Source organism: Arthrobacter sp. KUASC02 (assembly GCF_059739395.1).
Genome location: NZ_AP046053.1, coordinates 3,695,816 through 3,750,786, shown reverse-complemented (window position 1 = coordinate 3,750,786; position 54,971 = coordinate 3,695,816). Strand labels below are relative to the sequence as shown.

The following is a 54,971-nucleotide window of genomic DNA, read 5'->3' as shown; positions in this document are numbered from 1 at the left end:
CCGGGACAAGGTCACTCCCAGGCGCGTCACTCCTAGGCGCCGCCACTCCTACGAGCGGTTCTCCCGCTGCAGGGCGGCGTCGTGCTCGGCGTGGGCCTGCTTGAGCAGATCCATAAACTCCGTTTCGTCGCGGATGAGCCGCTTGTATTTCTCCGGGAGCTTCCTGAGTTCCTGTTCCTCGCGGAGCATCTTGTTGAAGATTTCCTCGCGCTCGGCAATGCCCGTCTCGTAGTTCAGGTCCACGTATTCGGTGGCGTGCCGCTTGGCGCCGGAAACCATGTTCTTGGCCTTGCCCTTGGGGCTGTAGATCGAGGCAAGGACGGTGACTACGAGGACGCCGATGATCACGGTCAGCGAGAGGCCGGTGCTGATCTCGATGACGGTCACGTGTTCGCCGCCGTTGATGAACGACAGGTTGTTTTCGTGCAGCGCGTGGAGGATGAGCTTGACGCCGATGAAGCCGAGGATCGCGGCCAGGCCGTAGGAGAGGTAGATGAGGCGGTCCAGCAGTTCGTCGATGAGGAAGAACAGCTGCCGCAGGCCCATCAGGGAGAATGCAGTGGCCGTGAATACGACGAACACGTTCTGGGTCAGGCCGAAGATGGCGGGGATGGAGTCCAGCGCGAACAGGATGTCCGTTCCGCCGATGGCCACCATCACCAGCAGCATGGGGGTCAGGACGCGTTTGCCGTTTTCCACGGTGAAGAGTTTGTCGCCGTCGTAGTGCTGTGACGCGGGGAGGAACTTCCTGGCAAGCCGGACCACCAACCCCTCGGAGTCGTCGTCGTGCGAATCCGGCCTGAGCAGGTTGCCGGCGGTGATCAGCAGGATGAGGCCGAAGATGTAGAACACCCAGGCGAAGCTGTTGATCAGGGCGGCGCCGAGGAAAATGAAGCCGGTGCGGGCGATCAGGGAGAAGACGATGCCGAACAGCAGCACCTTCTGCTGGTCCGCACGGGGGACTTTGAAGCTGGCCATGATGATCAGGAACACGAAAAGGTTGTCCACGGACAGGGCCTTTTCGGTGACATAACCGGCGAAGTACTCCGTGCCCATGGTGGGGCCGCCGAAGATCAGGACGCCGATGCCGAAGACCAGGGCGATGCCCACGTAGATCGCTGACCACGTGGCCGACTCCCTGAGCTTGGGGGAGTGCGCCTTGCGGACGTGGAAGAAGAAGTCGAAGGCCAGCAGGCCCACGATGCCGACGACGGTCAGTATCCATACGTAAAGGGGGACCTGCATGCTGCGTGCCTTCCGGTCGGTTGGGGTTGAGTCAACCCTACCGGGCGAGGGTTACTGGCTGCCTGCTACTGGGCGGTGTCTGCCCAGCCTTTGCTGGACGGGCCGCCGTCGGCTCCGTCCTGACAAAGCCGGAAGGCGACGTCGGCGGCCTGCGCGACCGCCGCCGCTGACGACTGCTTGGAACCGGCGCTGCCGGTGGCCGTGCCTGCGGTGGTGCCGGCCGCGAGTCCCGCCGCGTAGCCCACCATCAGGGCGGTGATTGGTGCCGCGGCGTGGGTGACGGACCGCGCCGACTCTCCGGCCAGGTCCAGGATGAGTTCGCGGTCAAAATCGAGGTCCAACAGCTGCAGGGCCTGTGCCAGCCGGTGGCTCCATTGGTCCAGGATCTGGTTTTCGTTGTCGTTGGCGGTCATGGGTCGCTCCTAGGTCACGAGTACGGTCAGATGTGTGGTCGGGAAATAACGGCAGATGCCTCGAGGTTAGGCTGTAGCGAGAGCTGCTATCAAGGAGATTCCCGATGAGTGATGTGACCATCCGCCAGAACCCGGACCGTGAGCGCTTTGAAGTGCTGGTCGCAGGCACCGTGATCGGCAAGGCGGCGTACAAAGAATACGACGCCGGCGACTCGCCGCAGCGGATTTTCTACCACACCGTGATAAACGAGGAGTACGGCGGCCAGGTGCTGGCAGGCAAGCTCGCCACCGCGGCACTGGATGAAACCGTGGCCGCCGGGCTGCGCATCGTCCCAGTGTGCCCCTACATCAAGAAGTTCCTCACCAAACATCCCGAGTACGCCGCGAGCACTACCGCCACCACACCGGCCCACCTCGATTTCCTCAGCGGGGCGCTGGCCGCGCGGGCTTGAGGGTAGCGCGGCGGGCTTGAGGGTAGCGCGGCGGCGGCGGGCGTAGCGAGGGCCGTCGCAGGCGCGGCGGGCGTAGCCAAGGCAGCGCGACGGCCATGGGTTTCGCGTGGCGCCACGCGCTGGCGTGGTCGGGCTGCCCGGTTAGGCTGCGATCCACTTCTCCCAGTCCGGCAACGGGTCAACGGGCAAGCCCGCGGGTGGATCTGGATCGAAGGGAATGTCCGGAGGCGCGTCTGGGTCGAAGGCACCGGGCATCCACGGCGGTTCCCAGTCGTACCCTTCGCTGAGGTAGCGGCGACCCGAGGGTGCCACCCAGCCCGGCGGTGCGTCGGTGCCCGCGCCGACAGGTTTCCAGCCGGTGGTGTGCCTGAGCCGGTGATGCCTCCGGCAGGGCTGGTTGAGGTTGGAGACGCCTGTAACGCCGCCCTTGTGCCAGGGCGTGACGTGATCCGCCTCGTTGTCGAGGGATTGGTTGTTGCAGCCAGGGAACGGGCATTTGCCATCCCGGAGGCGGAGCCACTGGAGCATGGCCACCGGGATGCGGTAACTGGAGCGTCCGATCTCCAGCGGTGCACCGGTGCCAGGGTCAGTCAGCACGCGGTGGAAGGACGTGGCGCCGTTTGCGACCAATTGGCGAGCCATGCTGGGCGGGATGGGTCCGTACCCATCCAGGTGGGCTGGTTCTTCGGTGGCACCCAGCAGGGAAAACACCGGCACCGTGACCAGTACTTGCGCCTTCGGCGACGGGACACCCTCAGCGACACCGGCGACCAGCCATTCTGCGGCGGTGTCTGCCCGGAGCTGGGCAAGGTTCCGCGGCTCCGCCGGCCCTTGTAGGGTCCTGGCTGCGGCAGTGGCGCGTTGCCAGATGGAAGCGGCGGTGTCGGCAGGCAGGTAGGCGGAAAGCCACGCCATGCCGTCGCGGTCCGGAGTGTATTCCAGCCGCCGGTCCTCAACGCTGGCCTGATGGCGTCGTTCGATGCTGACGGGGTGGTGGCGCTCCCGCCATGTTCGTGCTTTGGTGCGGAAGCGGGACGGCACCAGATCTCCAGCCGGACAGCCCCGCGCAGCGTTAACGGCGTCCGGGTCCAGGAAGTGCGCTTCCAGAGCGGCAGCCGCCGCCGTGTCGATGCCGGTGGTTTCGTCCACCAGGATCCGGGCGTGCTGCCAGGAGATGGTCCCGGCCTGAAGGGCAGAAAGAGTCAGCGGAAGTGCCGTGGTGAGCTGCCGGGTCTCCTGGAGGAAAGCTTCAGCGGTTCTTTCGCTGACGGTCAGGACGCAAGCTAGCTCGGCGACCACACCCATCGCCGCGGAGCACCGCTCCTGGGGCGACGCCGACGGGGATGCCATGGCTTTCGTCGCCTCCGCAAAGGTTTCCGTCAGCCTGACCTTGACGGCTGCGGTGCGGGCCTCGATGTGGGCCACCTCGCTAAGGCCGTCCAGGCAGACGTCAGCCAGTTGCCGCAGATGGTCCGAGCCGGTCCCGCTGGCGAGCCGCGAACCATCCCACACGCGATGCAGCTCGGCAACGGACGCCGCGACGGCGTTCAATGCCGTGACCACTGCGTTGTTTTCCATATTTACAGTTTGGCGGGAGGGTCCGACATTTAACACTGCCGGCTAGTCGCACTGCCCGCTACGCTCGACCTATGCATTCCCACGATGAGCCCCTTCCGCACCGGCCGAGGCGGGTCCTGGTGGCAGGAGTATCGGGCGCAGGCAAAACCACCTTGGCTGCGCGGATCGCGGCTATCACGGGCGGCAAGCACACGGAGATTGACGCTCTCTTCCATGGGCCGGACTGGACGCCCCGAGGGGAATTCATTGCCGACGTGCACAGGCTGGTGGGCACCGATTCGTGGACCACCGAGTGGATGTACGATGCCGCGCGGCCACTGCTGGCTGACAAGGCGGACCTCCTCGTTTGGCTCGACCTTCCGTTCCTTCGCGTGACCCTTCCCCGTGTCCTCCGGCGAACTGTCCGCCGTCGGTGGCGCCGCGAAGAACTCTGGAACGGCAACATTGAAGCGCCGCTCCTGTCCTTCTTCACAGATAGGGACCACATCGTCCGGTGGGCTATTCGGACGCGGCGAAAGTACTCCGGGGTGATGCCGCAGTTCGTCGCCGAATACCCGCATGTCGTCGTCGTCAGGCTGAGGTCCCAGCGCGAAGTCGAACAATGGCTCGGCGGATCGCTGATGCCTGCCGTCACCGGTTGACCGGTCCTCGGGCAGAATGGGACCGTGATCTCGCCGAACGCAACAGTGAACCGCAAACCAAAAATGTCGCCGGGGGCGTGGGTGAGCCTCGCCATCACAGCTCTGGTTCTCTGCCTCGGGCCGGTGCTTATCGTCGTCGGCACGCTCCTCGTGGATGCCGACGACGAGCTTGCGCGGAGCGGGGAACGGACGGTGGGGTTGATTGTTGATTTTGACGACGTAAGGAAAGCCTCCGCCCGCGACATCAGAGTCGAGTACCAGTCCGCCGACGGATTCGTTTACTACACCTCGGCCGCCGTGGACCATGACCAGCACCCGGTGGTGGGCGAGGAAGTCACAGTGGCGTACCAGGAATCAGATCCAGGCAACGCAACGGTCCTCGGGTATGAAAGCGACGGCGTATCTTTGCGGGGGATGGGCGTCCTCCTGACTGCCCTTTTCGGGGGAATCGGCGTCTTCGTGTTGATCAGTAAGCTGCTGGGCAAGAGGAAGGACCGCAGGAAGCGCACGGACTAGCGCCTCGGGCGACGCCCAGAAAGGTGAGGATCGGAATGCCAGAGACCGTTGAGGCTGTCCTTCACGACGGGTCAAGAATAGCTGTCACGGCTCAGGGGGAGGGGCCTGCGCTGCTCCTGCCAGTCCGGCTGGAACCGTATGGGACCGTCGAGGCCGAGACCATGCGCAAATGGGGCGGGGATCCTGACGTGGGACCGGCCTTGGTCCACGGGCTTTCCAGGTCAAACTGCGTGATCGCGGCCGACTACGAAGGCCACAGGATGGCCCATCCTGCGGCAGACACGCTGACTCCCGGTCACCTCGCCGCCGATCTGCTGGCCATTGCGGACGCCGCGGGAGCCGACGTTTTCGGTTACTACGGATACTCCTGGCTTGCGTTGAGCGGGCTCCAACTCGCCCTCCGCACGGACCGCCTCCGTGCCCTGGTGATGGGCGGTTTTCCGCCCGTGGACGGACCGTACCGGAGCATGTTGGCGGTCACCCGCGCCGCACATGCGATGTCCCAGGCGACGTCCGCCAAGTCTCCTGGCCAGTCCACTGTTCCGGTGGCCGAGGCCGAACCGGGAGACTGGGACCACGTTTCCGTCCAGACCACCGAGGCGCAAACGCGGCAGTTCGTCACCCTGTATGAAGCGCTCCAAGGGTTCGACGACTTTGCCGCCGAAGTGCCGCCGGACTTGCCGCGGCTCGCCTTTGCCGGTGCCGAAGATCAGATTGACTACAGCGCCCAATGGGGCGGGGTCCGGGTGCGGATCGGTGAACCCCTGGCCCAACACCAGGCGGCCCTCATCGCTGCAGGTTGGGACGTTCAAGTCCTTCCCGGCTTGGATCACCTCAGCGCGATGCACAGCTCAGTGGTGCTGCCGATTCTGACCGGCTGGCTTCAGAAGATCGGATGGGTAAGGCGGCCGGCTGCTGATTAGTCTTGGACCATGGACTTCCAGATCCGCCAGGCCACGCCGGATGATGCCGACGCCCTCGTGCGCATGCACACCCTGGTCCACGAGGAGTGCTACGCACGCCAGTTGTCACCCGAGTTCTTCCGCGCCCGCCGGGCCAGCATTCCCCAGCGCATCGAACAGCGTCGAAAATCCCTGGCAACCGCTGACCCGCGTCTCATTGCCTTGGACGACAGCAACGAAGTGGTGGGATTCGCCGATGCCGGCCCGGCACTCGACGCGGACGCGCCCGAACAGCTGGAGCTGTACGCGATCTACATTCTCCGGCGCATGTATGGCAGCGGCCTGGGGGCTGCCCTGCTGCACGCCGCCGTCGCCGATTCACCGGCGTACCTCTGGTTGCTTGAGGACAATCCCCGGGCGCTGGCCTTCTACCTCAAATACGGCTTTCGGGAGGACGGTGAGCGCAAACTGCTGCCGCCAGAATGGGAGGAGCTGCCCGTGATCCGAATGGTCCGGTCAGCCAAGCCCTAGGCTAGTCCGCGGTCTCCTCGGGTTCCCAGCGCAGCAGGTCGCCCGGCTGGCACTCCAGCACCTCGCAAAGGGCTTCGAGGGTGGTGAAGCGCACCGCTTTGGCCCGGCCGTTCTTGAGCACCGCCAAGTTTGCGGGCGTGATCCCGACGCGGTCCGCGAGTGCTCCCACGGACATCTTGCGCTTGGCCAGCATCACGTCGATGTCGACGACGATCGGCATCAGATCACCTCGTCGAGTTCGTCCCGCAGGTGCCTGGCTTCGGCATCGCGGGCCACCGCCTGTGCCAGCAGCATTCGCAGTACGACGACGACGAGCGCCACTCCGGCGATCAGCACGCCGGCGCCTCCGATCAGGAGGACGACGCCGGGGGCGACGGATTCGCCCGGGGCGAGGACGACGCCGAGCCCGAAGGTCAGCAGTGACGCCGCGGCGATGGCTCCCGTCACCACATCCACGTAACGGAAGGCGGCGTGCGAGAACACGGTTCCGCGCCGCACCATCGTCAGCAGCCGCCAGACGCAGACCATGGTGACCTGGACGGCGAGGATGCCCAGGAGGACGATCACGAGGACCGGCACACTGACGCGGGCGATGTCCGGGCCCAGGTCCTCGTTGAGGTCCCGGGCCAGCAGCGGAACCATCACGGCCTGCACAAATACCGAACCGGCGAGTCCCATCGCGAGCACAATCCGCAATGCGAGGACAGTCAGCTTTCCCATCAGATCTCCTAGGGTGTCGAATAACAGTTGGATACTATCGATATTCGATAGCTTGGACAAGCGGACCCGGCGCGTGACTCCTCGAAAGGCCAGCCCGCAAGCGGACGCCCGTGGTAGCCTGCCGGGCATGGCCGTGGACCCTTCCCTGCTCACCTGGCTGCTCGACTCCGACCCGGCGCTCCGCTGGCAGGTGGAGCGCGACCTTGCGGGCGCGCCGCGTGACACGTGGGAAGCGACCCGGTCCAGTCTGGCGACGGAGGGCTTCGCCGCACGGCTCCTGGCCCTGCAGGATGCCGACGGCCAGTGGGCGGGCGGTGCGTTCTTCCCCCGAGACTTTGACTTCCACGGCCCCGAGGCAGCCGACGGCGCGGGGCAGCCGTGGACCGCAACCACGTGGACGCTCAACAGCCTCCGTGACTGGGGCCTCGATGGAGCCGTCCTCGCCGGCACCGCCGAATTGCTCGCCGCGAACAGCCGCTGGGAGTACGACGACCTGCCGTACTGGGGCGGTGAGGTGGACTGCTGCATCAACGCCTACACGCTGGCCAACGGGGCATGGCTCGGGGCAGACGTCTCCGGAATCGCCCAATGGTTCCTGGACCACCGCATGGCCGACGGCGGCTGGAACTGCGAGTGGGTGGAGGGCTCCACCCGGTCGTCCTTCCATTCCACCCTCAACGCGCTGAAGGGCCTGCTGGACTACGAGGCCGCGACCGGCGGAACCAGCAGGCTGCGCGCCGCCCGCCGGGCCGGTGAGGAGTACCTGCTGCAGCGCCGGCTGCTCCGCACCCTGTCCACCGGCGAAATAGTGGGCCCGTGGGTGACGCGGTTCGCCTACCCGTTCCGCTCGTTCTATAGCGCGCTCAACGCGACGGACTACTTCCGGACAGCAGCCCTGCACGACGGCGCCGCGCCCGATCCGCGGCTGGCCGAAGCCATCGAGACGGTCCGGGCCGCCCGCCGTCCCGACGGTACATGGCTGCAGGAGCGCCGCCACCCGGGGCGGGTGTGGTTCGAAGTCGACGTTGCCCCGGGCGAGCCGTCCAAGTGGCTGACCTTCTTCGGGGCGCGGGTGCTGGACTGGTGGGACGGGGCGGACGGAGCGAACGGGCACGTGCGGCCCCGGTGAAAGGGACCGCACGTGTCCGTTCGCGCTTACCAGGCTGTTCCGGATGAGGGACCACCGGCCTATACCGCCCGGCAGTCCTTGTGGGTACCGTGGCCTCATGCAGAAGATATCGATCGAGGCCCTGGCCCGGCAGCAGCTCGCCGCCGCGCTTGCAGCGAGCAACGGGCGTGCCGCAGACACTGTCTATGGCGGGCATGAGAAGGTGCTCCGCCAGACCGTGATGGCGCTCAAAGCCGGGACGCAGCTGAGTGAGCATCAGAACCCGGGAGACGCCACGGTCTATGTCCTCCAGGGCAGCCTCCGCCTGCGCGCCGGTGAGAACTCGTGGGACGGCAAGCCGGGTGACCTGCTGATCGTCCCGGACGGCCTGCACAGCCTGGAAGCCGAGGAGGACTCGACGTTCCTGTTCACCGTGGCGAAGGGCACGACGCGGCCGTAACCAAGTTCGGCCTGGCGCGCCGATGTAGGCAAGACTGTTTCCGTGAGCAACAAACCCCGGACAGCCCTCGCCGTCGCCGGCCTCAGCCTGGGCACGTCGCTGAACCCGTTGAACTCGTCCATGATCGCCGTTGCCCTGGTGGTGCTTCGCGCGGACTTCGGGCTCGACGTCGCCACGGTCACCTGGGTGATTACCGCCTTCTACCTCACCTCCGCGGCTGGCCAGCCGCTGATGGGCCGGATGGCGGACCGCTTCGGGCCGCGGCGCCTGTTCAATTTCGGGATGGTGCTGGTGGCAGTGACCTGCGCGCTGGCGCCTTTTGCCCCGAACTTCGCGCTGCTGTGCGTCGCCCGGGCCGTCATGGCGCTAGGGACGGCGACGGCGTACCCGAGTGCCGTCGTCATTGTCGGTGCCCTGGCCCGGAGCGCCAACGTGAAGTCCACCAGGCCGCTCGGCCGTATCCAGATGGCCAACACCTCCGCGGCGGCGGTGGGTCCGGTGGTGGGCGGGCTGCTGGTGAGCCTGGTCGGCTGGCAGGCCCTGTTCCTGATCAACGTGCCGTTGTCGCTGGCGGCGCTCCTCATTGTCCGGAAGTACGCCCCGGTGGACGAGGACCGGGAACGCGGCAGCGCCGCCGAACTCCTCAGGGACTCGGACATTCCCGGCATCCTGGGCTTCGTCGGCTCCCTGACGCTGGTCATGATGGCCCTGCTGAACGTGCTGCCGGACGCGCGCTGGTGGCTGCTGGCCGGCGGTACCGTGCTGGCCGGGCTCTTCGTCTGGCGCGAACTGAAGTTCAGCCCGCCCTTCCTGGACCTGCGGCTGCTCGGCAGGAACCGGCCGCTGCTGCTGGTCTACCTGGGCTTCGCCGTGTTCAACGGCATCTACTACTTTGCGTTCTTCGGCCTGCCGCAGCTGCTGCAGGAAGCGGCCGGCTACGATCCCGGCGTCGTGGGTCTCCTCATGCTGCCGCTGGCAGCAATGTCCGTGATCGCGACGCCGTTCGCGGTCCGCGCGATCGATCGCTTCCGTGTGCGGCGGGTGCTGATCGCCGGCGTCCTGTTCCTGGTGGCCGCCGCCGGAGCCATGTGGCTGCTGACCGCCTCCTTCGCCATCCCGCTGGTGCTGCTGCTGACGGCCCTGATGGGCATTCCGTGGAGCGTGGTCAGCATCGCCTCCAGCCAGGGAATGTACGTCTCCACCCAGCCGCACGAGCGCGGCGTGGCCGCCGGGATCTTCCAGACCTGCCGGTACCTGGGCGCCATTACGGCCACGGTGATGATCGGCATCTTCTACGGCAGCGGCGTGAACCAGGCCAACTGGGGCCTGATGGTTCTCACCATGCTGGTGCTGGGGGCGGTCGCCTTCGGCGTGACGCTGCTGTGGCGGGAACGGAAATGAGCTGTGGGGTGCGGCCCAAAATGAGCGCCAAAACCACGCCGTAAGGACCCCCGCCCGCGCCCTCCGAAGCGCCCATCCGCGCCCCGATTTCCTTGTTTTCACGCCATATTGACACCCAGATGGTGCGGGAATACTGTCTGCCTTAACGGGGTCCTTCCGCCCCGTTTTCCAATATTTTCGGCGCTGACCCTGGGCCGCTTCTGCTTGGCGACGGCGCCAGCGAGGAGGGTCCCATGTCTTGGGAAATGTCCGGAACATACGTCGGCAACTGCACCTGCTCCCTGATCTGCCCCTGCCCCGTGGACGGCGTGCCCACCGGCCCGGACGGCGAGTGCCGCGGGTTCAACGTGTTCCATATTGCGACCGGCGCGATGGAGGAAACGGACCTGTCCGGCGTCGACTTCGCGTTCTTCAACTGGTTCCCCACCCACCTGACCGCAGGCGGCTGGAAGGTGGGGGCCGTCGTCGACGAGGGCGCATCCGATGCCCAGGTGGACGCACTCGAGAGCATCCTCCGTGGCCGGGCCGGCGGCCCGTTCGGGGATTTGGCTGCGCTGTACGGCGAATGGCTGGGACTGGAACGCGCAAGTGTCTCGTTCTCCGACGGGGATACTCCGTCCGGCTCGGTGGCGGGCCGCGTGGTTGTCACCTTCGAGCCGTTGCCCGGGCCCGACGGCGGCGTGACCACCGTGAAGAACGCGATGTTCGGTTTCGCCCCGGAGTTCCGGATCGGCAAGGGACCGGGGCACCCGGACCGCTTCGGGATGGAGTTCGACGGCGTATACGGCGAGACGTCCGACTTCACCTTCGCCAGCGAAATGGCCGAGGGCGCCCCCAAGGGCCGCGGCTAGGCCCCGCGTGATGTACCACCGCAAGCTGTTCAGGAGGGTGGGTGTGCAGCCGGTGGCGCACGCCCACCCTCAGGTATATGCCAGGCCGGCCTCCCGGATCGACCCGCGGGAAGCCGGGCTCGTCGCCATCCTCCTGGTGCTCGCAGCGGCGAGCTGGATCTTTACTTCAACCCAGCTGAGCGGAATGGACATGGGCCGCTGGACGGACCCGGGGCCGCTGGGGTTCTTCGTGGCCACCTGGGTGGTGATGCTGTCGGCCATGATGTTTCCGTCCGTGGCGCCCATGGTGGTGGCGTATGACCGGATCCAGCGGCACCGCAGGGTCACAGGACGGTACGCGCCTGCCGGGGCAACAACTGTGTTCGTGGCCGGATACCTGCTGGCCTGGACAGCCTTCGGGCTGGTGGCCTACTCGCTGTACATGTCGGTCGCCTCGCTCGCGCCCGGGCTCTTCGGCTCGGACCAGGGCGGACGTTACCTGGCAGCCGGCGTGATCCTGGTCGCGGCGGTCTATCAGCTGACCCCCGCCAAGAACGTCAGCCTGATGAAATGCCGGACGCCCATGGATTTCATCCTGCACCGCATGCGGCCCGGCTACCGGGGCGCACTGGTGATGGGTGTGGAGCACGGGGCATGGTGCGTCGCCTGCTGCTGGGCGCTGATGGTTGCCCTGTTCGCCCTCGGGGTGATGAGCGTCGGCTGGATGGCGCTGATCGGTGCCTTCATCGCCGCGGAGAAGATGCTGCCCTGGAAACGGCTGGCCAACCGCTCCGTTGCCGTGGCGCTCGCCGTGATTGCGCTCGGCATTGCCCTCACCCCCGCGGCGACGGCGGGGATGGGGATGTAACGTGCCGCCGCCGCTGAGTGCGGGCGGCCATTGACCGGGGGAATTATCCAAAGGTCTCACCGAACAAAGGAGCCGACAATGTCTGAAGGAACTGGACTCCTCAGGCGGTTTTACGAAGAAGTGTTGGCGGGCGGAAATCTCGCCCTGATCGATGAATTTGTGCTGGACGACATCCAGGACCACGAGGACCCGATGCCCGGGCAGCCGCCGGGAAAGGACGGCGTGAAGTTCTACACCAACGCCATCCGTGCGGCGTTCCCTGACCTCACCGTCCAACTCGATCCGGCGTTGGCCGACGGCGACCTTGAGGCTGCCCACGTGGTGCTGTCCGGCACGCACACGGGGGAGTTCCTGGGTGTTCCGGCAAGCGGCAAGAGCGTGCAATTCAGCAGCGCGGACATCATCCGCATCCAGGACGGGAAGGTGGCCGAGCACTGGGGTTCCTCCGACACGCTGAGCCTCATGCAGCAGATCGGCGCCGTCCCGTCACAGACAACGGACGCGAGCGCCGGCTGATAAAGGTTCCGGCCAACAGAGTTTCCCGCCGCCGCTCCTAGCCGACGGCGGGAAGCACCGCGTGCGGCACTGTCCCGTGACGGTGCCGCACCCCTTTGCCCGCGAGGCTAGTGGCGCGCAGCCACGCCCGCGTCGGCAGGAGCCTCCGCCGGCGCGTCCGCGACGCCCGCGCCTGCCGCATCCGGGACCGGTGCGGCCGCCGTCGACTGTTCAGCTGCAACGAACCCCGCTTCCTTCGGCCCGGGCGGGTAGGCGTGGTTGCGCCCGGTCACCACAATCACCAGTGCGACGACGACCGGCACCGCAGCAGCAACCGGCACCATCAGCGGGCCCGCCATGGTGAGGGCGGCAGCGCCGTACAGCGCGCCGATGGTGATGCCCAGCTGGATGGTCAGCACGGTGAGGCCGTTGGCAGCCTCCCGGTACTCCCTGCCGGCACGAAGGATGGCCGACTGGTTGTAGATGCCGATCGCGCCGAAGGCCGCACCCCACACCGCCATGAGCACCAGGGCGCCGGGGACGGTCCTGCCGCCCAGTGGAAGGAGGAGGTACGCGGCGGCGATGATCGCCGTCGTAATCAGCAGCGCACGCCGCGGCCGCATGTCCACGGTGATGCCGGCGATCCAGATGCCCACCAGCCCGGAGAATCCCAGCACGGTGAGGGAAAGGGTGATGCTGTAGTCGGGCAGGCCGGCTTCGCGGAGGAACGGCGCGATGAAGGTGAACAGGGCGAAGTGGGCCATGAGCATCAGTGGCCAGGCGATGGCCACCGATTTCACTCCGGGCTGGCCGATCGCCTTGCGCAGGGACGGCCGCGGGGCGTCCGGGATCCGGCGGACGGCGGGCAGCAGCCACATGGCCAGGCCTGCGAGGACCACACCGGCGCCCGCCAGCAGGAGGAAGGACGCCCGCCAGCCGACCACTGCGCCCAGGGCGGTGCCCAGCGGGGCACCGATGGCCAGGCCCAGGCTGTTGCCGCTGAAGACGATGGCCATCGCCTTGCCCACCTTGTGGGCCGGAACGATGCGCGCCACGAACGGGGCCATCGCGGTCCAGAGCAGGCCGTGGGCAATGCCGCCCACCAGCCTGGCGGCCAGGGCAGCGCCGAAATCGGACACCAGGCCAACCAGGGCGTTGCTGACCGCGAAGGTCAGGACCAGCGCCACCAGGAGGATATGCCGGGGGATGCGGGCGAGCAGCATCGCAGCGGGGATCACCGTGGCCACGATGATCGCGGCATACCCGGCGGTGAGGTAGCCGGCCACGGGTTCGGATACGTTGAGGCCGGCGCTGATCTGGGGGAGCAGGCCGGAGGGCAGCAGCTCGGTGGTGATGGCGGTGAAGCCGATCATCGACAGCACCAGCAGTGCGCCGAAGGGCATGCGGTCGCGTGCAGGAACGGAGGTCGCGGGAGGCACGGGTGAAGAGTCCTTTTCAGGGAGTGGGGAAGGAACACGGCGCCGGTTGCCGGTGTCCTCCACTCAAATTACCTGATTTATTTATTGCGAGGCAGGGTCTGTCAGAACCACCTTCGCGGGAATGCGCGGACCCTTTCCGTTCAGCCGATCCGCTCGGCCAAGGACACGATAATCCCCTCCGGCCCCCGTACGTACGCCATCCGCCAGCTGTTCTCGTACTGGCCGATGCCGCCGACCAGCCCGTAGCCGTCCGCGGCCAGCCCGTCCACGGCTGACTGGAGGTCGTCCACCTCGAAGGACACGTTGCGCAGCCCCAGCTCGTTGGCCATCGCATCGGGCGATCCCGGCTTGTGGTCGGGCCGGACGAAGCTCGCGAGTTCCAGTCCCGCACCACCGCCGGGCGGCCGCAGCATAACGATCTCGGTGCGGGAGTCCGGGATGCCGCAGACGGTATCCAGGAACTCGCCCTCCACGAAAGTCCGGCCCTCCACTTCGAGACCCAGCTTGACGAAGAACGCCGTCACAGCGTCGAGGTCGGCGACGGTGATGCCGATATGGTCGAACCGTTGTATGTGTGCCACTTGGGATCCTTCGGTCAGTACTCGCCCTTGATCACGAAGTAGGAGCCACGGATAGTGCCTGCCAGCTTCGATTTCTGGCGGGCGAACTTGAAGCGCTCCGCCAGTTCCTCCGGCACGTCCATACCGTCGGCAAGTTTGAACCCCACGGCTCGCTTCCCGCCGTCCTCGATGCTGTACATAACGTTGATGGACAGCCCCGACTCGTAGAACACGTAGGACATCCGCAAGCCGTCGACTTCGAAGTCGGTTGCTTCCAGCGGGCGCGATCCGATGACGATGTCGCGCTCTTCCCGGAGGATCCTGCTCACCCGGTCCACCACCTCCGGAACCTCGCTGGCAGGGCTCACCGTGAAGACGTGGTTGTACTTGGTGCTGAAGTAGCGGGCCTCATTGGCGCGCAGACCCGCGGCGGCGTCGGCCACCGGGGATGATTCCAAGCCTGCAGTGGAAACGTTCTTGAAGTCGACGATGTGCGGCATGCGCCCTCCTGGTAAGGCGAGATCAGACGTGGTGGGACCAATGCTAACGCGACGGCGGTACGTGCTGGGCGTGAATCCCAGGGTCCGTTGGAAGTCGTTTGTCAGGTGGGCGTGATCCGTGTAGCCGAGTTCGGCAGCGATCGCCGCGAGGTCTGCCGCCGGGTCGGTCCGGGACCGGTCGGCAGCCGCCTGCAGGCGGCGCCGTCGGATCAGCGCGGACGGGCTCAGGCCGATGTACTTCTTCGCCACGCGTTGCAGGGTGCGCGGCGACACAAAAAGCCGCGCCGCAGCGTCCTCAAGGCGGGTCACTTCAGCTGAGGACCCGATCAGGTCCATCATCGCGTTGGCAAGCAGGCCCTCCTCGGAAACCTCCGGATCATCCGCCACCAGCCAGCCGGTGAACGCCTCCACGGCGCGTTGCCGGCGTTCCGCCGGATCGGTTCCGCTCATCGCCGCCAGCACTGAGGCATGAAGGTCCGCGAGCGGCAGCGGCACTTGGGCATCCCGCAGGCTGCCCGGATCATCCGTGAAATGCGGCACCAGGGCAGGACGCAGGAGGGCTCCGACCGCCCATCCCCGGCCGGTGAGGTCGCGGTGTGACCGGCGGGTGGTGGGGCCGGCGAACTCCACGAGATCCTGCTGCACCACAAGGTTGGACGCGGGGAACGCGATCACGTGCTGGCGTGAGGTGTGCCCCGGCGCAATGTCCCATTCGGGGATCCAGAACCACTGCACCAGGTTCCTGACGGACTCGGGCGCTGGCACCCGGTGAAAGGTGGGAAGCCGGGCCGGGTAGAGGATGCCCTTGAACGAGTCCACCATCGGAGGGCACTCCTATCCGGGCTGTCGCATTTCTCCAAGCCGCCGGGGCGGACCCGTGCGTACCGTCAGAGGTATGACTGATACTACAAGCCCCGAACTGACCGTGGCCGCCGACGGCAAGCACACCACATCCGGCATCCCGCACGGCTTCACGAGCCTCACGCCGTTCCTTGCGGTTACCTCGGCCAAGGAGGCCATCACGTTCTACCGGGACGTTTTCGGCGCCCGCCCCGTCAATGTCACCGAGATGGGCGGCGTTGTGGTCCACGCCGAACTCGACTTCGGCCAGGGACGGCTCCAAATCGGTGAGCCCAACCCCGACTATCACCTTGTCCCCGCGCCGGACGGCGACGATGACTGCTATTCCGTCGGCTTCTACTGCGCCGACGCGGACGCCCTGGTGGCGCGCGCCGAGCGGTCGGGGGCCACGATCCGGGAGCCGCTGTCCACCTTCGTGTCAGGAGACCGGTTCGCCAGCATCCGGGACCCGTACGGCGTGCGCTGGTCCATCATGACCCGCGTTGAGGACCTCTCCGAAGAGGAAAGCGCGCAGCGCGTCGCCGACTGGGCAGCGAAGCAAGGCTGACCTCCGCGGACTTTCCGGAACCCGTTGTCAGTGCCGGGAAGTGAGCCTACGCTGTGCGCACGGCCCCACTCCGGGGACCGTTGCCAGACAGGAACGAGACCATGACCAAGTATTTGTTTGAAGCGAATTACGTGGGCGAGGGAATCAAGGGGCTCATGCGCGAAGGCGGCACCAAGCGGCGTGACGCACTGGTGGAGGCCCTCAATTCCGTGGGTGGATCGCTGGAGAGTTTTTACTACGCCTTCGGGGACACTGACGTCCTCGGTGTTTTTGAAGTCCCGGACCAGGCCGGGGCCGCAGCCCTTTCGCTGATGATCAATGCCACCGGCAACGTGAACGTCCGGCTGAAGCCGCTCATGACGCCGGAAGACATCGACGAGGCGACCAAGAAGACACCCTCCTACCGGGCGCCGGGGCAGTAGCGCGTTCGCAGGAAGCACGATGGCGGCACCCGGTTGGGTGCCGCCGTTCACTCGAAGCCGTTCACTTGGAGCCGTTCACCTGAAGCAGGTCACTCCAGGTCCGCATCGGCGACCTTAGGTGTACATCAGCGAGCCTGGCGTGGTGAGGAGCTCGCCGGTTTCCAGCCAGGTCTTCAGGCCGGAGAGGATCATCGGCCAGCCGCCGTAGAGCTGGTCGTTGGCACCCTCACGGAGCTGGTCGTGGGTGACTGTCAGCCGGCAGGAATCGCCCACCGGTTCGATCTCCCAGGTGATCCGGGAGGTGCCTTCGGCCTTGACGTCCTCGCCCCAGAGCGCGCGCATGCTCTGGACGAGCCGGCGCGGCGGGTCCACCTCCAGGTTCTCGCCCTCGCCCAGGAGCTCCCCGGCTTTGGGATTGCCCATCTCGAACCGGCCGCCGGGCGTCCAGTCCGAGGTGATGACCGACCCGAACTGGTACTTGCTGCGGATCTCGCCGTCCGTGATGGCCTCCCAGAGCCGTTCCGGGGTGGTCTTGATATAGATTTCGAAGATCTTTTCCATGGGACTTTCCAATCTGGTTTTGAGGTCGCTGAGGCCAGCGGCCCATGGTTCGGCGTACTTGCTCACCCAGCGGTCGTGGACCAGCCGGATGGGCACCGGATTCAGGAAATGGAGTTTCTCGCGACCCCGACGGCGGGTCACCACCAGGCCGGCTTCCTCCAGGATCCTGAGGTGCTTCATGACTCCGTAGCGCGTCATGTCGAAGTGTGCCTCGAGGGCGTGGAGGGTCTGCCCGTCGTTCCTGAAGAGCTCGTCCAGGAGATCGCGACGGGTGGCGTCGGCCAGGGCCTTGAATACGGCGTCCACAACTCCAGAATAGGTGACTAAATGGTCACATGTCTAGGGTTCCAGCAGCGCCTCTCTACCTCAGTCCAGCAGCACCCACGCGGCGTTGTCCGGCTGCAGCCAGCCGTCCGTGACCAGCGGCGCGGCGCTGGCCAGCACCGTCCCGGCCGGCAGCCGCACCGCCTCGGTTCCCATCGCCACGGCCACCAGGAACTTCGCGTTGCGCTCGCAGATCAGCAGGTTCCCGTCCTCCACACACCAGCTGCCGCCGTCGTCCGCGGTGAACACACCCTGGTCCCACAGCTGACGGCGGAGTCCGACGGCGGCAGTCACCAGGGCGAGCGTGGAACCCGGGTCCTGCTGCTGGGTTTCAACCGCGTACTGTCCCCAGCCCTCGGGCTGCGGCAGCCACGGGCTACCGGGCTGACCGGTCGCCGGCGAGAAGCCGTGGTTCGCCTCCGGAGACGCGGTCCACGGCAGCGGCACGCGGGCGCCGTCGCGGGTGATGCCGCCGCGGGTCCACATCGGGTCCACCCGGGCTTCCACCGGGACGTCCACCTCGGGCAGTCCGAGCTCCTGGCCCTGGTAGATATAGGCCGCGCCCGGCAGTCCCAGCAGTGCCAGCAGGGCTGCCCGGGAGCGCCGGAGGCCACGTTCGCGGCCGTCCTTTGTCCCGCCGCCGAACCGCGTCACGGAGCGGACAATGTCGTGGTTCTCCAGCGCCCAGCTCGGTGCGGCTCCGTGCAGCTGGCGCGCGGCTTCGAGTTCAGCCCCCACGGATGCCCACGCTGTGGGATCCCAGCCGAGCTTCACGAACGCGAACGCGAAGGCCTGGTGCATCTCGTCGGCGCGGGTGTAGCGGGCGGCGCGGGCCGGTTCCAGGTTGACCTCGCCTACCAGCAGCCGGTGCGGCTGGTACTTCTCGGCAAGGGTGCGCCAGCGGCGGTACACCTCGTGGACGTCCTCCTGGTCCGAGACCAGCGGGTTAGCCCGCAGACCGTCCACCACCGCGGTGGCGGACGGCGCGTCCGGCAGGCCGTCGGCTTTGAAGAGGCCATGGGCGACGTCGATCCGGAGGCCGTCCACGCCCTTGTCGAACCAGAAGCGGAGCACGCCTTCGAAGTAGTCGCCCACGGCGGGGTTCCGCCAGTTCCAGTCGGGCTGGCCGGGGGAAAAGAGGTGCAGGTACCACTGGGTGTCCGTCGCAGACCCGGGAACAGCCCGGCTCCAGGCCCGCCCGCCGAATACGCTCTGCCAGTTGTTTGGCGGCAGGTCGCTGGCGGAGTCCGGCGCGGAGCTGCGCCCTTCGACGAAGTGGAACATGTCCCGCTCCCGCGAGCCCGGCCGGGCCGCGAGGGCCTGCTGGAAGAGCGGGTGGGCCGAGGAGCAGTGGTTGGGGACGACGTCGAGCAGTACCCGCAGGCCCAGCGAGTGGGCGAGCTCCAGCAGGGTATCGAACTCGTCCATGGTGCCGAACAGCGGGTCGACGCCGCAGTAGTCGCTGACGTCGTAGCCCTGGTCCACCTGCGGCGAGGGCTGGAACGGGGTCATCCAGATGCCGTCCACGCCCAGGGAGGCGATGTACGGCAGGCGGGCGATGAGGCCGGCGAGGTCGCCCACGCCGTCGCCGTTCCCGTCCGCGAAGGAACGCGGATACACCTGGTAAATCACGGCTGAGTCCCACCAGTCGCCGGTGACTGAGCCGGCGGAGGGGCTGCCGCCGTCGTGCGTCATTTGCCGGCCCCGGCGGTGAGGCCTTCCACGATCCGGCGCTGGAAAATCAGCACCATGATCACCAGCGGAACGGTGACGATCACGCCGGCGGCCATCTGCTCGCCGAACGGTGCCTGGAATTCGGTGGCGCCGGTGAACTTGGAGATGGCCACGGTGGCGGTCTGGATGCGGGGATCGTTGATCATCGAGAGGGCGATGATGAACTCGTTCCAGCTGTGGATGAACGTCAGGATCGCGGTGGTGAACACGCCCGGCGCGGCCAGCGGGAGCAGCACCTTCCGGAACGCCTGCCACTTGGTGCAGCCGTCGATCATGGCCGCTTCCTCGAGGTCGAACGGCAGCTGTTTCATGAACGTGGTCAGGTTCCAGACGGCGAGCGGGATGGCGAAGGACAGGTTGGGGATGATCATGGCCTGGTAGGTGTTGATCCAGCCGAGGTCCGTGAAGAACCTCAGCAGCGGGACCACCACCGAGATGCCGGGGAACATCGACGTCGCGATAATAACGCCGAGGATCACCGACTTGAACCGGAAATTCAGCCGGGAGATGGCGTAGGCGGCGAACACGCCCAGCACCAGGGCGAACACCGTGGTGGTGCCGGCCACGATCAGGCTGTTGAGCAGTGCCTGGCCGAACATGGTGGAGCCGTCGAACACCTTGACGTAGTTCTCGAGCGAGAACGGTGCGGGCAGGAGGGTGTTGTCGAAGATGTCCGCGGTGCGGCGGAGGCTGGAGACGATCATCCAGTAGAACGGCGCCAGGCAGTAGGCGAAAATCAGCACCAGCCCGGCGTACACGGAGTAGGAGCGCCAGGTGCGCTTCTTCTTGGTGGGGAGGGGAGCGTTCGACGGCGGGCGGCCGGCGCCGGTGCGCGCGGCGCCTTTGCGCGCGCCGCGTGAGCCGGATTCGGAGGCGAGGCTGTGGAGTTCGGAGATGGTCATCGGGTGGCCTCGGCCTTCTGTGAACGGGTTGCCTTGTTCGCCTTGGAGCGGTGCTTCTTCAGGCCCAGCTGCTTGGCGCCGGTGACGTCCGTGCCCAGGACCTTCACGAAAACGATCGCGACGACGGCGACGTACAGGAAGAGCACCACGGCAAACGCGGAGGCGGACCCGTAGCGCAGCTGGTTGGATTCGTCCCAGGCGAGCATGGAAAGGGTTTCCACGGATTCCTTCCCGGGGCCGATGAGGACGAACGGGAGATCGAACATCCGCAGCGCGTCGAGCATGCGGAAGAGGACCGCCACCAAGAGCGTGGGCTTCACCAGGGGGAGCGTGATGGAGCCGAGCTGGCGCCACCAGCCGGCGCCGTCGATCTTCGCGGCCTCGTACACTTCCTCGGGGATGATCTGCATGCCGGCCAGGACAAGCAGTCCGATGAAGGGTGCTGTCTTCCACACTTCGGCGATGATCACGGCCAGCTTGGAGGCGGTGCCTTCGGCGGTCCAGAGGATTTCGCTGCCCAGCAGGGTGTTGGCGATGCCGTCCGACTGGAAGATCCAGCGCCACAGCAGGCCGGAGACGGCGGTGGGCACGGCCCAGGGAACGAGGATGCTGGCGCGGAGGAAGGACCGGCCCTTGAACGCCCGGTTCATGGCCAGCGCCAGGCACAGGCCCAGGACGGTTTCCAGCAGCACCGTGGTGACGGTGAAGAACGTGGTGTTGCCGAAGGCGTTGAGGAAGCGCCGGCCGGATTCGCCCACGAACAGGTCCGCGTAGTTGGCCAGGCCCACGAAGGCCTCGCCCTCGGTGACGAACCCGTCCGCGTCCAGGCCGGACTCGGCGCGGAAGAGGGACTGGTGGATGGCCGAGATGAGCGGGTAGACGATCACCAGGGCCAGCACCAGGAGGGTGGGGGAGAGCAGCATGGCGGCCATGCGGCCCTCCCCGGGGGTGCGGGACGTGCCGGCGCCGCGTGGCTTCAGCTCCTGTGCCGGACGGGGTGCCGGAACGGTGGCGGTGGTGACTGTCATTTCGCGGAGATCTCTTCGAGCTTGGCCTGCATGTCGGTCAGCGCGGTGTCCGTGTCCTTTTCGCCGGTGATGGCGGCGTAGGCCTCTTCCTGGATCGCCTTGGTGGTGGCGCCGTACTGCACTACCTTCGGGCGGGGCTTGGCGTTGTTCAGGGATTCCAGCAGGGTGGGGAAGAACGGGCGCTTGGCCACAACGGCGGGGTCCTCATAAAGGGAGGCGTAGGCCGGGGCGCGGGAGCTGAGGGCCAGGCGCTTCTGGGCCTGCTCCTCGCTGGTGAAGAACTTGATGAACTCCAGCGCCGTGCCCTTGTTCGCGGTGAACGGGGAGAGGGCCAGGTTGCGGCCGCCCAGGGTGGAGACGCCGGGGCCGTCGGTGCCTGGGATGGAGGTGATGTCGAACTTGCCGGCCACCTTGCTGGAGCCGTCGGTCGCGCTCAGGGAGGCGTAGAGGAACGGCCAGTTGCGCAGGAACACCACTTTGCCGTCCTGGAATGCGCGGCGTCCCTGTTCTTCGAGGTAGGTGATGGCGTCGGACGGGAACATGCCGTCCTTGAAGCCGTCCACCAGCAGGTTCAGGCCTTTCTTGGCTTCGGCGGTGTTCACCGTGGGCTTGCCCTCGGCGTCAACGACGGACCCGCCGGCGGAGGCGACGGCCTCGGAGAAGTTGACCGTGAGGGCCTCGTTCTTGTCGAACTGGCCGGTGTAGCAGGACATGCCGGCGGCTTCGGGAAGGGCCAGGATCTTGGCGCAGGCGGCCTTCATCTCGTCCCAGGTCTTGGGCGGGGCGGCGATGCCGGCGGCCTTGAGCAGGTCGGAGCGGAAGTAGAACAGGGCGCCGTCGGTGTAGTACGGGGCGCCGAAGAGCGTGTCCCGGTAGGTGGCGGCGTTGACGGTGGCGGGGATCATCTGGTCCGCGGGGACGGCGTCCTCGGGCAGCGGCATGATCCATTTGTTGGCGGCGAACTCGGAGGTCCACACCACGTCCAGGTTGAGCACGCTGAACGTGTCCGACTTGATCTGGGCGTTCTGGATGAGCTGCTGGCGCTGCTGGTCCGCGGAGTCCGGCAGTTCGATGAACGTGACCTTTTCCTCCGGGTGGGCTGCGTTCCATTCCTCGATGCTCTTGTTCGCCGCGCCCGAGGCGTCGCGGTTGGAGACGTAGTTGATGGGGCCCTTGCCCTCGAACGCCGCGGCGGCGTTGGCGGTGGCTTTGGGTTCCGGCGCGGATCCGCCGCAGGCCGTGAGCGAGACGGCGGCGGCCGTCACGAGTGCGGTGGTGGTGAGAAGAGTCTCCCAGGTCCGGCTGCGCTGCCTCATGTGTTGCTCCTTCTGGTTCTTGGTTTTGGGGTACGTGGTTGGGGCCCTGTTTCAGGGCACGGGGTTTTACGGCATGGGGGAGTACGACGACGGCGGCACGGTGGTGTGCCGGCTGCCGCCGGTGGGTGGGGGTTGGGGTGCTAGTGGTTTAGGGGCGCCGTGGAGCCGCGTTCGATCAGCTGGTGCGGCATGATCTTCGGCCCCAGGTCGCGGGAGCGGAGGAGTTTCTTGACGGCCATCCGGCCCATGTCCTCCAGCGGCTGGGCCATGGTGCTCAGGGGCGGGTGGACGTGCAGGGCCGTGGAGGTGTTGTCGAAGCCGAGGACGGAGACGTCTTCCGGGACCCGGCGGCCGCGCTTTTGCAGTTCGTTCACCACGGCTGCGCCCATCTCGTCGCTCATGGCGAAGATGGCGGTGAGGTCCGGCTCCTGGCGGAGGAGGTCGTCCAGGCCGGGGGCGCCGCTTTCGTAGAAGAAGCTGCCGGTGGCCGTGACGGGGGTGCATTTGGCTTCGGCCATGGCGCGGAGGTAGCCGCGCTTCCGGGGTTGTGCCACGTAGATGGAGGCGGGGTCGCCGGTCAGCAGTCCGATGCGGCGGTGGCCGAGCTTCAGCAGGTGACGGGTTGCGTCGTAGGCTGCCTGTTCGTCGTCGATCGCCACGCTGGGGGAGCCGGACTTGTCGCTGATGGCCACGGAGATGATGGGGATATTCGGCCCCAGCAGCTGCCGCGTTTCGGGGGTGATGACGGCGGAGATGAGGATGACGCCGGCCGCCCGGTAGGTGCGGAGGGTCCGGAGGTAGCCCGCGATGTAGGCCGACTTGGCCCCGGTGCGGCCCAGCATTACGGCGTAGCCGCGTTCCTGGGCTTCCTGTTCCACGCCCAGCATCACCTGCGAGGCGAGGGCGTCCGAGACCATGGGTGCCAGCAGCCCGATCACGGAGGTTTGCCGGGTCTTCAGGCCGCGGGCCAGGTAGTCCGTTTCGTAGCTGAGGCTCCGCACCGCGTCCTCCACGCGCTCGCGGGTCTCGGCGGAGTAGCCCACGAGTCCGTTGACCACCCGCGAGACGGTGGCGGGAGATACGCCGGCGTGCTTGGCGACGTCCCTGATGGTTACCACTGTTGTTTCTCCTCGCGGGTGTTACGGGCTTCGAAATGCCGATCGAAACCGCTGTTACGCAAACGGTTTACGTAATCGGTTTCGTGATCTGCTGCACCAACACTAAACGGAGGGGAACGGGATTGCTGTACGTTTCGTAAACGGGGTGACCATGCGCGGTGGTTGCGCCTGGGGAACCCGGATTACGCGTCGCGGAGCCTTACGCCTTGGCCTGCCGTCCGGGAAACGCGGTCCGAAGCTGTGCCCGGAACGTCAGCTCACTTCGCCGGCTGACCGCGATGACGGAGAGCAGGCCTGTCAGCAGCACCACCGCGCCGCCGGCGGCCACTGACCATCGGGCGCCGAATTCGGTGCCGATCCACCCCATGAGCGGTGCTCCGACGGCGGTGCCGCCCTGCAGGACGGCCAGGTAGAGGGCCAGCACGCGTCCACGGAACTGCGGTTCCACGGAGAGCTGGATGCTGGTGTTGCAGCTGTTCAGGAACGTGATGGAGGCCAGTCCCACCGGTATCAGCACTGCGGCGTAGAGCCAGAACGACGGCGACACGCTGCCGATCAGGGTGAAAAACCCGAGTCCCAGGGCGCCGCCGAGCATGAAGCGCAGCCGGGGGCCGGACCGGCGGGCGGCGAGCAGGGCTCCGGCCAGGGTTCCGACGGCCATGATGGAACCCAGCAGCCCGAATTCCCCCGGTCCCGCCCCGAACACCGCGGTGGACATCAGGGCGTTGGTGATGGGGAAATTCATGCCAAAGGCACCAAGGACCCCGACCATGACAAGGATCAGCACCAGGTCCGGCCGGCTCCGAACGTAGCGCAGGCCCTCGACAACCTGGTGCTTGCCGCGGACTGCCAGCGTGGTCGGGGCAAGCTCCGAGGTGCGGATCCGGAACAGCGAGATGATGACGGCGGCGAAGCTGGCCGCGTTGATGAGGAACACCGGGCCTGTTCCCACCCAGGCAATGAGGACGCCGGCGATGGCGGGACCGGTGAGGCGTGCCGTGTTGAAGGATGCGGAGTTCAACGCGACCGCGTTGGCCACCTTGTCCCGACCTACCAGCTCCGAGACGAACGACTGGCGGGCGGGTGCGTCAATGGCGCTGGCCAGTCCCAGGCACAGTGCAGCCAGGTAGGCGTGCCACAACTGGGCGGTGCCGGTGACCACCAGGAGTCCGATGGCCAGCCCGCAGAGACCCATCGCCAGCTGGGTCCACAGCAGGATCAGGCGTTTGCGGTGCCGGTCTGCGAGGACGCCGCCGTAGGGGCCAAGGAGCAGCATGGGCAGGAACTGCAGGCCGGTGGTGATGCCGACGGCCGTGCCGGAATGGTTGGTGAGGACGGTCAGTACCAGCCAGTCCTGCGCGATTCGCTGCATCCAGGTCCCGATGTTGGAGACAAGTGCCCCTCCCGCCCACAGCCGGTAGTTGGGATTCTCCAGTGCCTGGAACATGGCGCTCATTTGGCGCTCAACTGCTGCATGATGTGGGCTGCGCGGCTCAGGATCCGTCGGTCCTCATCGCTCAGGCCGGCCACCCGTTGGGCCAGCCAGGCGGTCCGCTGCTCACGCGCCTCGGCCAGGATGGCCTCGCCGGCCGGGGTGATTCCCACCTGGACCTGGCGGCCGTCCAGCGGATGCGCATTCCGGGTGACGAATCCTTGCTCAGTGAGGCCGTTGACGATCCGGGTCATGGACGGCGCCTGTACGTGCTCGCGTTCCGCCAGTTCGCGGAGGGTCTGCGGGCCGCCGCCGTTCAGTTGGGCCAGGACCGTGTACTGGCCCGGCGTGATGACGTCGCCGGTTGCCTCGACGCGGAGCCTGCGGGAGGTGCGCATCACCGCCGTCCGTAGGTCGATGGCCAGAATATCGGGCTTGATGCTGTCCGTTGCCTCGCTGCCCATGGGCTCCGTGTTCGTTGTCATCACTGTGTGGTGCGCCTCCCGAATTTACTTAGCACTGCTAATTAGCTCTGCTAACCATTATGCTCCCGGGGAGAGCCAGCGGCAAGCAGGTGCGATAAAGGACACTGTGAAGCGGTGGTTGAGCCTGTCGAAACCGCGACGGCGCCGGCTACTCCGCGCCTTTGAGCTTCCGCCAGCCACCGGCCCGGTTGTTGGCGATGATGGCCCGGAACATCTCGCCGAGTGCTTCCTCGTTCACGGACTCGCCTTCGTGGAAGGCAACGGTGCGGGCCGTCTTGTTGGTGTGCCCGGCGGTGATGATGCCGTGCGGCTCGGGGACGATGCCGCCGTCGTACATAAAGACGTTGACATGGTCCTTCGCCGCAAGGAGGGCGCAGATGTTGCCGTCCAGGACGAAGTAGGGCTGGACCGTCCGCTTGATGGTTTCCTCAACGTCGGGATCTGCAGCATGGACCAGGTCGCGGACCTGCCGGCAGATGGCTTGCTGCCACCCCGGGAGCGCGTCGATGTAGTGGTCCACGCGCGGGTCTTTGGTGTACTCCATCGCCGAGTTCGTGGCCTCAGCCGCCCGTGACCTGTTTGCCCGTGACCTGTTCGGCAGTGACCTGTTCACTCAGGATCTGTTCGCGCAGGATGTCGGCGTGTCCGCAGTGCTGGGCGAGCTCCCGCAGCATGTGCAGGTACACCCAGCGCAGCGGCAGCGGGCCGCGGCGGTTGCCGCGGAGCACGTCGTCGAGCTCTATTGCTGACGTAGCGAGGCGGGAGGCCTCGCAGGCGTCGAGGTGGGCCTGCCGGACGGATGCGATGGTGTCCTGGTCGTCGAGGATGAACGACTCATCCGGGGTGGCCGGGATGCCGATTTCGGCACGGGACCGGCAAGTGATGGCTTCGTCGAACCAGACCTTTTCCACGAACGTGGCATGCTTCACCAGGCCCAGCAGGGTGGTCCGCGACGGCACCAGGGAGCGGCGCGCCTGTTCCTCGGTCAGTCCGTCCAGACAGGAGTTGAGCATGCTGCGGTGCTCATTGAGGAAGGCCTCGAACTGGACACGGACGGGTTCATGGAGGACGGCTTCTGCGAACGTGGCGGGGAGGGGAGGCATGGGTGAAGTATTGCAAGGCCGCAGGTGCCGGGGCAACGGCTATGGAAAGGGCGCTACTACGGGGCGGAGTTACTGGGTCAAGCTACTGCGCCGAACGGCGGTTGCGGGCCTGTCGTACCAGTTGGCTGAATGCGATCACGAAGACCGCCTCGATCAGCACCATCAGTGCGAGCAGCAGCCACTGCCCCTCGCTGATGAAAACGATGGCGCCGGTGAGGACCAGCACTGTTCCGAGGATCAGCGCGTACACGGCGAAGCCGATGGCCACCTTGGCGCTGCGCACGCCCGTGCGGAAGCCAAAGCCCAGCGGCTGGCCTCCTGGTAATCCCTCGACGCGGTCGGGGCCGGCGGGTGGGAGCCTGTCGAACTCTTCCCACGGGTCCCGTGCCTGATCCTGGTCCGTCATAACTCCATTATCCCGCGCATCCGGTCCGGGCATCCGGTCCGCGCCGGGCCCTATCCTGCACCGCAGCTTCCGTGCGAGCATGGGCCTCACCGACACTCCTTGAAGGGTCAAAAATGAAATCCAACGAACTGCTGCTGGACGCTTTCGGCCGGATCCGGGAGGTTGTGGCGGACACGCTTGAATGGGTGGACGAGGACGTTCTGGTCCGCCGGCCCTCGGGCACCGGAAACCCGATTGTGTGGCTGATCTGGCACCTTGGCCGGGTGGAGGATGCGCAGGTCGCCGCGGCGGCGGGCCTGGAACAGGTGTGGATTTCGCAGGGTTTCGTGGACCGCTTCAACCTGCCGCTCCGCGAGCGCGACACGGGGTACGGCCATTCGAGCGTGCAGGTTGATTCGGTGAGGGCCACGCCGGAACTGCTGCTGGAATACTACGACGCCGTCCACCGGCAGACCGCGGACTTCCTGCAGACCCTCGGCGATGATGACCTGGACCGCATCGTCGACACCCGCTGGGACCCGCCCGTCACCCTCGGGGTGCGGCTGGTCAGCACGATTGCCGACTGCCTCCAGCACGTCGGGCAGGCCGCGTACGCCAAAGGCTTGAAGCACTGAGGTTCATTGATGTGCCCGGGCCTCGGTGCGAAGATGGGTGAAGCACTACCAAGCCAATGATGGCGCCACGGGGGATGACGCATGACCTCCCTTGGAGGATTGAAGATGCAGCCCCAAAAGATACGCCGCCTGCGCATCGCGGACATCAATGTTGTGGACCACCCGACGCTGAAGAAGGCATTGGGCGGGACCATCGTCGGCAACACCATGGAATGGTACGACGTCGGTGTGTTCGGTTATCTGATCACCACCATGGGCCCGGTGTTCCTGCCCGAAGCGGACAAGGCGGTGCAGAACCTGTTCCTGCTCGGGACCTTCGGCGCCACGTTCATCGCCCGGCCCCTAGGCGGCATTTTCTTCGGCTGGCTGGGCGATAAGATCGGCCGGCAGAAGGTTCTGGCCATGACCCTGATGATGATGGCGGCGGCCACCTTCGTCGTCGGGCTTCTGCCGGGCTACGCGGTCCTGGGCATCTTGGCCGCCGTCCTTCTGGTGGTCACCAAACTGGTGCAGGGGTTCTCCACCGGCGGCGAGTATTCGGGAGCCACCACGTTCGTTTGTGAACATTCCCCGGACAACCGCCGCGGCTTCTTCGTCAGCTTCCTGGACATGGGCAGCTACCTCGGCTTCGCGCTGGGCGCCGCACTGGTATCCGCGCTTCAGTTGATCCTTGGGCAGCCGCAGATGGAAGCCTGGGGGTGGCGCATCCCGTTCCTGATCGCGGGTCCGCTGGGCATCGTGGCCATCTACTTCCGCATGAAGATCGAGGAGTCGCCCGCCTTCAAAGCCACGCAGGAGGCGGAAGCCGTGGCCGCCAGCCACCACGAGACAGGCGACGACCTGCGCCCCGTCGGCCCGTTGGGGATCTTCAAGGACCACTGGCGCCGCATCGTGCTGGCCATGATCCTCGTGGCCGCCGGCAACACCGTGGGCTATGCGCTCACGTCCTACATGCCCACGTACCTCACCACCAACAAGGGCTACGACGAGATCCATGGCACGCTGCTGACCGTTCCGGTGTTGGTGGCCATGTCGCTCTGCATTCCGCTGACGGGCCGCCTCTCGGACAGGATCGGCCGCCGCCCGGTGCTGTGGATCGGGGCCGTCAGCACGGTGGTCCTGGCGCTTCCCGCGTTCCTGCTGATCTCGGTGGGCACCGTTCCCGCCACGCTCGCCGGCCTGTCCATGGTCGCATTTCCGGTGGCGTTCTTTGTTGCCATTCTCGCGTCGGCGCTGCCGGCACTGTTCCCCACAGCGCACCGATACTCTGCCATGGGCATCGCCTACAACTTCGCGGTGGCGATCTTCGGCGGCACCGCCCCGTTCATTATCGCGGCCCTCATCCAGGCGACCGGCAATGACCTGATGCCGGCGTTCTACCTCATGGCGACGTCGGCCGTCGCGGCGGTCGCCATCTACTTCCTGCCGGAGTCCGCCCGCCGGCACCTGCCCGGGTCGATGCCCAGCGTGGACTCGGACGAGGCAGCCCGCGAACTGGTGGCCACCCAGGATGAGAACCCGCTGCTGGACATGGACAGCCTGCCGTTCGACAGCAGCTACGAAGCTGCACGGGCGTCGCACTCCGGTAAGCCGGGCACGACGACGGGTGGTTGAGTGAGCGGGCCTGGCTGAGTCAGCCGCGGCTTTCCAGCACTGCCTGCAGTTTCTCGAACGACTCCGTCCAGCCGCCGCGGTGCAGGGCCAGCCGCTCCTCCGTCAGGAACGGCCCCTGCGAGAGCGCCAGCCGCGTGCCGCTGCCGGCAGCCTGGAGGGAGAGGTCGACGACGGTCTTCCGGTCGTCCGGCGTGGGTTCCTCCCATTCGAAGGTGTACACGAGGCGCCAGGGCGGATCGACTTCGAGGAACTCGCCCGAGAGGTGGAACGGTTCGCCGTCCGGCGGTGCCATCCGGAAGCGGTAGCGGCCGCCCTCCGTGAGGCTGAGCTCGACGGCGAGAATGGTGAAGCCGTGCGGACCCCACCACTGCGCCAGTTCGGCCGGCTCCGTCAGCATCCTGAAGATCCCTTCCGGAGGAGCAGCAAACGTGCTCTCCAGGTTCAGGACCAGCGCGCCGGTTTCCGCGTTCCCGGTTTCCTCGGTCATTGCTCAACTCTGGCACCCGGCGGACGCTGACGGAAGGGCAGCGGACCAACCCCGTCAGCTTGCCAGCGTCAGGATCTTCCCGTCTGCCAGGGCCTTCCGGGACAGCGTTTTGTAGCCTTCCCGCTCGAACAGCACCGTGATGGTGTCCTCCCCGTGCCGCATCACCAGGCCCGGCCCCCATTCCTTATGTACAACTGAGGCCTGGAGCGGAAAAGGGTCACCGCCCGCGGCGGCCGCTGCGGCGTCGTCGTAATCCTCCGCGTAGGCGGAGCCGTCGGTGCAGGTATCGCAATTGCCGCAGGGTTCGGGGAGGTCCTCGCCGAAGTAGCCCAGCAGGAACTGGCGCCGGCAGGCGCGGGTCTCTGCGTAGCCGCGCATCATTTCGATGCGGGAGCGGTCCACCCGCTGGCGTGCTTCGGCATGTTCGACGGCGCGTTCCACCACCGCGGGCAGCCTGGCTCCCGCGTCCAGCCGGACGCCGCGCTTGCCGGTGCGGACGGCGCGGGTTTCCTGCAGCTGGTTCAGCAGTCCGGTGAGCCTGCGCGGGGAGAAGCCGGTCTGCGCGGCCAGGGCCTTCTGCTTCACCGGCCCGCCGGCGGCGCGCAGTGCCTGGAGGACGGCAAGGAGCGATTCCTCGTCCGGGGCATGGGTGCCGAAGAACTTGCGCAGGCCCAGGTCCTCGGAGCGGTAGTGGAGGACGGCGGCGGCGGGTTGCCCGTCCCGCCCGGAACGGCCGATCTCCTGGTAGTAGCTGTCCAGCGAGTCGGGGATGTCCGCGTGGATGACGAAGCGGACGTTGGGTTTGTCGATGCCCATGCCGAAGGCCGTGGTGGCCACAACCACGTCGAGCTCGTCGTCCAGGAACTGCTGGTGGACGCGGTCCCGCTCGCCCTGTTTCCGGCCGGCGTGGTACGCCTCGGCGCGCAGGCCCAGGGCCGTGAGCTCGGCGGCGTAGGCCTCGGTGTCCTTCCGGGTGGCGGCATACAGCAGCCCGGGACCCTTGAGCTCCGCCACCTGCCGGGTTACGGCGCGGCGCTTGTCCTTGTCCTTGTGGTGGCGGACCACCTCCAGCCGGATGCTGGGCCGGTCGAAGCCGTGCACCAGGACCACCGGGTCCATCATCCGCAGGCGCTGCTGGATTTCGTCGCGCACCGGGGGAGAGGCGGTGGCGGTGAGGCCGACGACGGGCGGGTTACCCAGGTGATCGCGGACCTCGCCGAGGCGCAGGTAGTCGGGGCGGAAGTCGTGGCCCCAGGAGGAGACGCAGTGAGCTTCGTCCACCACGAGCAGCGGGATGTCCAGGGCCGCGAGCCGTTCGACTGTTTCGGTCTTGGCGAGCTGTTCGGGGGCGAGGAAGACGAAGACGGCGTCGCCGTTTTCGGCGGCTTCCCAGGCGGCGTTGTTTTCGGCATCGCTGTGGCCGGAGTTGATGGCGACGGCGGCCTGCCCGCCGAGCGTCTCGACGAGCCCGTCCAGCTGGTCCTCCTGCAGGGCGATCAGCGGGGAAACCACGACGGCGGGACCCCGCCTTGGGCTGTTCCGGTGCAGTTGGAGCGCGGCCACCTGGTAGATGGCCGACTTGCCGTAGCCGGTGGGCATCACGGCGAGGACGTCCCCGCCGGCGACGAGGGCGCGCATTCCGGCCAGCTGGCCGGCGCGGAGGCACGGGAGTCCGAAGGTGTCTGCCGCGAGCCGGCGGAGGCCGGCATCGGGATCCGGGGTGGTGCCAGTGCTGGAAACTGTTTCGGTGCCCGGGACAGTCCCGGTGGGGACTGCGGGGGCGGGGGCCTTGGCCATGACGGCAGCTCCGTGGGGTGCGATCCGGCGGCCGGGCGTCTTCAGCCGAGGGTGCCAGCATAACGTGGCGAGGGCCCACCTCGTGGGGCTGCCGAAACCGTGCTGCGGGCTGCCGCAACTACACCGCGGCCAGCGCAAACCAGAATGTTACAAACATCCTGGGGATTAGCTCAAGGCTCCATCAAGGTTGGGCGAAGATCTCCGCAGTTTCCCGGAGTGCCGGACCGCGGGGAAATACGCTTCTGATTAGCAACATTTCGGCTTTAGAAAAAAGGCCCGGCCATCGCCGGGCCTTTGTTTATGGGGGCAACATTGTCGAATTACCAGACCCTTTTCGGTCCGTCACCTACCAGCGCGGGCCCCGGCCCGAGGCCGCCGCGCAAGCCGCGGGTTTCAACTTTCGTGGTGGGCGGCTTCACGGCCCTGTTTATGCTCATCGGGTGGTTCAGCAGCGGGCTTGGCGGCGCTCTGATCTTCCTGGCCATCTCTGCCGGCCTTACCGGCCTCTACGTGCTGGCGACCGGCCGCCGTTCCTGGGCGTGGCTGCCGGCCAAGCGGAAGGCGGGCGCCGTTGCGCTTGCCGTTTCCTTTGCCCTCTTTATCGCGGGTGGCTCAGTGGTGCCGCGGACGGATGACGGGAACGTCCAGGCCGCATCGTCGGAGAGCACGGCGTCGTCAGCCACAGCGGCGGCGAGCCCGACGGCGAAAGCCACGGTGACGCCGCCGTCCGCTCCCACCGTCCAGGAGACGGGCGCCCCGCTGGATCCCGAAAGCCCGTACCTGTTGGCGCAGGGCGCCAGCGTGACGGCGCCGAAGACGCAGCCTGCGTTCGCCACCAAGGCGATCGACCTGCTGGCCACCCTGCCGATCAAGGGCAGGGCGCCGAAGACGGGCTATGACCGCGCCCTGTTCGGGCAGGCCTGGGCGGACGTTGACCGCAACGGCTGCGACACCCGCAATGACATCCTCAAGCGCGACCTGACGGGCATCACGTACACCAACAGCGTGCCCTGCAAGGTGCAGTCCGGGACGCTGGCGGACCCGTACACCGGCACGAGCATCAAGTTCCTGCGGGGGAGTGCCACCAGCAGTGCCGTCCAGATCGACCATGTTGTGGCCCTGAGCGACGCCTGGCAGAAGGGCGCTCAGCAGCTGACCACCGAACAGCGGACAGCCTTCGCCAACGATCCGCTGAACCTTCAGGCGACGGACGGCCCCACGAACATCAAAAAGGGCGACGGCGACGCCGCCACCTGGCTGCCGCCGAACAAGGCCTTCCGCTGCGAGTACGTCGCCCGGCAGATTTCGGTGAAGGCCACCTACAGCCTGTGGGTCACGCAGGCGGAGCACGATGCGATGGCCAGGATCCTGGCCGACTGCTCGGGCCAGCTCGCGCCGACCAACGAGCAGGCGCCGGTGGCCGCAGCCCCGGCACCTGCTCCGGCAGCCGTGGCCCCCGCCCCGTTTGTGGCGGTGCCTGCCCCGGCAGCACCCGCGCCGGCCGCTGCTGTGCCGGCTCCTGTTGCTCCCGCACCTGTTGTCCCGGTCCCGCTTCCGGTCGCACCGGCCCCGGCTGCCGCGTACTACGCCAACTGCGCGGCAGCGAAAGCCGCAGGTGCCGCGCCGCTGTACGCCGGCTCAGCGGGCTACCGCCCGGCGCTGGACCGCGACCGCGACGGCATCGCCTGCGAAAGCTAGACCATCCACATCACTTCACAGTTTCAAACATTCCAAGGGGGAAAAATGAAGAAGACACTGGCACTTGTTGTGCTGACCGGGCTCATGCTGACCGGATGCGGTGGCAAGCAGGCGGCATCGTCCGCAACCGCCGTTGCAGAAGTCTCAGACGCTGTCACGGTTCCAAGCGTGATGGGCCTGACCCTGGATAAAGCCACGGATCAACTGGAAGACCTCGGGCTCAAGGTCAAGGCGGAGGACACCGTCGACGGCAAAATGATCATGTCCAAGAAGAACTGGCAGGTGACGTCCCAGGACCCAACGGAGGGCACGAAGGTGGCGAAGGACTCCACCGTGCACCTCCGCGTCAAGAACCTCGAAAAGGAGGCGGCGGAAAAGGCTGCCGCGGACAAGGCGGCTGCTGAGAAGGCTGCGGCGGAAAAAGCTGCAGCGGACAAGGTTGCGGCTGACAAAGCTGCGGCGGACAAGGCGGCTGCAGATGCGGCCGCGGCCGCTGCGGCGGCCGCGAAGTTGGCGGCCGAACAGGCTGCGGCGCGGCAGGCCGTCCCGCAGGCACCGGCACCTGCGCCGGTTGCTCCCGCTGCGCCCGCACCCGCGCCGGTAGCCCCGGTGCCGGGCACCGCCTACTACGCCAGCTGCGCCGATGCGAAGGCAGCAGGCGCCGCGCCGATCTACGCCGGTCAGCCCGGCTACCGTGCCGGTCTTGACCGCGATAACGACGGCACGGCCTGCGATAAATAATCGGCGCTTTCCGGAGCAGCTGTTCTGCCGTGGTTACTTCCTTCTCTGAAAGGTAACCACGGCAGCCGGCTTTAAGGACAAAGACTCTTTTTCGGACAGGTGAACTAGTGCACTGTCTCCCTCTGCCGTGGCTCTGGTTCGCGCTCCTGAGGACTTAGTATCGAGTCGGATTTGAGCGCAAGCAGCCCTGAAAGCAGTGCCGCGACCAAGATTGACGCAAACGCCAAGGACGACGAAACACCCATGAGGTACGTGGCAGCCGTGAGGCTGAGGGGGCTGGAAACCGTTTCAAGAAACTGGACGGCCGTCATGGTCTTACCGAGATCAGTGGAAGCAATCTGTTGGTGGATAAGGGACGTGCGCCCCACAGTCCAGGCAATCCCTCCGGTGCAAACGATAACGAGAGCACTGGCCACAGCGATCCACGAAGGGACGAAGAAGAGCAACGAGCCCCCAGCCATGAGCCACGAGGAACGCTGCATGAGAATGTTTGGACGCCAGCTTGAAAACAGCCCGGACAGGATTGATCCGCAAAACAGGCCGGCGGCCGCGGCTGCACCCACAATCCCCACTTCGGTAGTTGAGCCGCCCAGGCCAGCGGAGGTTTGGAAGATAGCCAGGGTTGAGAGAGGCGCGGACAGAAACCCGATCAGGATGACTGTCCCGGCGAAACGCCACCAGCCGTGCAATTGAGAGAGTCTCCTGTACCCTGCGGAAAGCTCTTGAATAAAGCCTGGCCGATCGGGCGCGCTGCCTGGACGGTCCGGCCACGGCAGGAAGTTCATGATCAACGCGATGACGGTGAAAGAGACAGCGTCCACGGCCAGCAACCACCAGGGACCCCAGACAGCACTCAAAGCTCCGCCGATGGCCGGCCCCACGATGGAAGCCGATGTCCATGCCGTCGAGACTGATGCATTGAACTTTGCTGTGCCGTCGCCATACATTTTCGGGATGGCAACGAAGGTTGCGGTTCTGGCGAACATGTCGAGGCTGCCGCGCAGGAAGGCGCCGAGTACAAGAACCCAGAATGGCGTGTGCCACGGCCCGATAAGGAGTGCCATAGCTGCAACCACCAGCGCCTGACCCCAATATCCAATGTGGGTCATGGTGCGCGGCGACATACGGTCGGCCAGTCCTCCGATGAGCACTCCGGGAAAGGCCTTTGGCAGCTGGGATGCGACGGCAACGATGGACATCTGAGCAAGGCTGCCGCTCGTTTGAAGCACGATGAGCGGCAGGGCGATGTTGTACGCGCCGCCGCCAAGCGAATTAACCCACATTCCCGTCAGGTGCAGACGCCGCTGCCATGGCTTTGCTGGAGACAATTTACTTTCCTTGGTACGCGTGGAGGATGGTGGCAAGATCGGACTGCTTTTCTACTGAGGTCAGTAGCCATTGCATGGCGGGAGCCTGCCAAAAGCTGATGTTCCAGGTACGGGCAACCATCACGTGGAAGAGGGTGGTGCAGCATGGGACCAGGATCCGCCATCTTCCGGGAAGAACGAGGGCGAGAGGCAGGGCGAGTAATTCGAGGAAGGGAATTGCCCGGGTAATGATTCGAACGGGCCGGGCAAATCTCTCCTGGGCAAAGGGATGGCTCCCAGATGCCCCTAAATGCGAGTGGTAGATGTGATTGGCATCCCCGCGTCGGACCCAGGCGTCGAAGCCGTGGATCAGTTTGGACAGGCCAGCTTGGGTGTAGGGCAGATACAGAGCTACACGTGACACTGAGAGCGGCAAATTTGCGAGCCGCGGGTCGGTCTTCGCGGAGTGGGGCCACTGGCTTACGGCAAGGACCGCCTCGATAAACGTGTCATAGGGCCATCGGCCCGGAAGGGACCGGGCATCAGCGGCACGAGTTCCAAGAAAGACCCCCAGGGCTGCCCGCCGGAGCCAGGAAGGGTGCTTTGAATCGGAACTCGTGAATACCTCGCTCGCCGCTGCTGCCAGTAGCAAGCCGGCTGCAATGCCTTGAGTCCCCGGGATGTGGGGGAAAGTGGAATCGCGACCCGAAGTCGCGGCCGGAGGATCGAGGGCAGCCTTGTAGTCGCGCATAGCAGCTGGGCCTGGTCGTAATGTGACTGCCACTGCGGCGACGATCCACAATGCGGCAGTGCGTGCCTGCCGCAAACTTGCTGGCTTACTGCGCATCTGATGGAACATAGGTATACACGACTTCCCTTTCCTGGGGCATTCCCCGCACGGTGGTCTCGACCCAGATTTCCATCCTGGATAGGGGGACGTTGGGTAGATTTGCGGGCGCTCTAACCTCGTCAAATGACCTCCACCGATCCCTGCGCAGTCTGCGGAGAATCCTTTGGCACAGGACTTGTTTCGGATGGTCCTCGTCGCCCATGAAAACGTCGGCAAACACTGCCCCGGCCCGGAAGAACTGGGTCGGAATGCAGTTTGCGGGCCCGCAGGCTACTACCGTTCCGTCTGAAAGGTGGAACTCGACGGCGAAACGGGAGAGGCGGTCGCCGAACTTCGCATTGAACATGTTGTTGGATGCAATGGGCCAGAAGTTCCTGTTGGCAACGGTCGACACCAGTGAAGCGACCGTAAACGCCCCGGCCAGTGCGACCAGTGCCTTGCTGCTGTTGACGTCAGGTGCACGCAGCACAGTGGATATTCCTGGCGAAGTCTTCAAATTCCGACGACAGTTCCAGTGAGTCAAAGACCAGTCTCCGACCATCCAGCTGCGTCGAGCCGGTAAGCAGATAGCGGAACACTTCCATGGCGGCAATCGACGCCACGATGGAATTGAGCGGGCCGAAGCTGGGCGCCTGGTAGGCCGAGTTGAAATTTGTCGTAGTGAGGGACGCCGTGGAGTTCGTCCGTCCGTCGTTATCCGTTGCCGCGCACAGCAGACATGGAGTTTCGCCCGGCCTGACGACCGGCCCCACCACTCCACGCGTGTCCTGGTAACCGGCACAGGTAAACGGAGTTCCGGAAATAATGGACGCTTCGTTGGACCACTCGAGCACTTCCTGGGGAGTATCGGCGGATACAACTACGAAGTCTGAATCGTGAAAGATCGGCAGGAGGTCCTCGACGCCTGAGATCATTGACGGGACTTCGATCGTGTTGACTTCGGGCGCTCGAAGCGAAAGATTCTTTGCAGCCGCTTCGATCTTCGATTTGCCGACGTCCTGGGCGGTGAAGAGATACTGCCGGGTGAGGTTGCTTTTCTCGACGGAATCTCCGTCCACCAGCACGATGGAACCGACCCCGGCCGTTGCGAGCTGCATGGCCACGTTGGTTCCGATGCCGCCGACGCCGATGAGCGCTACCGTTCGTGTGCGGAGCAAGTCACTGGCTCCCGGGCCTGTGCCGTGAGCCAGCGCGAAGTACAGATCATGGCGGCTGTATTGCCCTGAAAGGTCAATCCTGTAGGGCACCAAAATTTCGGCGTCGATGAGTTCCTCGATGACTTGCCCGGAGCTTTCGCCAAGCAGTAGTTGGGCCTCATTGCCCAGTTCATCGAGTGTGCGCGGTTGCGATGCAAATCCAAGCAATTCCGCCAGCCCGTCTGGTGCATCTTCAATTTCGATTGCATTGGGTGGTGCCAATCCGATGTGCACGGAGGTGTCACTTGTGACGACGGGAAGCGACTGCTTGAGGGAGTAGGTCGTGGCTGCCAATACTTGCCTCCAATTAGGAGTGGGGACCACGCAATGCGTGGTCCCCACTAATTTTTCTTGGTTCAGTTGAACACGAAGTTCAGCTTGGAACGGCGCTTGGTCAGTCGCTTGAGCTTCAGCACGTGGGTCACTCCTCTAGGTTTATCAATTTGTTGGACGGATTGAATCTACGACATCTGTCACAGATTTGACAAGCCTGTTGACTAGAAATTCTTTGTATGCCGAATCGTGTTACAAGCGTAGGTTGGAACGCGTATAGAGTCGTGTGCATGTTTGAACTTGTTGTCCCGGATACATCCTTCTACCCGTCGTTTGCCGAGTCTCACCGTGAGTGGGGCGGCGCTCACCAGGACGGTGCCGGCCTGTTGCCAGACGACGACGTCACCAGCCCGGAGGGGTTCGCCGAGTGGGTCCAAAGACTCTCGCATGCTGAACGGGCTGCCGAGGTGGGCGGCATTGTTCCTTGCACCTATCGCTGGATCACGGAGGGCTCGCGGTACGTGGGGGCGATTGCCTTCCGCCACTACCTCACCCCGGCCCTCCTGAATTTGGGCGGGCATATCGGATACGGGGTCCGGCCGTCCGATCGAGGGCGGGGGGCGGCATCGTGGGCTCTGCACGAAGTGTGTGCCCGTTTGGCTGCGCAGGAAGAGCATGATCGCGTTCTTCTGACCTGCGATGATGCAAATGCAGCGTCAGTCAGGACTATCGAGCGCTGTGGAGGCCTGCTCGAGGACGTGAGGATGGGCGGGAACGGGCGGCCATTTAGGCGCTACTGGATTGATGTGGCGCGGTCCTAAGTCAGACGGGGCTGGTGCGACTTCAAGCTAAAGCATCCGCGCCAAGAACGCCCCACGGTCCTGCGGGCGGGGTTCCAGTTCTGGATGCCCTCGGTGTCGTGCCGCATGCGGTCACGGTCACCAGCCGGACGCCCGCCTGGTCGGCTATGTCCAGCACCGTCCGTCCAGGTGCCGGGGACCCCAGTGACCGTGCATGTCCCGGCGCTAGTCCGTGGTCGTCTTCCCGCGGCGGACGTGTCGGTGGTGCAGCTCGTAGCTGTCGAACACATCGGCGGATGTGGTTCCGGAATGGCCGAATTTGCCGCGCAGGACTTCCGCGAGACCGTCAAGGGCCGCGTGGAGCATCCGTCCGGCGAACTGCAGTTCAGGGCTCTCGCTGCGCTGGGCGTCGAATGCCAGCTCCTGGGCGAAGGCAACTGTGGCCGGAAGGGAACCGCGCAGCTCCACTTCGCGGAAGTAATAGGTTTCGTGGAACGCCAGCAGGTCTATGCTCACCGAAGCCACGTTTCCGGCCATCGACTCCAGCAGCCCGGCGGCGTGCTTGGGGTCCAGCGACGATACGCCCGCCGGGCCTGCGGCTTCCCTGAACAGGTTCAGTTCGTGGGCGAGGGCACGACGGCGGTTCAGGGCCGGGTACGTCTGCAGGATCCAGGTGACCGTTGCTGTCAGCAAGCCGAAACCGGTGACGGCCTGGAGGGCCACAACCAGCCTGAGTAGCGGATGCACCGCCACAATGTCGCCGAACCCCACGGTGGAGAGGGTGACCAGGGAGATGTAGAGGGCTTCGGCGAAGTCGGCCCGCAGGGGAACGCCGGCGCCGTAGACAAAACCCTCCGTCAGATGGGGCAGGTAGAGCAGGGCCCAGCCGATGGCGGCGAGGCTTGCCCAGGCGCCGATGACAGCGGCCATCGCCAAGGGGGCTGCGATGAAGGAGCCCCGGCCCCGAAGTTTTCTCGAGACCAGCCAGAATCCGCGGATGATCGTCCGGCCCAGAGGGCCGGAACCGTGCGGATAAAGCAGCGTGCGGAAGACGTCGACGATCATCAGCAGAACCAGGCCGGCCCCCAAAACCGTCCAGAGCGTGTCCTCGAAGTCCATGGCCTCATCTTAGGGGCCGCATGCTTCCTGAGGAGCAGCAAGCATGCAACTATCAAAGTGCCGGCAGCCCGTGGGCGCGTCTACGGCCAAGGTTCCCTCGCAGAGGGGCCGGAACGACGTCAAGGGGGAGCGTTGTGGGTGGAGTAGCTCGTTCGAAGGATAGGGCCCTGCCGCGCTGGGCCAGCACCGCCGTCGTCGTCTATTTGTCGGTGACGTTTGCCGTAGTGGCAGCAGTGCTGCTTGGCAGCGGCTTGTTACTGGACCTGGACGCCGGGTTCAAGGAGGGCCTGTTGCTCGCCATGGTGGTGCTAACGCTGCCCGTGTCGTTCGCACTTTTCGTCATCGGCACCTTTGACACCAGCGCCGTATTGGGCCTGACCACGGTTCTCTACTATTTCGGATACTTCGTCCTTGCGCTGGTCAACGCGGGCCTCTTCCGATGGATTGTCCTGAGCGCCCGGAAGCGCAAACTGGTTCCGGCCGCCGGCATGCCCGCCGGCATGGCCCACGCCACGCCCCAGTATCCGAGGGAGAAATTGCGCGGGATAACCCCGGACGTCAGAAAGCTCTGGTGGGCCGTGCCGGTGGCGGTCCTGCTAAGTCTTCCGCAGTGGATGGTGGCGGGTTTTGCCTGGTGCGGGATCAGCGGTTGCAGCGGCGGAGGCTTCGGGGTGGCCACCGGGTCCGAGTGGATCGCGGTGATCCTGAGCGCAGCCAACGGCGTGATCCTGGCTGTAGCCGTGTTCGCGGTGCGCTGGCTGTATCCCACCGGCAAACGTGCCCTCATTGCCCTGGCGGCCGGGACGCTGTTTGGCCTGCTGGGCGCTGCAGTCACCCACGGGTAGCGCGTCAGCAGCTAGATGGGGTTGCCGAACTCGCGGATCGTCATTCCGGTGAAGTTGGCCGGGCCGCCGTCGGCGTAGAACGAGATGCCGGTGTCGCCGTCGGCGAAGTGCACTTGCTGCGAAATCACCGTGTGCCCGGCGTTCACGAACACTTCGACGCTCTGCGTGTCAACGAAGATGCGCAGGTGCACCGACCGTGCGTTGGCGTCGATCGGCGCGGCAGCACGCGAGTAGGGCGCGAGCGCGAAGCCGCTCTGGTCCGAGGGCGCGCGGTCCACGTACAGCTCGCCGCCATACTTGCCAACGTTCGTGTGGCGCAGGCCGTCCGGGGAGCGGCCCACCGAGACTCCGACGTTAGCAGCCGCGTCCCAGGAGATGTCGAGCTCCAGCTCGTAGGCGCGCCCGTTCCACGGCAGCACGGAGCTGCCGTTGACCGTGCGGTCGGGCAGTGTGGTGGTGGCGGTGACGTAGCCCGACAACGCTTCGACGGGCGTACTGAGCAAGCTGTACCAGCCGCCGGATTGATGCTCCAGCCGCAGTTCCCGCACGATCGAGTTCTGCCCGTTGTACCCGTCGGACGCATCGGTGGGCACGTCGCGGGCCGCGTACTTCCAGTTGTTCATCCAGGCGACGGCGAGGCGCTTTGTCTCCGGCGCCTCGACCGACGGCCACGTCACGGCGGCGTACCAGTCCCAGCCCCAGTCGAGCCACTGCGGTGTGAGGTTGCCGGTGATGAACGCCGTGCCGTTCCAGGTGCCCGTCCAATACGCGAAGGTCATCGGCAGGCCCACGGTGTAGGCATCCATGCTCGCGCCGAGCACCCAATGCCGTGTGCCGTCGCCGGCGGTCATCTCGAACAGGTCCGGGCACTCGATCCCGCCGAGGGCGTGGTTCGGGTAGTCGAAGTTGGATTTCCACTGCCAGTCCCGCAGGTTCGGCGAGGTGTAAAAGGCCGCGTAGCGCGCCCGCCCGATCACGCACACCCATTCGCTGCGTACCGCGTCCCAGTGGATCTTGGGGTCGCGGAACCACTCTGCGTTGTCGATCTCTGCGGGTGTGGTGGCCGTGCGGCCGTCCGTGTTGACGATCACCGGGTCGGGGAGCGCCGTGAAGGTGTAGCCGCCGTCGGTGGACCAGTAGAGGTACTGCTCCTGGTACTTGCGGATCCCGCCGGTGGGCTGTGTTGCGAGCGCGATCACCGCCCCCGCGCCGAAGCCGGCGGTGTTGGCGGTGTCCACGACGGCGGATCCGGACCACACCGGGAAATCGGGTTGCAGGGGCATCACCGTGCCGTGGTGGGTGAACGACACGCCATCGCTGGTGGTCGCGTGGTCCCAGCCGCCCTGGCCGTTGTTCTGCCCGGAGTGCAGGTAGTAGAGCTGGTGGGCGCCGTTGGTATAGACGGGGCGCTGCGGGTCGCACAGCCAGCCCGACGGGGGAGTCATATGAAAGACGGCCCGCAGGGATGACCGGGCATGCGCTGCAGCGGGGACGGCGCTGCTGGCGAAAAGCGTAAGGGCTCCGATGCCTGCGCCTTGCAGGGCAGTGCGTCGTGAGATGTCGTGCGTCATCAGGTGGTTCCTCTCATCGTTGAGGGGCGCGGACTCTTGCCGGCTACGCAGACGATAGTGCGATTCACCGATGGTGGTCAAGCGTTTAATCAAAATGGATCCGCCGCTGTGCCGGCGCGGCGCGGCTTGGCGGCTACACAAAAAAGAAAGTTTGCTAAAACGCTTGATCATCAAGCACAGTTGGCGCTAGGTTCATGGTGATCAAACGCTTTAGCAGATTGGACATCAGCGCAGATGAAACGCTCAGTCTTCTTCCAGCCCACCGATGGATGGGTTGGTGACCTTATCCCCTTCGAGAAGGACGGGGAGTTCTGGCTCTTCTACCTCCACGAAGTACGCTCGGACCCGAAACCCGGCACGTCATGGAACCTCGTCACCACCAAGGACCTCACGCAGTTCGAGGACCACGGCGTCGCCCTGCCGCACGGCACCGAGGACGACCTCGACTTCAACGCCTACACGGGCAGCATCGTGGTTGATGAAACCGGCATCCACCACCTGTTCTACACCGGGCAGAACCCGCGCAACCTGGGAGCGGACGGGGCGCCCCTCCAGCTGGTCATGCACGCCACAAGCACCGACGGAATGCAGTCCTGGACCAAGCATCCCGAACTCACTTTCGGCGCCCCCGACGGCTTCGAGTCCGGGGACTGGCGGGATCCGTTCGTGTTCCGGGATGAGAGCGCAGGCCGGTGGCGGATGCTGCTGGCGGCCCGGCACTCCGCCGGACCGGAACGGCGCCGCGGCGTCATCGCCCAGTGCGTCTCCACCGACCTGATGGCCTGGGAGTACGCGGAACCGTTCTGGGATCCGCGCCGCTACATCACGCATGAATGCCCGGACGTCTTCTCCTGGGACGGCTGGTGGTACATGGTCTACTCCGAGTTTTCCGAATCGTTTACCACCCGGTACCGCATGGCCAAGAGTCCCGACGGGCCGTGGACCGTTCCGGACCTGGACAGCATCGACGGCCGGGCGTTCTACGCCTCAAAGACGGCCGAACGGGACGGCCGCCGCTTCTTCTTCGGCTGGATCGCCAGCAAGGAAGGCAATTCCGACGACGGCGCCTGGCAGTGGGCGGGCACCATGTCTGTGCTGGAGGCCCGCCAGAACCCGGACGGAACGCTCGCGTTAGGCTTCGCTGACGAACTCGTGGACAGCTTCTGGGACGATGTCCCCGTTTCGTTGACGGGCGGGCTGCCTGCACGGCTGGACGCGCCGGACGGGTACACCGCCGTCGTATCCGACGAGGAACTGCCCGGCCAGTTCTATGCCAAGGCTGTGCTGGACATCGCCCCCGGCACCACAGAATGCGGGCTGCTGCTGCGCTCCAGCCAGGACGGGGACCACTCCTACATCCTGCGACTGGAACCGAAACGCGGCCGGCTCGTCTTCGACCGCTGGCCGCGGGCCATCACCGGAGACGCCCAATGGCACGTGTCCGGGGACGTCCCGTTCGACGTCGAACTGGAGCGCCCCTGCAAGCTCGCCCCCGGCCCCCACACCCTGGAGGTGATCGTCGACGGCGACCTGTGCGTCGCCGTCGTCGACCGGCAGGTGGCGCTCAGCACCCGGATCTACGACCTGCCCGCGGGACGGATCGGCCTTTTCGCCGGCGAAGGATCCGTCACCGTAACCGACCTTGAGATACGTAAACGCACCGACAACTGAACATCCCACCCCAATTACTGACCCAATCAAGGGAGATTGCCGCAATGAAGAAACTAATCCGTGCTGCCGCCGTCGCAGCCGCCGCAGCCCTGGCGTTGTCAGCCTGCGGCGGCGTAGGAGCCTCCAGCGACCCGGCCAACGTCAGCCCCACCGGGGAGATCAAACCCCGCGAAATTTCGTGGCTGCTGTCACGTCCGGCCGACGGGGCAGTCATCAACATCATGAAGAAGCTCGCTGACGACTATGCCAAGGACCACCCGGGCTTCGCACTGAACCTCATCACCACCCCGGACCGGCCCTCCTACATCCAGAAGCTGGAGACCCTGGCAGCAGCCAACAAGCTGCCGGAGCTCTTCGATACGGACGCCACGCCCTTCGCCCAGCAGCTGGCAAAGCAGGGCAAAATGGTGGACGCCGAGAAACTCCTGAAATCGCTGGACATCTACGATGACTACCGGCCCGGGGCACTGGACTACCAGCGCTTTGACGACGGCTCCCTGTACATGATCCCGTTCCAGTTCGAGCTGGAGTACTTCTGGTACAACAAGGCGCTGCTGCAAAAGGCCGGCGTCACGGTACCGAAGTCCCTCGATGACCTCCCGGCCATGTGCACGGCGCTGCGCAGTGCGGGGATCACGCCGATCGCCATTGACGGCCAGGACCAGTGGCCGCTGGAACGCTACGTGGCCTATCAGCCGTTCCGGGCAGCCGGCCCGGAGTTCGTCCAGAAGCTGAAGAAGGGCGAGGCGGCGTTCACCGATCCTGCCGGGCAGAAGACCGTTGAGTGGATGGCCGCACTCGGCAAGGCCAAGTGCTTCCAGGACGGCTTCTCCGCCCAGGGCTACTCGGACGCGCAGAACCAGTTCACGTCCGGCCAGGCGGCCATGTACAACATCGGCACGTGGGAGCTGCCAAGCCTGGCCACCGACAAACTGAACTCCGCAGTCCGGCACGACGTCGACTTCTTCACCCTGCCCACCACAGCCGGTTCGGCGACGGCGGCCAACGAGTTCGTCTCCCCGTCCGGCATCGGAATGGCGGTCAACGCCAAGACCTACGATCCGCTGGTGAGCGACTTCCTGAAGTTCGCCCTGGCCAAGTACCCCGCCGAGTACGCGGCCACGGGTGCCCTCTCGCCCACCACCAATGTGCAGACCACGGTCCCGGCCAACGCCACGCCGCTTTACAAGAAGGCGCTGGATACGGCGGACACCCTCGGGGCAAAGCAGGCCATGCCGTGGGACACCCAGCTGGACCCCACCACCAACGGCAGGCTCCAGCAGGAACTCGTGCTCCTGGTTCAGGGCAACATCACGCCGGAGCAGTTCACCAGCACCATGGACAGCACCATCAAGCAGAACGCCCCCAAGTTTTTCAAGTAAACCGCAGCGGCGGGGGACCGGAAGGTCCCCCGCCCGAAAGGCCCAGCCATGCTTCCCAACCGGTCAAGGACCTCAGTCCTGGTCTTCCTGCTTCCACCCTTGCTGCTCTACTGCGCAGCCGTGCTCTTCCCGATTCTCCAGTCGTTGTTCCTCAGCTTCTTTTCGTGGAACGGCATCAGCGACATGGAGTTCATCGGGCTGGACAACTACGTCCGGATGCTCACCGCCGATGACATCTTCTGGCGCTCGTTCTTCAACGCGCTCCTCTACCTGGCCATCTGCCTGGTCCTGCAGCTCGGCGGCGCCCTGGTTGTAGCCAGCCTGCTCACGTCCCTGCGCCGGGGGCGGGAGCTCATCAAGACCCTCTACCTCCTGCCCGCCGTGATCTCCACGGTGGCCATCGCGTTCCTCTTCGTGCGCATCTACTCCATCGACCCGGTGGGACTGCTCAACCAGCTGCTGCACTGGATCGGGCTCGGCACCTTCGAGCGCGCCTGGCTGTCCGACATCAACACGGTGCTTGCCGCGGTCTCCGCTCCCGAGGGCTGGCGGTTCACCGGGCTGTACATGCTCATCATCTACGCCGCGCTGATCGCCGTGCCCAAGGAGCTGGAAGAAGCTGCCGTTCTGGACGGTGCCTCAAAGTGGACGCTCTTCACGAAGATCCGCTTCCCGTACATCAGGCCGGTGTGGATCACCACCACCATCATGGCCACCACCTACGGCCTGCGCGGCTTCGACATCCCCTACCTCATGACCAACGGCGGCCCCGGCCAGTCCTCGGAACTGCTCACCACGTACATGTACAAAACAGCGTTCACCAGCACCGACTTCGGGTACGCCAGCACCATCTCCGTGTTCATCGTGATCGAGTGCCTGGTCGCCGTCGGCCTCATCCTGTTCATGCTCAAGCGGAAGGCAGACTCTTGATCACCCAAACAGCCCCGGCTACTCCACCCGCCGCCGTCGTGCCCCCCGCACCCGCCATCCCAAGGCGACGCCGGAAGCCCAGCCTGTACCGGACCCTGTCGAGGGTGCTGATCATGCTGATTGTGATCGTCCAGGTCTACCCGCTCGCCTGGCTGTTCCTGACCAGCCTGCGCACCGAGCATGACTTCGCCACCGGTGACCCGTTCGCCCTGCCCAGCTCGCTGACATGGGAGAACTACGCACGGGCGTTCGAAACGGGCGATCTCGGCAGGAACATCCTGAACAGCTTCATCGTCACCATGGGTGCCAACGTCCTGATCGTCCTGTTCGGCATGATGGCCGCCTACGCCATCCAGGTCCTTGGTTTCCGGCTGAGCAAGTTTGTCCGCGGGCTGTTCCTGATCGGAATCATTGTTCCCGTCCAGATTGCCCTGGTGCCGTTGTTCATCGACTACTCAACCGTGAACCTGCTGGACACTTATCAGTCGATGATCATCCCGCTGGCCGGCTTCGCGCTGCCCATGTCCATCTACCTGTTCTCATCGTTCTTCGAATACATTCCACGGGAAACCTACGAGGCCGCCTCCCTTGACGGCGCCGGCCCCTACCGGATCTTCGGACTGATAACGCTGCCGCTGTCGCTGAATACCGTGGTCACCGTGGTGCTGGTCAACAGCATCTTCATCTGGAACGACTTCATCTTCGCCAACACGTTCGTCCTCTCCGAAGACCTGAAAACAATCCCTCTGGGCCTGCAGAACTACATCGGCGCCATGGGCAAGGTGGACTGGACAGCCACCTTCGCTGCCGTGTGCGTCACCATCACGCCCCTGCTCCTGGTCTTCCTCGTCCTGAACAAAGCCATGATCCAGGGCCTGGAAAGCGGGGCGACAAAGGGATGACGGCCATGGCAGATGGATATACTCCTGATGGAGGACAGATGATTTCGCAGGAGAAAGACTCAGGCAACGCGGCCACCCCCGACGTTCCCGTGAGGAAAAGCCGTGCCCAGCCGGTGACCCTCCGCGAAGTAGCTGAAGCAGCCGGTGTGTCCACTGCCACGGTGTCGCTGGTGATCAACAAGAAGAAGAACGCCCGCATTGCCGAGCAGACGCGTCAGCGCGTCAAGGACGCGATCCGGCAGCTCGGGTACCGCCCAAACGCGATGGCCAAGACGCTGGTCAGCGGCACCTCACGGTTCATCGGCCTCGTCGCAGACGGTGTGGCTACCACCCCGTTCGCGGGTCAGATCATCCACGGGGCGCAGGACGAAGCCTGGAAGCACGGCTACGCGCTGCTGATCGCCAACACCGAGGGGAACCGCGACCTGGAAACGGATGCGATCGCCATGATGCTGGAGTACAAGGTGCGCGGCATCCTGTACTCCACATGGTTCCACCGTCCCACTGTCGTGCCGGAGACGCTTCGCGAGGCGGACTTCGTCCTGGTCAACTGCTTCTCGCCGGAGCCGGGCGCTGCCCGTGCCGTGGTGCCCGACGAAGAGCAAGGCGGGAAGTCCGCGACGGAAATCCTGCTCCGAGGCGGCCACCGGCGCATCGCCTTTATCAACGCCACCACCCCCGCGCCCGCCAGGGACGGACGCCTCCAGGGCTACAAGGATGCGCTGGAGGCTGCCGGAATTCCGTTCGACCCGGAGCTGGTGCTGGAAGCCTATCCGGACCAGGAAGGCGGATACGGCGCCACCGAAGAGTTACTCAAGCGCAACGTCGCCGCTGTGTACTGCTACAACGACCGGATGGCCATGGGACTATACGACGGCCTGCGGGAAAACGGGCTCTCCATTCCGGACGACATGGCTGTTGTGGGCTTCGACAACCAGGAAGTTATCGCCGCCCACCTTAGGCCGCCGCTGTCCACAGTGTCCCTGCCCCACTACGAACTCGGGGCGGCAGGAGTGCGCATGCTGCTGGGCCTGGACGAGGCCTCCAGCGACGCCGCGGTGAAGATCATGTGCCCCGCCGTTGAACGGGCATCCGTGGCTGTGCACTTGCCGGCGTAAGTTTCGGGGCTCGTGGGGAAAGCACGACGGCGGCACGCGGTTGGGTGCCCCCGTCGCCTCGGTCCGGGCGCGCTACGTTTGCCGGGCGGCCAGGACTTCCTTGATCCGGGTCAGGTAGGGCCTCATTTGGGTTTCCCACCATTGGTCGGGGTCCTCTGCAAGCACTTCGTTTGCAGGGAGTTCAATGACGGTCCCAAGAGTGAGAGTGCATCCGGTGGAGGTCGGCTCAAGGCGATAGGTCGAGCGGCTGTTCATCTCGCCCGGCGAGATGGGCCTGGTTGTTGCCCACCAAGGGCCCTCTTCACCGATGACCTCGATGACGGAAACTGAACCGTCGCGGCCGATGAAGCACTGCTGTTCCCCGACGCCGGCAGGTGTCCCCGGCACGGTGAAGGCCCGCTGCGCGTCGGTGAGCAACACGGCGCTCTCGGCCGGCCGGATCAGCGACCAAACGGTGCTGGCATCATGTTCGTAGGATTCAGAGACGTGCGCGCTGTAGGTCCTGGTGTGTCCGGCCGCGGCAGCGGCCTCCGCATTCTTGGCGGACTCCACCGCCCGCTTCTGTCGGCGATTGACCACGGCGGAAGCGATGAGCAGAGTCACCAACATGGCGGTTGCGGTCAGGATGATGCCGAGCCCTACTGCCGGCCGGCCGTAGTAGCTGATCGCTGAGGCAACCACGGCGATGGCCAGGTAGCCAGCAGTGAAGAGGACGTTGTGGAGGACTTTGACAAGCGTGATCACTTCGTCATTATGAACTGCGTCCGCCTCTGGAAGTGAGAGGCGGCTACCGCGCGGCGGAGTCCCACGCCGAACCTGCCGGAGCCCCCGAACCCGCCGGACCCCAGGAAGCGAGGAGGGCGAGCCCCGCGGCCACCGCGGCGCTGAGGACCACTGCTCCCAGCCAGAGCGAGACGGGCCAGCGGATCGCGTCCGTCACGGCGAACGCCACGAGCTGTCCCGTCCACAGGAGTGCCGCGACTCCTCCCGTGACCGCCGGCAGCCGCCTGCCCAGCCAGGCTGCCGGAAGCCGGGCCAGCAGCAGGTCAGCCACGACGGCGGCGACGGTGGCGCCCGCGGCTCCAGCAGCTGAGTACGTGTGGAAGCCCAGCATCGCGACGGGCAGCCACGCCGCCGCGGCCACCAGCAGGGTGACAACCCCGCGGACCGGACGCCTCGCCGCGGAGAGCATGAAGAGGAAGGGCGCGATGATCAGTGCGGTGGTCAGCAGGTAGCTGGCCAGGGTCACGACCACCGGCATCTCCGACTGGACGCGCCCAGGGCTGCCGAACGGCGTCGGCACAAAGAGGGCCGTTGGCCCCGGCCGGACGAAGGCGGAGACGTAGATGAGGAAGAACGCCCCCAGCCCGGTCATAAGTACGACGGCGAACAGCGCCGCCGGGGTCAGGGCCGGGTGATCGTCGGGGCTGGCTGAATGACTTGCCCGGGCGCTCCGGACCGCGGTGCCGAGGATGAGGAAGAGGCTGAAGCCCAGCAGCAGGTGGGTGGGGCTGACCAAGGCATCCAGCGAGACCTCGATGCCCAGGAGCTCGTGCCACAGCAGGTCCAGGCCGCCGGCGATGGCAAAGAGGATGAGCCCCACCACAGTTCCCCGGTAGCCGGGCGGGATGGCCCGCACCAGCGGCTGCCCCGGTGTCCGGTTCCGGAGGATTACGACGGCGGTCCACGCCGCCGTCGCCAGCATCCCGGAGTAGAGGGCGGCATGCCACGGGGTGAAGAACGTCTCCAGGCTGGGCAGGTTCAGGTGTGCCCAGCCGTCCAGGAAGACGGCCAGCACCAGCCACAGGCCCAGGAGTTCGGTGACCAGGTCGCGGGGTCCGTCGGTCCTGGTGTTGCGTGCAGTTTCGAGCATGATTGGCCACTTCCACGGAGGTGTTCGGTGAGGGGATGGCGCCTAAACCCGTGATGTTTTGTCAGCCGCAGGCTGCTTCCACAGCGCGACCGCCAGGACCGCGACCCAGAGCAGGAATGCCCCGATGCTGATCCGTTCGCTGATGCCCAGCACGAGGTTCGGTCCCGGGGCGGCCATGAACGCCACCATGCCCATCGCCGCGGAAGCGGCGAGCGAGGCGATCGAATACACGCGCATCCGGCCGTGGAACCCCGCAGCCACGAAACACATTGCCGCGACCATGAGGGCAAGCTGGACGTTGGTGGCAAGGATATGCATGGGAATGGAAGTATCGTCCCCCAGCGTCAGCGGGTACAGGGCGCCCATGATGTTCCACAGCCCGTACCCGATGAGCAGGCCGCCGGCGATGCGCAGGGCGCGGTTGCCGCGCACGGAGATCCAGAGGCCCACCCCGAACGCGGTGAACAGCACCGTGTAGAGCCAAGTGAAGGGGAGCAGAACGTCCCGGCCGGGGGAGCCGACGGCGAAGAGTTCGCTGACCATCTGCTCGGTGCGCCGGTACCCGTCCCATCTGGACGCCGCCACCACGTCTGTGGCAACCACGTACAGCAGCGATGACAGCGCTCCTGCGGAGAGGAGGGCTTTGCGGGTCACCTCATGGGGCTGACTTTCCTGCGTCGCGGCCCGCCTGCGCAGCGGGGGCTGGCGCTTGTCGATTGACATGTCCGGATGTCCTCAGAGTCCGCGGTCCGGCAGAGGTGCAGGGGCCCGCGGGCGTCCGCCCCAGCGCCTATCTGTCTTAAGCTTTGGGCCGGTTGCCGCAGGTTGATAGGGCCGAACGGCCTTGCCCCGCACCCGTATCTACCGCGGCATGTCCGGGGGACTGGGATAGGCTCCCTTGGGACCTGAACAGGCATTGCTTGGGACCGGAACAAGCATCAACTGTGAGGGTGGGGAATACGTTGGATCTGCTGGGCGGCCTGAGCCGCGACGAACTCCGCAACTTTTGTTGGATTGCGGCCGCCGGCTTCGCGCTTGTGGCCGGCCTCTGGCGTTGGCGCAGGCTCCACTGGACCGCGCTGGGAACCGTACTGCTCTTCGCGGCCCTCAACGCGGGTGCCGGGATCTACGTCCTGAACACTTTCCGTGACTCGCGCTGGTCGGCAGGGGGAGAACCGCCCCTGAGCGCTCCGTCGTTTTCCGAGACGCCGATCGTGGGGGAGTACTTTGGCCCCCTGGACTCCGCTCTGCAGGGCGTGGTCGGTGGGGTGAACGACTTCCTGGCATTCAAGCAGGCACTTCCCATAGCCATGGACTTCCTTGCCGTGTCCGGCTGGGCCCTGCTGCTCTCGTTCCCGCTCGCCGTTCTCGCCGCAGTCATTAGTTTTGCCATGGCCAGGCGCCGATCGGCGGATTTCGAAAAATACCGCACCAAAGTTGACCTGCTCGAAGATGAGCTTGAGCAGGTCAAGCGGCAGATCTCTGCAGCGGCGGTTAGCTGCCACTCGGAACTTCCCGCACAAGACGAAGCCACTTTTGCGCAACCCCGCCTTTCGGGCCGAGGGTGATCACATGTGGAGGCAGCGGCCGCTGTAGGTGGGTGGCACGCTGCTACAGGCGCTCGGCACGCATTTATTGGTGCCCCTAGGTTCTAACCGTCTGTATGGGGCGAACATATACCCTCCAGAACAGCAGAATGGCGGGGTGGTCAGCCATATCAGCTTGGACACCCCGCCATCATTGCTTAGGTTCTTACTTACTCCAGGTACTGCCCGAGCAGCTTGCGTGCGCTCCCGCTCCCGAGCCTGTGTTCTTGCCCGCGCTCTTTCCGTCAATAAGGATGTCGCAGCTAACAGATGCGCTCGGGTCGCTGAAATCGCCCGAAACGCTCAAGCTGGCGATATTGAATTCCTTGGATGTTACCGATTTATTCCAGTCAGCCGTGATTTTTTCGGATGACGAACCACCGGGAGTCCAATAGCTGATACTTGCAGGACCCGAGGTTGTGACGACATATTCAACTGTGTGCTCTGCGTTTAGTTCAGCATCGACCGCCTGCACGCCGGCACCTATTGCTGCTGTCATGACTCCGGCGATGATGAGGCTAATAATGCCAAGGACGGCGCCCGCGATTGCCATTCCTTTCTTCCTGTTCTTCAGAAAGAATGCAATGACGCCCAGCAGGATCGCGACTGGTCCCAGAAAAAAAGCTGCCATGCCGATCAAAGGAATGACGCTCAGGACTGCGGCAACAATGCCGACGACCAAGGCTGCTACACCCAGCCCGTTGCCCTGTTTCGGTTGTGGAATTGGAGCGTAACCCGTTGGTTGATACGCCTGTTGTGTTCCTGACTGACCCGTAAAAGTCGGGTTTTGGTGCTGACCGGACATGGTGTCCCCCTTCTATGCCTCAGTGAATGAACGTGGATCTGCGTAGCCAGAAATTATTCCAATACTCGGATACAGGTGCGACCTCAAGACTTCAGTTTTCTCGGCTGGAAGCTCAACGTTGAGCTTTCTGATAGTCGAAGGAAAAACTGAAAGATAACTCTCCTTCTTTCCTGGAATGGAATTCTGGTACAGCCGAAGCATAACCGGACGCGCGGACAATCTGCAGGCCTTGAGTAAAACCAAGGGAATTCTTGAGCTAAAAATGCCGACGTGGGTTATATGCTCCTACTCAAAAGGCTCGTCCGCGACGGAGCGGTGGCTGGCATTGGTTGATAGGGGACAAACATGCAGCGCTATAACCCTCCGAGTAACTGGCCCTCTCCGCCGAACGGATGGCAGCCACCTCCCGACTGGCAGCCCGATCCTAGCTGGGGCCCGGCACCGCCGAATCATCAATTTTGGGTCGATCAGCCACTGGAGGACCCGCACCCAGAGCAACGGGGAAAGGCCGTCACTATTACAGCCCTTGTCCTCGCTGGAGTTGCTCTGCTTCTCTGCTGGGTCCCTATCGTGAATAACGCAGTATTCTTCCTAGGCTTCATCGCCGTCGTTCTGGCCATTATCGCTCTGGTAATCACAGTTCGTGGGCGCTCGACGATGCGGGGAATGGCTATAGCATCGCTGGTCGTCGGCGTTTTTTCGCTTGTCGGAGTGCTTTCCACCCAAGCGCTCTATTCCTCGATGCTGGATAGTGTTTCGGATGCTGTCACCGGATCCGACGAGAACGTCTCTAAGGCTGTGGAAACGTCAGCGGCGAAGTCATCCTCCGGCTCAGACCCTGCAACGGCACCGACTGCCAGCACAGTCGCAGGCTCGGTAAGCCAACCGCTCGCTGTCGGCACGGTTGCGACTGTTGGAAAGGAATACCAGGTCGCAGTTACTTCGGTGAAATTGGACGCCAATGCGGATGTTCTGGCTGCTAATCGGTTCAATGATGCGCCAAAGGGACAATACATTCTTGTCGGCTTGACTGTTACTTACGTCGGATCCCAAGAAGGCACTCCCTGGATCGATTTGTCCGAAACCTTCGTCGGCACTGACGCCAGACAATACGACGCATCAGATTGCGATGCTGTCGTTGACCAGGGGGTTATGGATGTCCCTACGTTGGAGAACGGTGGCAGCGCCTCCTACCAGCTCTGCATGGACGTGCCGGCTGCCGCCATTGAAGGCGGCAAAATCTTCGTTGAGCAGTCCATATCATTCAACGATAAGACCCGTGTTTACTGGGCGATTCGGTAGGTCCCTGACGCGATCGGTTTGCAGCGCCAGTCGAACTTCGACAACATCGCACAGGTGGCCAAAGGTCCGCCAGTGACCGGATGATTGCCGACTCGGCACCGAGCGCACGGGCGCTGCAGCTGAAGTACACCTCGGGGGATCAGCATAGGTTCTGGGTGCCGTACTGGTTTGGTTGGGCGTCGGGTAGCACCCACGGCACACCTGTATCCTGAAAAGGCAGGTTGAATGGCTACAGCGGCCATCAACCGAGCTCGGTTCGCGGCCGGATGACGGTCCGGAATCCTGGACCGTAGCCATCCACGTCGTGGAATCATCGCCGCAATCGTCAGTCGCCGATCGGCTCCTCTGACGCTTGGAATGGATCCTTATCACTACCGAGACGCCAGCTCCCGCAGGAATCCCGACGTCGGCCCTCAACCCCGCGCCCACAGCCGCGGGGGATGATGCCGCCGCCGTGACCTGGGCCGAGGCCGGAGAGAGCAGGACCGCGCGATGGCGTTCGGCAAACGGCAGGCCGGCGCCGACGCGCGTCGAAGTGGTTACCGACTCCCTCACGGCCGATGATGCGATCCGGATGGCGTCACAGGGGATCGCGATGCTCTGGCACGGTGACTTCCACAACGCACGGCAGATCCTCAACGCCCTGGACCGCCGGGTCGGCGCCGGCAAGAGGACCACAGCAACTCCGGCCGAGAAGTTCTACCGGCACCGCCAGTCCCGCTCCCACCGTGCACGTATTCTCGGCCTCCTGCTGGTTCCGCTTGATCCGGGCCCGGTGGTGCCGTTGCGCCGCGCACCGGACATCCGGCAGGCCGCCGCCGAAGCGTACGGTGATATCGGCGAATCCTCCGTCGTGTCCCTGCATGAGCTTGTCGGGGCCATTGGCGCCCACGAGTGGCGGCGTAATGGCGTCCACGTCGATGCCCTGCAGGGCCGCATCCACCCGCACTACGGCACGTTCTTCCCCACCCGGAGCGAGTATGTGGATCTCGTCGCCGCCGCTGCGCTGCCCTCCGACACGTTGGCGTTCGACGTCGGGACCGGCACCGGTGTGCTCGCTGCCGTCCTCGCGCGCCGCGGCGTGCGCCGCGTGGTGGCGACGGACAATGAGCCGCGTGCCATCGCCTGTGCCGCTGAGAATTTCCGGAACCTCGGCGTCCAGGACCGTGCCGAGGCCGTCCTGACCGACATGTTCCCGCCCGGACGGGCGCCGCTGATCGTGTGCAACCCGCCCTGGATTCCGGCCACTCCGCATTCCAGCCTGGACAGCGCAGTCTACGACCCCGGAAGCAGAATGCTGTTCCGCTTCCTGAACGAACTCTCCGACCATCTTGAGCCGGGCGGGGAGGGCTGGCTTGTCCTCTCCGACCTGGCCGAGCACCTTGGCTTGCGGTCGCGTGAGGATCTGCTGGCCGCCATCGAGGCGGCCGGCCTAAAGGTAATGGAACGGCTCGACACCAAGCCAACGCATCCGAAGGCATCGGACCGGGACGATCCCCTGTTCGAGGCGCGCTCGGCCGAGGTCACGTCCCTGTGGCGGCTTGCTCCCCGATAGTCAGAACCTTCCGCCGTCGGGAATCACGACGGCGGCC

At 65.4% G+C, this 54,971-nt stretch carries 58 protein-coding genes and 1 pseudogene (1 of these 59 cut by a window edge); 27 read left to right on the top strand and 32 right to left on the bottom strand.

The genetic code is table 11. The annotated features are described in order from the left end of the window. Window positions 1-48: 48 nt before the first annotated feature. Both AC6JAC_RS17220 and AC6JAC_RS17215 read right to left on the bottom strand, forming a co-directional pair. Window positions 49-1,245 (bottom strand): TerC family protein, encoded by a 1,197-nt coding sequence (locus AC6JAC_RS17220; RefSeq protein WP_028271984.1) that lies wholly within the window; start codon window positions 1,243-1,245, stop codon window positions 49-51. 65 nt (window positions 1,246-1,310) lie between these two features. Beyond that, a complete protein-coding gene (locus AC6JAC_RS17215) occupies window positions 1,311-1,658 on the bottom strand; it encodes a DUF6457 domain-containing protein (protein ID WP_028271985.1) in 348 nt (115 codons plus the stop codon). A 104-nt stretch (window positions 1,659-1,762) separates the two neighbouring features. Between AC6JAC_RS17215 and AC6JAC_RS17210 the strand changes: the two genes are divergently transcribed. Then, entirely contained in the window at window positions 1,763-2,110 is a 348-nt protein-coding gene (locus AC6JAC_RS17210; RefSeq protein ID WP_497965720.1) for a GNAT family N-acetyltransferase, read from the top strand. Between the two features lie 141 nt (window positions 2,111-2,251). Here the strand turns inward: AC6JAC_RS17210 and AC6JAC_RS17205 are convergent, their stop codons facing one another. Further along, window positions 2,252-3,688, bottom strand: coding sequence for an HNH endonuclease signature motif containing protein (locus AC6JAC_RS17205; RefSeq protein WP_051628995.1), 1,437 nt, complete (start codon window positions 3,686-3,688; stop codon window positions 2,252-2,254). Between the two features lie 71 nt (window positions 3,689-3,759). Between AC6JAC_RS17205 and AC6JAC_RS17200 the strand changes: the two genes are divergently transcribed. Genes AC6JAC_RS17200 through AC6JAC_RS17185 form a run of 4 tightly spaced genes read left to right on the top strand, consistent with a single transcriptional unit; the run spans window position 3,760 to window position 6,278 of the window. Further along, on the top strand, window positions 3,760-4,329 hold the full coding sequence (locus tag AC6JAC_RS17200; protein ID WP_051628996.1) for a P-loop NTPase family protein: 570 nt from the start codon (window positions 3,760-3,762) through the stop codon (window positions 4,327-4,329). Between the two features lie 24 nt (window positions 4,330-4,353). Continuing rightward, the gene (locus AC6JAC_RS17195; protein ID WP_028271989.1) at window positions 4,354-4,845 is read left to right on the top strand and encodes a DUF3592 domain-containing protein; all 492 of its coding nucleotides are present in this window, start codon (window positions 4,354-4,356) and stop codon (window positions 4,843-4,845) included. 35 nt (window positions 4,846-4,880) lie between these two features. Further along, a complete protein-coding gene (locus AC6JAC_RS17190; protein ID WP_028271990.1) occupies window positions 4,881-5,768 on the top strand; it encodes a hypothetical protein in 888 nt (295 codons plus the stop codon). Between the two features lie 9 nt (window positions 5,769-5,777). Further along, on the top strand, window positions 5,778-6,278 hold the full coding sequence (locus tag AC6JAC_RS17185; protein ID WP_028271991.1) for a GNAT family N-acetyltransferase: 501 nt from the start codon (window positions 5,778-5,780) through the stop codon (window positions 6,276-6,278). Between the two features lies 1 nt (window position 6,279). Here the strand turns inward: AC6JAC_RS17185 and AC6JAC_RS17180 are convergent, their stop codons facing one another. Both AC6JAC_RS17180 and AC6JAC_RS17175 read right to left on the bottom strand, forming a co-directional pair. Next, window positions 6,280-6,498 carry a helix-turn-helix domain-containing protein gene (locus AC6JAC_RS17180; RefSeq protein ID WP_497965717.1) on the bottom strand — a complete coding sequence of 73 codons (219 nt, stop codon included), beginning with the start codon at window positions 6,496-6,498 and terminating at the stop codon, window positions 6,280-6,282. Further along, a complete protein-coding gene (locus AC6JAC_RS17175; protein WP_497965715.1) occupies window positions 6,498-6,998 on the bottom strand; it encodes a DUF2975 domain-containing protein in 501 nt (166 codons plus the stop codon). Before AC6JAC_RS17175 ends, AC6JAC_RS17180 begins: the two co-directional genes overlap by 1 nt. Before the next feature lie 127 nt (window positions 6,999-7,125). Between AC6JAC_RS17175 and AC6JAC_RS17170 the strand changes: the two genes are divergently transcribed. From AC6JAC_RS17170 to AC6JAC_RS17145, 6 genes are all read left to right on the top strand, one after another. Continuing rightward, a complete protein-coding gene (locus AC6JAC_RS17170; RefSeq protein ID WP_497965713.1) occupies window positions 7,126-8,127 on the top strand; it encodes a squalene cyclase in 1,002 nt (333 codons plus the stop codon). A gap of 97 nt (window positions 8,128-8,224) precedes the next feature. Continuing rightward, complete coding sequence (locus tag AC6JAC_RS17165; RefSeq protein ID WP_028271994.1) at window positions 8,225-8,566, top strand: cupin domain-containing protein; 342 nt, start codon at window positions 8,225-8,227, stop codon at window positions 8,564-8,566. A gap of 42 nt (window positions 8,567-8,608) precedes the next feature. Next, complete coding sequence (locus AC6JAC_RS17160; RefSeq protein WP_497965711.1) at window positions 8,609-9,967, top strand: MFS transporter; 1,359 nt, start codon at window positions 8,609-8,611, stop codon at window positions 9,965-9,967. A gap of 233 nt (window positions 9,968-10,200) precedes the next feature. Continuing rightward, window positions 10,201-10,818 (top strand): DUF1326 domain-containing protein, encoded by a 618-nt coding sequence (locus tag AC6JAC_RS17155; RefSeq protein WP_028271996.1) that lies wholly within the window; start codon window positions 10,201-10,203, stop codon window positions 10,816-10,818. A gap of 10 nt (window positions 10,819-10,828) precedes the next feature. Further along, on the top strand, window positions 10,829-11,665 hold the full coding sequence (locus AC6JAC_RS17150) for a DUF2182 domain-containing protein (protein WP_028271997.1): 837 nt from the start codon (window positions 10,829-10,831) through the stop codon (window positions 11,663-11,665). A gap of 78 nt (window positions 11,666-11,743) precedes the next feature. Then, entirely contained in the window at window positions 11,744-12,181 is a 438-nt protein-coding gene (locus AC6JAC_RS17145) for an ester cyclase (RefSeq protein WP_043439110.1), read from the top strand. A gap of 107 nt (window positions 12,182-12,288) precedes the next feature. Here AC6JAC_RS17145 and AC6JAC_RS17140 read toward each other — a convergent pair whose 3' ends face one another. The 4 genes and pseudogenes from AC6JAC_RS17140 to AC6JAC_RS17125 all read right to left on the bottom strand — a co-directional run. Continuing rightward, the gene (locus AC6JAC_RS17140; protein ID WP_497965708.1) at window positions 12,289-13,599 is read right to left on the bottom strand and encodes an MFS transporter; all 1,311 of its coding nucleotides are present in this window, start codon (window positions 13,597-13,599) and stop codon (window positions 12,289-12,291) included. 140 nt (window positions 13,600-13,739) lie between these two features. Next, complete coding sequence (locus tag AC6JAC_RS17135; protein ID WP_497965706.1) at window positions 13,740-14,180, bottom strand: VOC family protein; 441 nt, start codon at window positions 14,178-14,180, stop codon at window positions 13,740-13,742. Window positions 14,181-14,194: 14 nt separating this feature from the next. Further along, the gene (locus AC6JAC_RS17130; RefSeq protein WP_497966854.1) at window positions 14,195-14,659 is read right to left on the bottom strand and encodes a DUF8821 family protein; all 465 of its coding nucleotides are present in this window, start codon (window positions 14,657-14,659) and stop codon (window positions 14,195-14,197) included. Window positions 14,660-14,719: 60 nt separating this feature from the next. Then, window positions 14,720-15,481: pseudogene (locus tag AC6JAC_RS17125) on the bottom strand (helix-turn-helix transcriptional regulator); the annotation flags it as partial. 73 nt (window positions 15,482-15,554) lie between these two features. On the opposite strand from AC6JAC_RS17125, the gene AC6JAC_RS17120 reads away from it, so the two are divergent. Together AC6JAC_RS17120 and AC6JAC_RS17115 are read left to right on the top strand one after the other, a co-directional pair. Further along, complete coding sequence (locus AC6JAC_RS17120; protein ID WP_454697792.1) at window positions 15,555-16,067, top strand: VOC family protein; 513 nt, start codon at window positions 15,555-15,557, stop codon at window positions 16,065-16,067. 101 nt (window positions 16,068-16,168) lie between these two features. Further along, a complete protein-coding gene (locus tag AC6JAC_RS17115; RefSeq protein ID WP_028272004.1) occupies window positions 16,169-16,489 on the top strand; it encodes a GYD domain-containing protein in 321 nt (106 codons plus the stop codon). Between the two features lie 114 nt (window positions 16,490-16,603). Here AC6JAC_RS17115 and AC6JAC_RS17110 read toward each other — a convergent pair whose 3' ends face one another. The 11 genes from AC6JAC_RS17110 to AC6JAC_RS17060 form a co-directional block, all read right to left on the bottom strand. Beyond that, window positions 16,604-17,356, bottom strand: a complete 753-nt coding sequence (locus AC6JAC_RS17110) for an ArsR/SmtB family transcription factor (protein ID WP_454697793.1) — start codon at window positions 17,354-17,356, stop codon at window positions 16,604-16,606. Between the two features lie 60 nt (window positions 17,357-17,416). After that, window positions 17,417-19,069: an alpha-amylase family glycosyl hydrolase gene (locus AC6JAC_RS17105; RefSeq protein WP_497965703.1), complete on the bottom strand. Its 1,653-nt coding sequence runs from the start codon at window positions 19,067-19,069 to the stop codon at window positions 17,417-17,419. Further along, on the bottom strand, window positions 19,066-20,010 hold the full coding sequence (locus AC6JAC_RS17100; RefSeq protein ID WP_497965701.1) for a carbohydrate ABC transporter permease: 945 nt from the start codon (window positions 20,008-20,010) through the stop codon (window positions 19,066-19,068). The genes AC6JAC_RS17105 and AC6JAC_RS17100 overlap by 4 nt, the downstream gene beginning before the upstream one ends. Next, window positions 20,007-21,038: a carbohydrate ABC transporter permease gene (locus AC6JAC_RS17095; RefSeq protein ID WP_454697796.1), complete on the bottom strand. Its 1,032-nt coding sequence runs from the start codon at window positions 21,036-21,038 to the stop codon at window positions 20,007-20,009. Before AC6JAC_RS17095 ends, AC6JAC_RS17100 begins: the two co-directional genes overlap by 4 nt. Next, window positions 21,035-22,354, bottom strand: coding sequence for an ABC transporter substrate-binding protein (locus AC6JAC_RS17090; protein WP_497965699.1), 1,320 nt, complete (start codon window positions 22,352-22,354; stop codon window positions 21,035-21,037). The genes AC6JAC_RS17095 and AC6JAC_RS17090 overlap by 4 nt, the downstream gene beginning before the upstream one ends. 140 nt (window positions 22,355-22,494) lie before the next feature. Next, a complete protein-coding gene (locus AC6JAC_RS17085) occupies window positions 22,495-23,472 on the bottom strand; it encodes a LacI family DNA-binding transcriptional regulator (protein WP_497965697.1) in 978 nt (325 codons plus the stop codon). Window positions 23,473-23,671: 199 nt separating this feature from the next. Next, window positions 23,672-24,928 (bottom strand): MFS transporter, encoded by a 1,257-nt coding sequence (locus AC6JAC_RS17080; RefSeq protein WP_497965695.1) that lies wholly within the window; start codon window positions 24,926-24,928, stop codon window positions 23,672-23,674. After that, the gene (locus AC6JAC_RS17075) at window positions 24,925-25,389 is read right to left on the bottom strand and encodes a MarR family winged helix-turn-helix transcriptional regulator (RefSeq protein ID WP_497965693.1); all 465 of its coding nucleotides are present in this window, start codon (window positions 25,387-25,389) and stop codon (window positions 24,925-24,927) included. Before AC6JAC_RS17075 ends, AC6JAC_RS17080 begins: the two co-directional genes overlap by 4 nt. A 148-nt stretch (window positions 25,390-25,537) precedes the next feature. Next, on the bottom strand, window positions 25,538-25,933 hold the full coding sequence (locus AC6JAC_RS17070) for a DUF1801 domain-containing protein (protein ID WP_497965691.1): 396 nt from the start codon (window positions 25,931-25,933) through the stop codon (window positions 25,538-25,540). Between the two features lie 16 nt (window positions 25,934-25,949). Further along, window positions 25,950-26,492 (bottom strand): DinB family protein, encoded by a 543-nt coding sequence (locus AC6JAC_RS17065; RefSeq protein WP_497965689.1) that lies wholly within the window; start codon window positions 26,490-26,492, stop codon window positions 25,950-25,952. Between the two features lie 82 nt (window positions 26,493-26,574). Next, the gene (locus tag AC6JAC_RS17060) at window positions 26,575-26,898 is read right to left on the bottom strand and encodes a hypothetical protein (protein ID WP_497965687.1); all 324 of its coding nucleotides are present in this window, start codon (window positions 26,896-26,898) and stop codon (window positions 26,575-26,577) included. Between the two features lie 113 nt (window positions 26,899-27,011). Here AC6JAC_RS17060 and AC6JAC_RS17055 point away from each other — a divergent pair, with 113 nt between their 5' ends. Further along, the gene (locus AC6JAC_RS17055; protein ID WP_497965685.1) at window positions 27,012-27,512 is read left to right on the top strand and encodes a mycothiol transferase; all 501 of its coding nucleotides are present in this window, start codon (window positions 27,012-27,014) and stop codon (window positions 27,510-27,512) included. A 105-nt stretch (window positions 27,513-27,617) separates the two neighbouring features. Beyond that, window positions 27,618-29,126, top strand: coding sequence for an MFS transporter (locus tag AC6JAC_RS17050; protein ID WP_497965683.1), 1,509 nt, complete (start codon window positions 27,618-27,620; stop codon window positions 29,124-29,126). A 19-nt stretch (window positions 29,127-29,145) separates the two neighbouring features. Here AC6JAC_RS17050 and AC6JAC_RS17045 read toward each other — a convergent pair whose 3' ends face one another. Together AC6JAC_RS17045 and AC6JAC_RS17040 are read right to left on the bottom strand one after the other, a co-directional pair. Next, window positions 29,146-29,613, bottom strand: coding sequence for an SRPBCC family protein (locus AC6JAC_RS17045; RefSeq protein WP_497965681.1), 468 nt, complete (start codon window positions 29,611-29,613; stop codon window positions 29,146-29,148). 54 nt (window positions 29,614-29,667) lie between these two features. Continuing rightward, a complete protein-coding gene (locus tag AC6JAC_RS17040; RefSeq protein WP_497965679.1) occupies window positions 29,668-31,410 on the bottom strand; it encodes a RecQ family ATP-dependent DNA helicase in 1,743 nt (580 codons plus the stop codon). Window positions 31,411-31,722: 312 nt separating this feature from the next. On the opposite strand from AC6JAC_RS17040, the gene AC6JAC_RS17035 reads away from it, so the two are divergent. After that, window positions 31,723-33,108 (top strand): GmrSD restriction endonuclease domain-containing protein, encoded by a 1,386-nt coding sequence (locus AC6JAC_RS17035; RefSeq protein WP_497965677.1) that lies wholly within the window; start codon window positions 31,723-31,725, stop codon window positions 33,106-33,108. A 45-nt stretch (window positions 33,109-33,153) separates the two neighbouring features. Next, on the top strand, window positions 33,154-33,849 hold the full coding sequence (locus AC6JAC_RS17030) for an excalibur calcium-binding domain-containing protein (RefSeq protein ID WP_497965675.1): 696 nt from the start codon (window positions 33,154-33,156) through the stop codon (window positions 33,847-33,849). 104 nt (window positions 33,850-33,953) lie between these two features. On the opposite strand, the gene AC6JAC_RS17025 is transcribed toward AC6JAC_RS17030, so the two are convergent. The 3 genes from AC6JAC_RS17025 to AC6JAC_RS17015 form a co-directional block, all read right to left on the bottom strand. Further along, the gene (locus AC6JAC_RS17025; protein ID WP_497965673.1) at window positions 33,954-35,177 is read right to left on the bottom strand and encodes an MFS transporter; all 1,224 of its coding nucleotides are present in this window, start codon (window positions 35,175-35,177) and stop codon (window positions 33,954-33,956) included. 815 nt (window positions 35,178-35,992) lie between these two features. Beyond that, window positions 35,993-36,475: a hypothetical protein gene (locus AC6JAC_RS17020; protein WP_028272022.1), complete on the bottom strand. Its 483-nt coding sequence runs from the start codon at window positions 36,473-36,475 to the stop codon at window positions 35,993-35,995. Further along, a complete protein-coding gene (locus AC6JAC_RS17015) occupies window positions 36,459-37,496 on the bottom strand; it encodes a TOMM precursor leader peptide-binding protein (protein WP_347896719.1) in 1,038 nt (345 codons plus the stop codon). The genes AC6JAC_RS17020 and AC6JAC_RS17015 overlap by 17 nt, the downstream gene beginning before the upstream one ends. A 269-nt stretch (window positions 37,497-37,765) precedes the next feature. Here AC6JAC_RS17015 and AC6JAC_RS17010 point away from each other — a divergent pair, with 269 nt between their 5' ends. After that, window positions 37,766-38,296 carry a GNAT family N-acetyltransferase gene (locus AC6JAC_RS17010; RefSeq protein WP_497965670.1) on the top strand — a complete coding sequence of 177 codons (531 nt, stop codon included), beginning with the start codon at window positions 37,766-37,768 and terminating at the stop codon, window positions 38,294-38,296. Between the two features lie 204 nt (window positions 38,297-38,500). Here AC6JAC_RS17010 and AC6JAC_RS17005 read toward each other — a convergent pair whose 3' ends face one another. After that, entirely contained in the window at window positions 38,501-39,394 is an 894-nt protein-coding gene (locus tag AC6JAC_RS17005) for a potassium channel family protein (RefSeq protein ID WP_497965668.1), read from the bottom strand. A gap of 134 nt (window positions 39,395-39,528) precedes the next feature. Between AC6JAC_RS17005 and AC6JAC_RS17000 the strand changes: the two genes are divergently transcribed. Further along, on the top strand, window positions 39,529-40,239 hold the full coding sequence (locus AC6JAC_RS17000; RefSeq protein ID WP_497965666.1) for a hypothetical protein: 711 nt from the start codon (window positions 39,529-39,531) through the stop codon (window positions 40,237-40,239). 11 nt (window positions 40,240-40,250) lie between these two features. On the opposite strand, the gene AC6JAC_RS16995 is transcribed toward AC6JAC_RS17000, so the two are convergent. Continuing rightward, window positions 40,251-41,810, bottom strand: coding sequence for a glycoside hydrolase family 32 protein (locus AC6JAC_RS16995; RefSeq protein WP_497965664.1), 1,560 nt, complete (start codon window positions 41,808-41,810; stop codon window positions 40,251-40,253). A 234-nt stretch (window positions 41,811-42,044) separates the two neighbouring features. Here AC6JAC_RS16995 and AC6JAC_RS16990 point away from each other — a divergent pair, with 234 nt between their 5' ends. Genes AC6JAC_RS16990 through AC6JAC_RS16970 form a run of 5 tightly spaced genes read left to right on the top strand, consistent with a single transcriptional unit; the run spans window position 42,045 to window position 47,813 of the window. Further along, a complete protein-coding gene (locus AC6JAC_RS16990) occupies window positions 42,045-43,481 on the top strand; it encodes a glycoside hydrolase (protein ID WP_497965662.1) in 1,437 nt (478 codons plus the stop codon). A 44-nt stretch (window positions 43,482-43,525) separates the two neighbouring features. After that, complete coding sequence (locus tag AC6JAC_RS16985) at window positions 43,526-44,863, top strand: ABC transporter substrate-binding protein (RefSeq protein ID WP_497965660.1); 1,338 nt, start codon at window positions 43,526-43,528, stop codon at window positions 44,861-44,863. A 48-nt stretch (window positions 44,864-44,911) separates the two neighbouring features. Next, the gene (locus AC6JAC_RS16980) at window positions 44,912-45,793 is read left to right on the top strand and encodes a carbohydrate ABC transporter permease (RefSeq protein WP_497965658.1); all 882 of its coding nucleotides are present in this window, start codon (window positions 44,912-44,914) and stop codon (window positions 45,791-45,793) included. Then, window positions 45,790-46,695, top strand: a complete 906-nt coding sequence (locus tag AC6JAC_RS16975) for a carbohydrate ABC transporter permease (RefSeq protein ID WP_497965656.1) — start codon at window positions 45,790-45,792, stop codon at window positions 46,693-46,695. The genes AC6JAC_RS16980 and AC6JAC_RS16975 overlap by 4 nt, the downstream gene beginning before the upstream one ends. Before the next feature lie 38 nt (window positions 46,696-46,733). After that, a complete protein-coding gene (locus AC6JAC_RS16970) occupies window positions 46,734-47,813 on the top strand; it encodes a LacI family DNA-binding transcriptional regulator (RefSeq protein WP_497965654.1) in 1,080 nt (359 codons plus the stop codon). Window positions 47,814-47,885: 72 nt separating this feature from the next. Here AC6JAC_RS16970 and AC6JAC_RS16965 read toward each other — a convergent pair whose 3' ends face one another. From AC6JAC_RS16965 to AC6JAC_RS16955, 3 genes are read right to left on the bottom strand one after another with little or no spacing between them, the layout of a single operon-like run. Next, window positions 47,886-48,557 (bottom strand): hypothetical protein, encoded by a 672-nt coding sequence (locus tag AC6JAC_RS16965; RefSeq protein WP_497965652.1) that lies wholly within the window; start codon window positions 48,555-48,557, stop codon window positions 47,886-47,888. A 43-nt stretch (window positions 48,558-48,600) separates the two neighbouring features. Further along, window positions 48,601-49,686: a hypothetical protein gene (locus AC6JAC_RS16960; protein WP_497965650.1), complete on the bottom strand. Its 1,086-nt coding sequence runs from the start codon at window positions 49,684-49,686 to the stop codon at window positions 48,601-48,603. Between the two features lie 42 nt (window positions 49,687-49,728). Further along, the gene (locus AC6JAC_RS16955) at window positions 49,729-50,409 is read right to left on the bottom strand and encodes a DUF998 domain-containing protein (protein WP_497965648.1); all 681 of its coding nucleotides are present in this window, start codon (window positions 50,407-50,409) and stop codon (window positions 49,729-49,731) included. 227 nt (window positions 50,410-50,636) lie between these two features. Here AC6JAC_RS16955 and AC6JAC_RS16950 point away from each other — a divergent pair, with 227 nt between their 5' ends. After that, on the top strand, window positions 50,637-51,254 hold the full coding sequence (locus tag AC6JAC_RS16950) for a hypothetical protein (protein ID WP_497965646.1): 618 nt from the start codon (window positions 50,637-50,639) through the stop codon (window positions 51,252-51,254). Between the two features lie 184 nt (window positions 51,255-51,438). Here AC6JAC_RS16950 and AC6JAC_RS16945 read toward each other — a convergent pair whose 3' ends face one another. Then, the gene (locus AC6JAC_RS16945; protein WP_497965644.1) at window positions 51,439-52,077 is read right to left on the bottom strand and encodes a DUF4190 domain-containing protein; all 639 of its coding nucleotides are present in this window, start codon (window positions 52,075-52,077) and stop codon (window positions 51,439-51,441) included. A 570-nt stretch (window positions 52,078-52,647) separates the two neighbouring features. On the opposite strand from AC6JAC_RS16945, the gene AC6JAC_RS16940 reads away from it, so the two are divergent. Both AC6JAC_RS16940 and AC6JAC_RS16935 read left to right on the top strand, forming a co-directional pair. Further along, window positions 52,648-53,379 (top strand): DUF4190 domain-containing protein, encoded by a 732-nt coding sequence (locus AC6JAC_RS16940; RefSeq protein WP_497965642.1) that lies wholly within the window; start codon window positions 52,648-52,650, stop codon window positions 53,377-53,379. 454 nt (window positions 53,380-53,833) lie between these two features. Further along, a complete protein-coding gene (locus AC6JAC_RS16935) occupies window positions 53,834-54,934 on the top strand; it encodes a methyltransferase (protein ID WP_497966852.1) in 1,101 nt (366 codons plus the stop codon). A 23-nt stretch (window positions 54,935-54,957) separates the two neighbouring features. On the opposite strand, the gene AC6JAC_RS16930 is transcribed toward AC6JAC_RS16935, so the two are convergent. Continuing rightward, on the bottom strand, window positions 54,958-54,971 hold the end of the coding sequence (locus tag AC6JAC_RS16930) for a lipid kinase (protein WP_497965640.1). Its footprint extends 943 nt past the window's final position; only the last 14 of its 957 coding nucleotides appear in the window; the start codon falls outside the window, past its right edge — the gene reads right to left on this strand; it ends in the stop codon at window positions 54,958-54,960.

Excerpts from the sequence above, each read along its gene's own strand:
- AC6JAC_RS17220 (WP_028271984.1), bottom strand. The coding sequence starts at position 1,245 with ATGCAGGTCCCCCTTTACGTATGGATACTGACCGTCGTCGGCATCGTG.
- AC6JAC_RS17215 (WP_028271985.1), bottom strand. The coding sequence starts at position 1,658 with ATGACCGCCAACGACAACGAAAACCAGATCCTGGACCAATGGAGCCAC.
- AC6JAC_RS17210 (WP_497965720.1), top strand. The coding sequence starts at position 1,763 with ATGAGTGATGTGACCATCCGCCAGAACCCGGACCGTGAGCGCTTTGAA.
- AC6JAC_RS17205 (WP_051628995.1), bottom strand. The coding sequence starts at position 3,688 with ATGGAAAACAACGCAGTGGTCACGGCATTGAACGCCGTCGCGGCGTCC.
- AC6JAC_RS17200 (WP_051628996.1), top strand. The coding sequence starts at position 3,760 with ATGCATTCCCACGATGAGCCCCTTCCGCACCGGCCGAGGCGGGTCCTG.
- AC6JAC_RS17190 (WP_028271990.1), top strand. The coding sequence starts at position 4,881 with ATGCCAGAGACCGTTGAGGCTGTCCTTCACGACGGGTCAAGAATAGCT.
- AC6JAC_RS17185 (WP_028271991.1), top strand. The coding sequence starts at position 5,778 with ATGGACTTCCAGATCCGCCAGGCCACGCCGGATGATGCCGACGCCCTC.
- AC6JAC_RS17180 (WP_497965717.1), bottom strand. The coding sequence starts at position 6,498 with ATGCCGATCGTCGTCGACATCGACGTGATGCTGGCCAAGCGCAAGATG.
- AC6JAC_RS17175 (WP_497965715.1), bottom strand. The coding sequence starts at position 6,998 with ATGGGAAAGCTGACTGTCCTCGCATTGCGGATTGTGCTCGCGATGGGA.
- AC6JAC_RS17170 (WP_497965713.1), top strand. The coding sequence starts at position 7,126 with ATGGCCGTGGACCCTTCCCTGCTCACCTGGCTGCTCGACTCCGACCCG.
- AC6JAC_RS17165 (WP_028271994.1), top strand. The coding sequence starts at position 8,225 with ATGCAGAAGATATCGATCGAGGCCCTGGCCCGGCAGCAGCTCGCCGCC.
- AC6JAC_RS17155 (WP_028271996.1), top strand. The coding sequence starts at position 10,201 with ATGTCTTGGGAAATGTCCGGAACATACGTCGGCAACTGCACCTGCTCC.
- AC6JAC_RS17150 (WP_028271997.1), top strand. The coding sequence starts at position 10,829 with ATGTACCACCGCAAGCTGTTCAGGAGGGTGGGTGTGCAGCCGGTGGCG.
- AC6JAC_RS17145 (WP_043439110.1), top strand. The coding sequence starts at position 11,744 with ATGTCTGAAGGAACTGGACTCCTCAGGCGGTTTTACGAAGAAGTGTTG.
- AC6JAC_RS17130 (WP_497966854.1), bottom strand. The coding sequence starts at position 14,659 with ATGCCGCACATCGTCGACTTCAAGAACGTTTCCACTGCAGGCTTGGAA.
- AC6JAC_RS17120 (WP_454697792.1), top strand. The coding sequence starts at position 15,555 with ATGACTGATACTACAAGCCCCGAACTGACCGTGGCCGCCGACGGCAAG.
- AC6JAC_RS17115 (WP_028272004.1), top strand. The coding sequence starts at position 16,169 with ATGACCAAGTATTTGTTTGAAGCGAATTACGTGGGCGAGGGAATCAAG.
- AC6JAC_RS17105 (WP_497965703.1), bottom strand. The coding sequence starts at position 19,069 with ATGACGCACGACGGCGGCAGCCCCTCCGCCGGCTCAGTCACCGGCGAC.
- AC6JAC_RS17100 (WP_497965701.1), bottom strand. The coding sequence starts at position 20,010 with ATGACCATCTCCGAACTCCACAGCCTCGCCTCCGAATCCGGCTCACGC.
- AC6JAC_RS17095 (WP_454697796.1), bottom strand. The coding sequence starts at position 21,038 with ATGACAGTCACCACCGCCACCGTTCCGGCACCCCGTCCGGCACAGGAG.
- AC6JAC_RS17090 (WP_497965699.1), bottom strand. The coding sequence starts at position 22,354 with ATGAGGCAGCGCAGCCGGACCTGGGAGACTCTTCTCACCACCACCGCA.
- AC6JAC_RS17080 (WP_497965695.1), bottom strand. The coding sequence starts at position 24,928 with ATGAGCGCCATGTTCCAGGCACTGGAGAATCCCAACTACCGGCTGTGG.
- AC6JAC_RS17075 (WP_497965693.1), bottom strand. The coding sequence starts at position 25,389 with ATGACAACGAACACGGAGCCCATGGGCAGCGAGGCAACGGACAGCATC.
- AC6JAC_RS17070 (WP_497965691.1), bottom strand. The coding sequence starts at position 25,933 with ATGGAGTACACCAAAGACCCGCGCGTGGACCACTACATCGACGCGCTC.
- AC6JAC_RS17065 (WP_497965689.1), bottom strand. The coding sequence starts at position 26,492 with ATGCCTCCCCTCCCCGCCACGTTCGCAGAAGCCGTCCTCCATGAACCC.
- AC6JAC_RS17060 (WP_497965687.1), bottom strand. The coding sequence starts at position 26,898 with ATGACGGACCAGGATCAGGCACGGGACCCGTGGGAAGAGTTCGACAGG.
- AC6JAC_RS17055 (WP_497965685.1), top strand. The coding sequence starts at position 27,012 with ATGAAATCCAACGAACTGCTGCTGGACGCTTTCGGCCGGATCCGGGAG.
- AC6JAC_RS17050 (WP_497965683.1), top strand. The coding sequence starts at position 27,618 with ATGCAGCCCCAAAAGATACGCCGCCTGCGCATCGCGGACATCAATGTT.
- AC6JAC_RS17045 (WP_497965681.1), bottom strand. The coding sequence starts at position 29,613 with ATGACCGAGGAAACCGGGAACGCGGAAACCGGCGCGCTGGTCCTGAAC.
- AC6JAC_RS17040 (WP_497965679.1), bottom strand. The coding sequence starts at position 31,410 with ATGGCCAAGGCCCCCGCCCCCGCAGTCCCCACCGGGACTGTCCCGGGC.
- AC6JAC_RS17030 (WP_497965675.1), top strand. The coding sequence starts at position 33,154 with ATGAAGAAGACACTGGCACTTGTTGTGCTGACCGGGCTCATGCTGACC.
- AC6JAC_RS17010 (WP_497965670.1), top strand. The coding sequence starts at position 37,766 with ATGTTTGAACTTGTTGTCCCGGATACATCCTTCTACCCGTCGTTTGCC.
- AC6JAC_RS17005 (WP_497965668.1), bottom strand. The coding sequence starts at position 39,394 with ATGGACTTCGAGGACACGCTCTGGACGGTTTTGGGGGCCGGCCTGGTT.
- AC6JAC_RS16995 (WP_497965664.1), bottom strand. The coding sequence starts at position 41,810 with ATGACGCACGACATCTCACGACGCACTGCCCTGCAAGGCGCAGGCATC.
- AC6JAC_RS16990 (WP_497965662.1), top strand. The coding sequence starts at position 42,045 with ATGAAACGCTCAGTCTTCTTCCAGCCCACCGATGGATGGGTTGGTGAC.
- AC6JAC_RS16985 (WP_497965660.1), top strand. The coding sequence starts at position 43,526 with ATGAAGAAACTAATCCGTGCTGCCGCCGTCGCAGCCGCCGCAGCCCTG.
- AC6JAC_RS16980 (WP_497965658.1), top strand. The coding sequence starts at position 44,912 with ATGCTTCCCAACCGGTCAAGGACCTCAGTCCTGGTCTTCCTGCTTCCA.
- AC6JAC_RS16970 (WP_497965654.1), top strand. The coding sequence starts at position 46,734 with ATGATTTCGCAGGAGAAAGACTCAGGCAACGCGGCCACCCCCGACGTT.
- AC6JAC_RS16960 (WP_497965650.1), bottom strand. The coding sequence starts at position 49,686 with ATGCTCGAAACTGCACGCAACACCAGGACCGACGGACCCCGCGACCTG.
- AC6JAC_RS16955 (WP_497965648.1), bottom strand. The coding sequence starts at position 50,409 with ATGTCAATCGACAAGCGCCAGCCCCCGCTGCGCAGGCGGGCCGCGACG.
- AC6JAC_RS16945 (WP_497965644.1), bottom strand. The coding sequence starts at position 52,077 with ATGTCCGGTCAGCACCAAAACCCGACTTTTACGGGTCAGTCAGGAACA.